General features: G+C 71.2%; 35 protein-coding genes. 23 read left to right on the plus strand and 12 right to left on the minus strand.

Annotated elements, in window-relative coordinates; translation table 11 throughout:
• Nucleotides 1-45: 45 nt before the first annotated feature.
• Entirely contained in the window at nt 46-1,605 is a 1,560-nt protein-coding gene (locus tag ACWGJM_RS43920; protein WP_453417378.1) for an MFS transporter, read from the minus strand.
• Nucleotides 1,606-1,702: 97 nt separating this feature from the next.
• Here ACWGJM_RS43920 and ACWGJM_RS43925 point away from each other — a divergent pair, with 97 nt between their 5' ends.
• On the plus strand, nt 1,703-2,281 hold the full coding sequence (locus tag ACWGJM_RS43925; RefSeq protein ID WP_453417379.1) for a TetR/AcrR family transcriptional regulator: 579 nt from the start codon (nt 1,703-1,705) through the stop codon (nt 2,279-2,281).
• Between the two features lie 125 nt (nt 2,282-2,406).
• Here ACWGJM_RS43925 and ACWGJM_RS43930 read toward each other — a convergent pair whose 3' ends face one another.
• The gene (locus ACWGJM_RS43930; protein ID WP_453417380.1) at nt 2,407-3,609 is read right to left on the minus strand and encodes an MFS transporter; all 1,203 of its coding nucleotides are present in this window, start codon (nt 3,607-3,609) and stop codon (nt 2,407-2,409) included.
• A gap of 47 nt (nt 3,610-3,656) precedes the next feature.
• Between ACWGJM_RS43930 and pdxR the strand changes: the two genes are divergently transcribed.
• Nucleotides 3,657-5,075 carry a MocR-like pyridoxine biosynthesis transcription factor PdxR gene (gene pdxR / locus ACWGJM_RS43935; RefSeq protein ID WP_453417381.1) on the plus strand — a complete coding sequence of 473 codons (1,419 nt, stop codon included), beginning with the start codon at nt 3,657-3,659 and terminating at the stop codon, nt 5,073-5,075.
• Here the strand turns inward: pdxR and ACWGJM_RS43940 are convergent.
• A complete protein-coding gene (locus ACWGJM_RS43940) occupies nt 5,072-6,283 on the minus strand; it encodes a PucR family transcriptional regulator (protein ID WP_453417382.1) in 1,212 nt (403 codons plus the stop codon). The genes pdxR and ACWGJM_RS43940 overlap by 4 nt on opposite strands.
• A gap of 162 nt (nt 6,284-6,445) precedes the next feature.
• Here ACWGJM_RS43940 and ACWGJM_RS43945 point away from each other — a divergent pair, with 162 nt between their 5' ends.
• The 3 genes from ACWGJM_RS43945 to ACWGJM_RS43955 all read left to right on the plus strand — a co-directional run bounded on the left by ACWGJM_RS43945 (nt 6,446) and on the right by ACWGJM_RS43955 (nt 10,218).
• On the plus strand, nt 6,446-7,372 hold the full coding sequence (locus ACWGJM_RS43945) for a proline dehydrogenase family protein (protein ID WP_453417383.1): 927 nt from the start codon (nt 6,446-6,448) through the stop codon (nt 7,370-7,372).
• Nucleotides 7,373-7,611: 239 nt separating this feature from the next.
• Nucleotides 7,612-9,252 carry an L-glutamate gamma-semialdehyde dehydrogenase gene (gene pruA, locus ACWGJM_RS43950; RefSeq protein WP_453417384.1) on the plus strand — a complete coding sequence of 547 codons (1,641 nt, stop codon included), beginning with the start codon at nt 7,612-7,614 and terminating at the stop codon, nt 9,250-9,252.
• 96 nt (nt 9,253-9,348) lie between these two features.
• Nucleotides 9,349-10,218: an alpha/beta fold hydrolase gene (locus ACWGJM_RS43955; RefSeq protein WP_453417385.1), complete on the plus strand. Its 870-nt coding sequence runs from the start codon at nt 9,349-9,351 to the stop codon at nt 10,216-10,218.
• Here ACWGJM_RS43955 and ACWGJM_RS43960 read toward each other — a convergent pair.
• Nucleotides 10,208-11,086, minus strand: a complete 879-nt coding sequence (locus ACWGJM_RS43960; RefSeq protein ID WP_453417386.1) for an alpha/beta fold hydrolase — start codon at nt 11,084-11,086, stop codon at nt 10,208-10,210. The two genes, ACWGJM_RS43955 and ACWGJM_RS43960, sit on opposite strands and share 11 nt — an antisense overlap.
• An 83-nt stretch (nt 11,087-11,169) precedes the next feature.
• On the opposite strand from ACWGJM_RS43960, the gene ACWGJM_RS43965 reads away from it, so the two are divergent.
• Nucleotides 11,170-11,709 (plus strand): GNAT family N-acetyltransferase, encoded by a 540-nt coding sequence (locus ACWGJM_RS43965; protein ID WP_453417387.1) that lies wholly within the window; start codon nt 11,170-11,172, stop codon nt 11,707-11,709.
• Between the two features lie 7 nt (nt 11,710-11,716).
• On the opposite strand, the gene ACWGJM_RS43970 is transcribed toward ACWGJM_RS43965, so the two are convergent.
• Entirely contained in the window at nt 11,717-12,718 is a 1,002-nt protein-coding gene (locus tag ACWGJM_RS43970) for an NADP-dependent oxidoreductase (protein ID WP_453417388.1), read from the minus strand.
• A gap of 104 nt (nt 12,719-12,822) precedes the next feature.
• Here ACWGJM_RS43970 and ACWGJM_RS43975 point away from each other — a divergent pair, with 104 nt between their 5' ends.
• Both ACWGJM_RS43975 and ACWGJM_RS43980 read left to right on the plus strand, forming a co-directional pair.
• Nucleotides 12,823-13,728 carry a LysR family transcriptional regulator gene (locus tag ACWGJM_RS43975; protein ID WP_453417389.1) on the plus strand — a complete coding sequence of 302 codons (906 nt, stop codon included), beginning with the start codon at nt 12,823-12,825 and terminating at the stop codon, nt 13,726-13,728.
• 221 nt (nt 13,729-13,949) lie between these two features.
• Nucleotides 13,950-14,081, plus strand: a complete 132-nt coding sequence (locus ACWGJM_RS43980; RefSeq protein WP_015493350.1) for a hypothetical protein — start codon at nt 13,950-13,952, stop codon at nt 14,079-14,081.
• A gap of 57 nt (nt 14,082-14,138) precedes the next feature.
• Here ACWGJM_RS43980 and ACWGJM_RS43985 read toward each other — a convergent pair whose 3' ends face one another.
• Nucleotides 14,139-15,701, minus strand: coding sequence for a purple acid phosphatase family protein (locus ACWGJM_RS43985; RefSeq protein ID WP_453417390.1), 1,563 nt, complete (start codon nt 15,699-15,701; stop codon nt 14,139-14,141).
• 156 nt (nt 15,702-15,857) lie between these two features.
• On the opposite strand from ACWGJM_RS43985, the gene ACWGJM_RS43990 reads away from it, so the two are divergent.
• The 8 genes from ACWGJM_RS43990 (at nt 15,858) to ACWGJM_RS44025 (ending at nt 24,827) form a co-directional block, all read left to right on the plus strand.
• Entirely contained in the window at nt 15,858-16,901 is a 1,044-nt protein-coding gene (locus ACWGJM_RS43990; RefSeq protein ID WP_453417391.1) for a 3-isopropylmalate dehydrogenase, read from the plus strand.
• A 244-nt stretch (nt 16,902-17,145) separates the two neighbouring features.
• Nucleotides 17,146-18,255, plus strand: coding sequence for a branched-chain amino acid aminotransferase (locus ACWGJM_RS43995; protein ID WP_453417392.1), 1,110 nt, complete (start codon nt 17,146-17,148; stop codon nt 18,253-18,255).
• Nucleotides 18,256-18,405: 150 nt separating this feature from the next.
• Nucleotides 18,406-19,086 carry an urease subunit gamma gene (ureA, locus tag ACWGJM_RS44000; RefSeq protein WP_453417393.1) on the plus strand — a complete coding sequence of 227 codons (681 nt, stop codon included), beginning with the start codon at nt 18,406-18,408 and terminating at the stop codon, nt 19,084-19,086.
• Nucleotides 19,083-20,753 (plus strand): urease subunit alpha, encoded by a 1,671-nt coding sequence (locus ACWGJM_RS44005; RefSeq protein ID WP_453417394.1) that lies wholly within the window; start codon nt 19,083-19,085, stop codon nt 20,751-20,753. Before ureA ends, ACWGJM_RS44005 begins: the two co-directional genes overlap by 4 nt.
• A 9-nt stretch (nt 20,754-20,762) precedes the next feature.
• Entirely contained in the window at nt 20,763-21,803 is a 1,041-nt protein-coding gene (locus ACWGJM_RS44010) for an agmatine deiminase family protein (RefSeq protein ID WP_453417395.1), read from the plus strand.
• 51 nt (nt 21,804-21,854) lie between these two features.
• Nucleotides 21,855-22,475: a TetR/AcrR family transcriptional regulator gene (locus ACWGJM_RS44015; protein ID WP_453417396.1), complete on the plus strand. Its 621-nt coding sequence runs from the start codon at nt 21,855-21,857 to the stop codon at nt 22,473-22,475.
• 308 nt (nt 22,476-22,783) lie between these two features.
• Nucleotides 22,784-24,388: a citramalate synthase gene (gene cimA / locus ACWGJM_RS44020; protein ID WP_453417397.1), complete on the plus strand. Its 1,605-nt coding sequence runs from the start codon at nt 22,784-22,786 to the stop codon at nt 24,386-24,388.
• A gap of 13 nt (nt 24,389-24,401) precedes the next feature.
• Nucleotides 24,402-24,827 (plus strand): VOC family protein, encoded by a 426-nt coding sequence (locus ACWGJM_RS44025; RefSeq protein ID WP_453417398.1) that lies wholly within the window; start codon nt 24,402-24,404, stop codon nt 24,825-24,827.
• A 21-nt stretch (nt 24,828-24,848) separates the two neighbouring features.
• Here ACWGJM_RS44025 and ACWGJM_RS44030 read toward each other — a convergent pair whose 3' ends face one another.
• The gene (locus ACWGJM_RS44030) at nt 24,849-25,448 is read right to left on the minus strand and encodes a GOLPH3/VPS74 family protein (protein ID WP_453417399.1); all 600 of its coding nucleotides are present in this window, start codon (nt 25,446-25,448) and stop codon (nt 24,849-24,851) included.
• Nucleotides 25,449-25,507: 59 nt separating this feature from the next.
• Nucleotides 25,508-27,382, minus strand: a complete 1,875-nt coding sequence (locus ACWGJM_RS44035; protein ID WP_453417400.1) for a ricin-type beta-trefoil lectin domain protein — start codon at nt 27,380-27,382, stop codon at nt 25,508-25,510.
• A gap of 236 nt (nt 27,383-27,618) precedes the next feature.
• Here ACWGJM_RS44035 and ACWGJM_RS44040 point away from each other — a divergent pair, with 236 nt between their 5' ends.
• Nucleotides 27,619-30,633 (plus strand): glycoside hydrolase family 3 protein, encoded by a 3,015-nt coding sequence (locus ACWGJM_RS44040; RefSeq protein ID WP_453417401.1) that lies wholly within the window; start codon nt 27,619-27,621, stop codon nt 30,631-30,633.
• A gap of 39 nt (nt 30,634-30,672) precedes the next feature.
• Nucleotides 30,673-32,070, plus strand: a complete 1,398-nt coding sequence (locus ACWGJM_RS44045) for a hypothetical protein (protein WP_453417402.1) — start codon at nt 30,673-30,675, stop codon at nt 32,068-32,070.
• On the opposite strand, the gene ACWGJM_RS44050 is transcribed toward ACWGJM_RS44045, so the two are convergent.
• Nucleotides 32,054-32,515, minus strand: coding sequence for a MarR family winged helix-turn-helix transcriptional regulator (locus ACWGJM_RS44050; protein ID WP_453417403.1), 462 nt, complete (start codon nt 32,513-32,515; stop codon nt 32,054-32,056). The genes ACWGJM_RS44045 and ACWGJM_RS44050 overlap by 17 nt on opposite strands.
• Nucleotides 32,516-32,587: 72 nt before the next feature.
• Here ACWGJM_RS44050 and ACWGJM_RS44055 point away from each other — a divergent pair, with 72 nt between their 5' ends.
• Nucleotides 32,588-33,754, plus strand: a complete 1,167-nt coding sequence (locus tag ACWGJM_RS44055; RefSeq protein WP_453417404.1) for an FUSC family protein — start codon at nt 32,588-32,590, stop codon at nt 33,752-33,754.
• A 176-nt stretch (nt 33,755-33,930) separates the two neighbouring features.
• Here ACWGJM_RS44055 and ACWGJM_RS44060 read toward each other — a convergent pair whose 3' ends face one another.
• Nucleotides 33,931-34,197 carry a DUF397 domain-containing protein gene (locus ACWGJM_RS44060; RefSeq protein ID WP_453417405.1) on the minus strand — a complete coding sequence of 89 codons (267 nt, stop codon included), beginning with the start codon at nt 34,195-34,197 and terminating at the stop codon, nt 33,931-33,933.
• Nucleotides 34,194-35,015 carry a helix-turn-helix domain-containing protein gene (locus tag ACWGJM_RS44065; RefSeq protein WP_453417406.1) on the minus strand — a complete coding sequence of 274 codons (822 nt, stop codon included), beginning with the start codon at nt 35,013-35,015 and terminating at the stop codon, nt 34,194-34,196. The genes ACWGJM_RS44060 and ACWGJM_RS44065 overlap by 4 nt, the downstream gene beginning before the upstream one ends.
• 112 nt (nt 35,016-35,127) lie before the next feature.
• Here ACWGJM_RS44065 and ACWGJM_RS44070 point away from each other — a divergent pair, with 112 nt between their 5' ends.
• Nucleotides 35,128-35,580, plus strand: coding sequence for an ATP-binding protein (locus tag ACWGJM_RS44070; protein ID WP_453417407.1), 453 nt, complete (start codon nt 35,128-35,130; stop codon nt 35,578-35,580).
• A gap of 1,299 nt (nt 35,581-36,879) precedes the next feature.
• Here ACWGJM_RS44070 and ACWGJM_RS44075 read toward each other — a convergent pair.
• Nucleotides 36,880-37,497, minus strand: a complete 618-nt coding sequence (locus ACWGJM_RS44075; protein ID WP_453417408.1) for a YceI family protein — start codon at nt 37,495-37,497, stop codon at nt 36,880-36,882.
• 171 nt (nt 37,498-37,668) lie between these two features.
• Here ACWGJM_RS44075 and ACWGJM_RS44080 point away from each other — a divergent pair, with 171 nt between their 5' ends.
• The 3 genes from ACWGJM_RS44080 to ACWGJM_RS44090 all read left to right on the plus strand — a co-directional run bounded on the left by ACWGJM_RS44080 (nt 37,669) and on the right by ACWGJM_RS44090 (nt 42,055).
• Nucleotides 37,669-40,044, plus strand: a complete 2,376-nt coding sequence (locus tag ACWGJM_RS44080; protein WP_453417409.1) for a polysaccharide lyase 8 family protein — start codon at nt 37,669-37,671, stop codon at nt 40,042-40,044.
• Nucleotides 40,045-40,198: 154 nt separating this feature from the next.
• Nucleotides 40,199-41,806 carry an acyl-CoA carboxylase subunit beta gene (locus ACWGJM_RS44085; RefSeq protein ID WP_453417410.1) on the plus strand — a complete coding sequence of 536 codons (1,608 nt, stop codon included), beginning with the start codon at nt 40,199-40,201 and terminating at the stop codon, nt 41,804-41,806.
• A gap of 57 nt (nt 41,807-41,863) precedes the next feature.
• A complete protein-coding gene (locus tag ACWGJM_RS44090; RefSeq protein WP_355941144.1) occupies nt 41,864-42,055 on the plus strand; it encodes an acyl-CoA carboxylase subunit epsilon in 192 nt (63 codons plus the stop codon).
• Nucleotides 42,056-42,189 lie beyond the last annotated feature (134 nt).

Here is a 42,189-nt window from a genome sequence, read left to right on the forward strand (position 1 = left end):
GCTGGAGATCCAGCCCGCCCGGCGCTTCGGTGTTCCGTCGCCTCCTCAGGCGGCCACCTTCTCCGGCTCCTCGGTCTTCGGAACCTCCCGCACGTGGATCCGCCGCAGCGTCGCGGCCGCTCCGACGGCCGCCAGGGCCAGCACGGCCGCCCCGGCGATCGCCGCGCCCTGCATTCCGCTGGTGAAGGCCTCCCGTGCCGCCGTCGCCAGGGCGTCACCCGCACGCCCCGGCAGTTGTCCGGCGACCGCCAGCGCGCCGCCCAGGGTCTCGTGGGCCTCGGCCGGGGCCGAGGAGGGGATGTCGTGGCGGTAGATCGCCGTACCGATGGAGCCGAGCACCGCCATGCCCAGCGCGCCGCCGAACTCCTGGCCGGTCTCCAGCAGTGAGGAGGCCGAGCCCGCCCGCTCCACCGGGGCCGCGCCGATGGCCAGGTCGGTCATCTGCGACATCACCATGACGATGCCGGAGGCGAGGACACCGCACGCGGCCAGGACCAGCCAGAGCGAGTCCGTGCCGGCCAGGGCCAGCATCCCGTAGCCCGCCGCGGCGATCGCGAAGCCCGCGGTGACGACGTAGGCGCGGTTGACGCCCTTCTGGACCAGGGAGGTGGCCAGTGGGGCGGCCATGCCGATCGGCACGGAGGGCAGCAGCGCCCACAGGGCCGCTTCCATGGCGCTCTTGTCGAGCACCGACTGGAGGTACTGCGTGGTGAAGAACGCCGAGCCCATCATTCCGAACGCGGAGACGAGGTTCAGGACGACGGCGGGGGCGAAGCCGTGGCCGCGGAACAGGGCCGGCGAGATCATCGGCGAGGCCGCGGTGCGCTGACGCAGGACGAACAGGACCGCGAAGAGCAGACCGACGGTGATCGAGACGACGTACTGCGGGTGCCAGCCCTCGGAGGGGATCTCCTTCAGGCCGTAGATCACGGGGAGCACCGCCGCCATCGACAGCGGCACGCTGAGCAGGTCGAAGCGGCCGGGCGCGGGGTCCTTCGACTCGGGGAGCAGGAACGGGCCGAGGACCAGCAGCAGTGCCATCGCGGGCAGGTTGACCAGGAAGACCGAGCCCCACCAGAAGTACTGGACCAGGACGCCGCTCAGCACCGAGCCGAGTGCGATGCCGCCCGTCATGACGCCGGACCAGATGCCGATCGCCTTCGCCCGCTGTCCGGGGTCGGTGAACATCGTGCGCAGCAGCGCCATCGTCGACGGCATGAGGGTGGCCCCGCCGATGCCGAGGACCGCGCGGGCCGCGATCAGGGTTTCGGCGCTGTTCGCGTACGCCGCCACGAGGGAGGCGGTCCCGAAGGCGGCCGCGCCGATCAGCAGCAGTTTGCGCCGGCCGATGCGGTCGCCCAGGGAGCCCATCGTCATCAGCAGGCCGGCCAGGACGAACGCGTAGATGTCGAAGATCCACAGCTGCTGGGTGCCGCTGGGCTTCAGGTCGGTGCTGATCGCCGGGATGGCGAAGTAGAGGACCGAGACGTCCATCGAGACCAGCAGCAGCGGCAGCATCAGCACGCCGAGGGCGGTCCATTCGCGGCGTCCGGCACGGGTGGTGGTCGGTGGTGTGGTCGCGGAGGTGCTCTTCGCGTTCGTCATGCCAACGAATGTACACGCGTCTTAAACGCTTGTCTAGAACGATTGTATAAGTCAGGCGTCTGGGACGTCCGTATGGATCGGCGGTAGGGTGGGCGGCATGGGACACCGTGAGGATCTGCTCGAAGGCGCCAAGCGCTGCCTGCTGGAAAAGGGCTTCGCGCGCACCACGGCGCGCGACATCGTCAAGGAGTCGGGGACCAACCTGGCCTCGATCGGCTACCACTACGGCTCGAAGGACGCGCTGCTCGCGCAGGCCTACATCTCGATGGTGGAAGGCATGTCCGACGGCTTCGGCGCGGCCGGGAGCGACGGGATCGACGGCGCTCCCGGCTCGCTGGAACGGTTCCGCGCCGTGTGGAAGAGCATCGTCGCCAGCATGCGGGAGCCCGGCTCGATGTGGCGGCTCAGCATGGAGGTCATGACCATTGAACTGCCCGAGGTGCGCGACACCTTGGCCCGCGCCCAGCGAGAGGGCGGCCGCGGCCTCGTCGCGCTGCTCATGGGCGTACCGGAGGAGAAGGTCACCGACGAGACCGCGGACACCCTCGGCCGCTTCTACCTCACGCTGATGACCGGCCTCATCGCGCAGTGGACCTTCGACCCGAAGACCGCCCCCGACGCGGACGCCCTCACCGAGGGCCTCCGCCAGGTCATCGAGGGCGTCACCCGTCACTAGGGCCTGTCCGGCGGATCATGCCGCAGACGCGGGGGCTCGGCACGCTCACCAGCGTCGATGGGGCACCGCCCCTTTCCTGCGAGACCGCCCCTTTCCTGCGACCTGATCCGCCGGACAGGTCCTGGTCATTCGCGGGTACGCGCGTCCCGCACCGCCGGGGCCATCGCGAGCAGCATCGCGGCGGCCGTCAGCGCGAACGCCCACGCATACCCGGTGTGCCCCGCGAGCAGGCCGAAGCCCGCCGCGCCCACGCCCATCCCGCCGTCGTACGCGAGGTTCCACAGGGCGGTGACCGTGCCGTAGGAGGGCCGGGAGGTCCTCGCGTACATCAGCGTGAGCGTGGCGTTCTGCGTGACGCCGAAGCCGATGCCGAACACCGCCGCCCCCGCCACGACGGCGACCGGGTGCGCGGTCGGCACGGTGAGCAGCACCCCCGCGGCCGACAGCAGCAGACCGGGCACCACGAACCGCGCGGTGCCGTGCCGGTCGCCGTACCGCCCCGTCACCCAGCGGGCCGCCGTCGAGGCTCCGGGCTGCACCACGAGCGCCACGGAGACCACCCAGACGGACGCCGACGGAACGGCCAGCGGCAGGAAGGTGACCATGATGCCGGCGGCGAGCGCGGTGGTGGCGAACACCAGGGCGGGCCGGCGCAGGTCGGAGCTGCGCAGGGCGGCGGTCATCCCCAGGGTCCGGGCCGCCGTGGGGGAGGCCCCGGCCGTCGGCCTCCCGTCCGGCAGCCCCGGCACGGACGCGATGGCGGCCAGCGCCGCCACCCCCGCCGCCACCGCGACCGGCCCGTAGCCCACGTGCCGGGCCAGCCAGAGCCCCAGCGGCAACGCGACCAGCGACGACGCGCCACCGACCAGCCCGACCAGCGCCAGCCCCTCGCCCCGCCGCTCGGCCGGGATCAGCGAGGCCGTCAGGGCGCCGCCCGCGACGAGCGTCAGAGCGAAGCCCAGGCCGCGCAGCAGGCAGACGGCCACGATCCAGACCATGCCGCCGGAGACGGTCAGCACCAGCGCCGGTACCCCGAGCAGGAGCAGCCCCGCCGTCAGCGGCAGCCGGTTGCCCCAGCGGGCGACCAGCCGGGGGGAGACCAGTTCACCGAGGACCGTGGCCAGCATCAGCGCACCCGTGGCGAGGCCGGCACCGCCCCCGCCGCCCGCCGCCTCGGCGTACGCCGGCACGGCCGACAGCAGCAGGAAGAAGCTGACCGAGGAGCCGACCATGCTCACGAAGCGCAGCAGCAGCGCCCGCGTCAGCAGCGGTGCTCCGGAACCAGCCGAAGTGGGGGCGTGTACAGGGGAGTTCGCGGACGTCGCCATGCCGTCGACGCTAAGGTCCGACCGGCCCCCCGGTAAGCTCCAATTCCATGCCACTACAGTGGGCCGGTCTGTCCCCCGAGCTGCTTCTGACCGTCGACCGGGACGGCGGCGAACAACTGCGTGCCCAGCTGGAACGGCAGCTCCGCGACGCCATCCGCACGGGCCGCCTCCAAGCCGGCGAACGCCTGCCGTCCTCCCGTGAACTGGCCCGCACCCTCAGCCTGTCCCGCGGACTGGTCCAGGACTGCTACGCCCAACTCCGGGCCGAGGGCTACCTGGTCACCCACGTCGGCTCGGCCACCCGCGTGGCACCGTGCGCGCAGGTGCCACCGGAGCCCGCGGCCCCGCCCGCTCCGCCGCCCCGCCTGATCGCCGACTTCCGGCACGGCGTCCCGGACCTGGCCTCCTTCCCGCTCACCGACTGGCTGTGGGCGACCAGGGAGGCGGCCCGCGCGATACCGACGGCGGACCTCGACTACGGCGATCCCCGCGGCAGCCGGCACCTCCGCGAGGTCGTCGCCGCCTACCTGCGCCGGGTCCGGTCGGCCGCCGCCGACCCCGGCCGCACCGTCGTCTGCTCCGGCTACGCCCAGGGACTGAGCCTGACGCTCCAGGCGCTGGCGCGCGCCGGCGCCCGTGCGGTCGCGTACGAGGACCCCGGGGCCCCCGGCACCGCGACCGCGGCCGCCACGGCGGCGGGCCTCCAGGCGGTGCCCGTCCCGGTCGACGCGCACGGCATCGACGTGACCGCGCTGGAGGCGACCGGGGCGAGGGCGGTGATCGTCACCCCGGCCCACCAGTGGCCGACGGGGGTGGCACTGGCTCCCGCTCGTCGCATCGCCCTGATCGAGTGGGCGGCGCGCCGGGACGCCTATGTCATCGAGGACGACTACGACGCCGAGTTCCGCTACGACAGCGAACCGGTCGGCTCGCTACAGGGCCTCGCCGCCGACCGCGTGGTCGGCGTCGGCACCGTCAGCAAGTCCCTCGCCCCCGCCCTGCGCATCGGCTGGCTGCTCTGCCCACCCGCGCTGATCGCAGCGCTCACCGAGCTGAAGCGGATCGCCGACCGCGGCACCCCGACCCTCGACCAGCTGGCCCTCGCCCGTCTGATCGAGTCCGGCCGCTACGACCGCCATCTGCGCCGGATGCGCACCCTCTACTCGGCCCGTTGCAAGGCCCTGCGCGCCGCGCTCGCCCGGCACGCCCCCGATGTGCGGCTGACCGGCCTCGCGGCGGGCTTCCACGCGGTGGCCCATCTGCCGCACGGAGCCGACGAGCAGACGGTGATCGCCGCGGCCCGGTCCCGGTCCGTCGGCCTGTACGGCATGAGCGCCTGCCGTGCGTCACAGGCCACCGCCCCGCCCCAACTCGTCCTCGGCTTCGGCGATGTGACGGAACGCGCGATCGCCGAGGGCGTCGCGGCCGTGGGGGACCTGCTGGCCGCCGGCGGCCAGGACCTCTAGAGCCGCGCCCCCTTCAGTGCCATGTGCAGCAGCAGCCGGTCCTCCCCGTCGTCGAGGTCCAGCCCCGTCAGCTGCTCGACCCGGGACAGCCGGTAGTACAGGGTCTGGCGGTGGATGCCCAGTTCGGCGGCGGTGCGGCCGGCCTGGCCCGCGCAGTCGAGGTAGACCTCGGCGGTGCGGGCCAGCTCCTGGTGGGCGGGGGTCAGGAGCGGGGCGAGGACGGGATCGTGGGCGGCCTCGGGCGGCAGGGAGGTCAGCAGACGGTACGGGCCGATCTGCGCCCACTCGGCGACCGGCCCGAACCGGGGTTCGGCCAGCGCCGCACGGGCCGCCGCGGACGCCTCCTGCCAGGCGGTGCCCAGTTCGGCGAGCCCCAGCCGGGCGGCGGCGACCCCCGCGGCGGCGGCCCCGCTCCCGCCGGCCGCCCGCTCCAGCAACCGCCCCGCGGCCGACACCGCCGGGGTCACGGCCTGCGTCGACCGCAGCCGCACCAGCAGCGCCAACGACTGCGCGGACAGCCCCCACGGCACCGTGCACAGCGCGGTCGCGCCCGGCAGCGTACGGACCGACGGCGCGTCGTCCGGGTCGGCGGACGGCCAGGGCGCCACGCACACCACCGTGTGCGGACCGTCCGCGCGGGCGCCGAGGGCCGTGCGCAGCTCGGCCACCGCCATGTCCCGCGGCCAGCCCCGTTCGGCGGTGAGCACCGCCCGCAGTTCCCGGGTGAGGTCGGCGCCGTGCTGCGCCTCGTCCGCCAGCAGCGCCCCGATCCGGGCCGCGACCCCCATCGCCGCGGTCAGCTGCCGCTCGCTCGGCCCCGGGTCGTCGTCCAGCAGCCAGACGTAACCGAGGACGACACCCCGATGGCGTACGGGCAGACAGATGCGCCCCCGGTACACCCCCGCCTCCGGGGTCGGCGGGATACGGACCGGACCGGTCGCCCGGGTGATCCCGAAGCCCTCGAACCACGTCCGGACCGCGGCCGTGGAGCGCCGGGTCAGGATCGAGCGGGTGCGCACCGGGTCCAGCGCCGAGGCGTCCAGCTCGCCCTCGCTGTCGTACGCACCGAAGGCGATCAGCTCGAAGTGGCGGTTCTCCAGGGTCGCCGGAACGCCCAGCAGCTCAGAGATCTCGTCGACCAGTTCCTGGTAGTCACCCGGGTTCTTGAAGGGCCCGGCATCGGACATCACCCGGGCATTCTGCCCCATATCCGCGCTGCTTCATACATCTGTCTGAGATCCCGTGCACGGATGCGTGACAGCTGTCGATGGCCGACGATCGGAGGGATCCTTAGATTTCACGGTGGTTCTCCGTGCCGTACCCGAATGGTCGGGTGACGGCCCTCTTTGGCCTTGTTGTGGAGGTGCCCCGTGCTGGGTCCCGTGATTCTCGCCGCGTCGCGCAGCGACCGGATGCGACGCCTGATCTCGGCGGCCCCGGTGACGAAGCAGGTCGTCGACCGTTTCATCCCCGGCGAGACGGTGTCCGACATCGTCCCGATCGTCGAGGAGCTCACCGCCAAGGGCCTGGAGCTGACCATGGACGTGGTCGGCGAGGACATCACCACCCCCGAGCAGGCCGGCGCCGCCCGTGACGCCTACCTGCGGCTCGTCGAGCGGCTCAAGGAGCTGGAGCTCGGCGAGAAGGTCGAGATGTCCGTCAAGCTGTCGATGTTCGGCCAGGCCCTCCCCGGGGGCCACGAGCTGGCCCTGGCCAACGTCCGCCCGGTCGTCGAGGCCGCCGCCGCCATCGGTACGACCGTCACCCTGGACGCCGAGGACCACACCACCCTCGACTCGATGTTCGCCATCCACGAGGAGCTGCGGAAGGACTTCCCGCAGACCGGCTGCGTCATCCAGGCCTACCTCTTCCGCACCGAGGCCGACGCCCGCCGCCTCGCCGCGAGCGGCAGCCGCGTCCGCCTGGTCAAGGGCGCCTACAGGGAGCCCGCCGAGGTCGCCTACCAGCAGAAGCACGAGATCGACAAGGCGTACGTCAGGATCCTGAGGATCCTGATGGACGGCGAGGGATACCCGATGGTCGGCTCCCACGACCCGCGCCTGATCAGCATCGCCCAGGAACTCGCCCACCGCGCCGGGCGCAAAATGGACGAGTACGAGTTCCAGATGCTCTACGGCATCCGCGGCGACGAGCACCTGCGGCTGGCCGCCGAGGGTCACCGCATGCGCGTCTACACCGCCTACGGCACCGACTGGTACGGCTACTTCATGCGCCGCCTCGCGGAGAAGCCCGCCAACCTGCGCTTTTTCCTGCGGTCGATGGTCAGCAAAGGATGAGCGGCAGCTGTCGGCACCCGGGTGCATGCTGGGTGACGGCAGCTACCGCCCATCGGTCGGCCTAGCCGACCCGGTTCCGGAAAGGAGTTACGGAACCCGTGACTCCGCCCCCGTGGGGGCTTCTCACTCGCTCGCCGCAGCGGACTCGTGACGGTCAAGCCCTGACCGCCGCCCAATCTACGCACGCGGCTTCGGTTCCAGCGGGCCGAGGCCAGGGATTAACTCGGAAGAGGTAGCTAATGGACGCTGTGACCCAGGTCCCCACCCCCGTCAACGAGCCGGTGCACGGCTACGCCCCCGGCTCGCCCGAGCGTGCCCGGCTGGAGGCCAAGCTGAAGGAGCTGGCCGAGAACCCGGTCGACCTGCCCTGCACCATCGGCGGTGAGAAGCGGATGGGCGGCGGCGAGGCCTTCCAGGTCGTCCAGCCGCACAACCACAAGGCCGTGCTCGGCACCTACCGCAACGCCACCCAGCAGGACGCCAAGGACGCCATCGACGCGGCCCTGGCCGCCGCGCCCGCCTGGCGCGCGATGTCCTTCGACGACCGCGCGGCGATCATCCTGCGCGCCGCCGAGCTGCTGGCCGGCCCCTGGCGCGAGACCATCGCGGCCTCCACCATGCTGGGCCAGTCGAAGACCGCCCAGCAGGCCGAGATCGACAGCCCCTGCGAGCTGGTCGACTTCTGGCGCTTCAACGTCCACTACGCCCGCCAGATCCTGGCCGAGCAGCCCCCGGCCAACTCCCCGGGCGTCTGGAACCGCCTCGACCACCGCCCGCTCGAGGGCTTCGTCTACGCGATCACCCCGTTCAACTTCAGCGCCATCGCGGGCAACCTGCCCACCGCGCCCGCGCTGATGGGCAACGTCGTGGTGTGGAAGCCGTCCCCGACCCAGACCCACGCCGCCGTGCTGCTCATGCGGCTGCTGGAGGAGGCGGGCCTGCCCAAGGGCGTCATCAACCTCGTCACCGGCGACGGCATCGCGGTCTCCGAGGTCGCCCTGGAGCACCGGGACCTCGCCGGCATCCACTTCACCGGCTCGACGAAGACCTTCCAGTACCTGTGGAAGACGGTCGGCGCCAACATCGAGAAGTACCGCTCCTACCCGCGCCTGGTCGGCGAGACCGGCGGCAAGGACTTCGTCGTCGCCCACCCGAGCGCCGACCGCGCCGTCCTCAAGACCGCCCTGACCCGCGGTGCCTTCGAGTACCAGGGCCAGAAGTGCTCGGCGACCTCCCGGGCGTACATCCCGGCGTCCATCTGGAACTCGGGCTTCAAGGAGGAGTTCGCCGCCGAGGTCGACGGCATCGCCATGGGCGACGTCACCGACTTCTCGAACTTCATCGGCGCGGTCATCGACGAGCGCTCCTTCGCCAAGAACAAGGCGGCGATCGACCGCGCGAAGGCCGACCCGAGCTGCACGATCGTCGCGGGCGGCAGCTACGACGACTCGGTCGGCTACTTCGTCCGCCCGACGGTCGTCGAGTGCACCGACCCGGAGAACGAGGTCTTCACCACCGAGTACTTCGGCCCGTTCCTCGCCGTGCACGTGTACGACGACAGCTCGGCCGAGAAGTACGACGAGATGCTCGCCCAGATGGAGTCGGTGTCCGACTACGCCCTGACCGGCTCGGTCATCGCGAACGACCGCGCGGCGGCCGCTCACACGATGGAGAAGCTGCGCTACGCGGCCGGCAACTTCTACATCAACGACAAGTCGACCGGTGCCGTCGTCGGCCAGCAGCCCTTCGGCGGCGGCCGGTCCTCCGGCACCAACGACAAGGCCGGCGCCCCGCAGAACCTGACGCGGTGGACCCTGACCCGCGCCATCAAGGAGACGCTGGTCGCGCCGACCGACTACACCTACCCGCACATGGGCTGACCGCTCTCGCGAGCACGGGCCGGGAAGCCTGCCACAAGCGTGGCTTCCCGGCCCGTTTCCATGCCCGTGCCGCACGCGCCCGGGCAGACTCCTCCCATGACATCGGCGGAGAGCGAGAGCGAGAGCGAGTCGGTCGAGACCGACGACGGCGTACGTCTGTGGGCGGCCCGCTCGGGCGGGGGCGGCGCGCCGCTGGTGCTGTGCCACGGCGGGCCGGGCCTGTGGGACATGTTCGAGGACGTCGCCGGACTCCTGGCGGACGTGACCCCGGTCGTCCGCTGGGACCAGCGCGGATGCGGGCGCTCCCAGCGTTGCGCGGGGCCCTGGACGACCGAGCGGTTCGTGGCCGATCTGGACGCCGTACGACGGCACTTCGGGCTGGACCGGATGGCGCTGCTCGGCCACTCCTGGGGCGCGCAGCTGGCGCTGAGCTATGCGCTGGCCCACCCGGAGCGGGTGAGTGCGCTGGTCTATGTGAGCGGTACGGGCATCGGCCCCGACGCCGACTGGCACCCCGCCTACGCGGCGAACTTCCGCGCCCGCCTCGGCGAGCGTCCCGAACGGCGCGCCCGCTGGCAGGAGTTGACCGACCGCCCCGCGCGCACGGAGGCCGAGGACCGGGAGCGCGCGGTGCTCCAGTGGTCCATCGAGTTCGAGGACCGGGAACGCGCCCTGCACCACGCCGGCCGCATGGCCGACCCGTGGTTCGCGATCAACACCGACTGCAACGACGCCCTCAACGAGGAACGGAAGCGGATCTGGGGCACCCGCGAGCTGTTCGCCGCCTGCGAGGCTCTGGACGTGCCCGTGACGATCATCGACGGCGCCCGGGACATCCGCCCCCGCACGGCCGTCGACTCCCTGGAGCGTGCGCTGCCCCGGGTACGCCGGGTGGTCCTGCCGGAGGCCGGGCACATGCCGTGGGTCGAGGACCCCAAGGGCTTCCGGGAGGCGCTCAGGCAGTGAGCAGGTGCCGGTCGAGGAAGTCGGCCATGAGCCGCGCGATCTGCGGCGCGTGTGTTTCCAGGGCGAAGTGGCCGGTGGGGAGCAGATGCACCTCCGCCTTCGGCAGGTCCCGCTGGAAGGCGAGCGCACCGGCCGGCACGAAGATCTCGTCGTGCGCGCCCCACACCGCCAGCAGCGGGACCTGGCTGGTGCGGAAGTACTCCTGGAAGGCCGGGTACAGGGCGAAGTTGGCGCCGTAGTCGGAGATCAGGTCGAGCTGGATCTCCGGCTGTCCGGGACGGGCCATGAGGGCGGTGTCGTGCTCGTACGCGTCCGGGCTGACCGCCGACGGGTCCGGCACGCCGTGCAGGTACTGCCATGTGATCCCGTCCGGGCCGCTGATCTCCCGCACGGGCGCCTCCGTCTCGGGCGTCCGCTCGTCGATCAGCGCCAGCACGGGCGCCCAGGCCTCCTTGCCGAGTCCCTCCTCGTACGCGTTGCCGTTCTGGGTGACGATCGCGGTCACCCGCTCGGGGTGGGCGAGGGCCAGGCGCAGGCCGATCGGCGAGCCGTAGTCCTGGATGTAGAGGGCGAACTCCGTCAGGCCCAGCTGCTCGGTGAACTCGTGGGTGACTGCGGCGAGTTCGTCGAAGGAGTAGGTGAACTCCGAGGCGGCGGGCGCCGACGACCGGCCGAAGCCGATGTGGTCCGGAGCGATCACCCGGTAGCGGCCGGAGAGCAGCGGGATCAGGTCGCGGAACATGTGCGAGCTGCTCGGGAAGCCGTGCAGGAGCAGCAGTACCGGGGCGTCGGCGGGGCCCGCTTCCCGGTAGTGCACGTCGAGGCCGCGCACGGTGGCGGTGCGGTGGTGGGTCCGGTGTGCGGTCATGGCGTCAGTGCACCACGGCCATGCCTAACCGGTCAAATGAAAATAGCTGGTTAGGTTCGGAGAGGGGGCGGATACTGGGCTCCATGACCACCCGCCTCCGCACCGCCCACACCGCCGACCTCGACCCCGCCGAACTCCGGGCCGCCCGCGCCCTCCTGGACGAAGCCTTCGACGGGGACTTCTCCGACGAGGACTGGGAGCACGGACTCGGCGGCATGCACGCCCTCGTGCACGACGGCGCCGGGCTCGCCGCGCACGGCTCGGTGGTCATGCGCCGCGCACGCCACCAGGGCCGCTGGCTGCGCGTCGGGTATGTCGAGGCCGTCGCGGTACGCCCGGACGCGCGCCGCACCGGACTGGGCGGGCAGGTGATGGGCGCCCTGGAGCGGATCGTCGACAGGGCGTACGACCTCGGCGCGCTCTCCGCGAGCGAGGACGGCGCCCCCCTCTACACGGCCCGCGGCTGGCAACTGTGGACCGGCCGGATCCACGCCCTCTCCCCGGACGGCGTCGTCCGCCTCCCCGACGAGGAGGACAGCACCTACCTGCGCCCCGCGCTCGCCGGTCCGCCCGACCCCGCGCACGAGCTGCTCTTCGACTGGCGGGACGGGGACGTCATGTGAGGGGCTGTCAGGCCCGGGTCGCCGCCCGGACCAGGATCTTCCCGGTGTTCCCGCCCCGCAGCATCCGCAGGAACGCCTCCACGATCCGCTCGAACCCGTCCACCACCGTCTCGTCCGCCACGAGCGCCCCGCTGCGCAGATGCGGTACGGCGAACTCGTACAACTCCTCCTGCACGTCGGTGTGGTCACGCACCAGGAAGCCCTCGATGCGCAGGCTCTTCTCCACGACGTCCGCGTGGTTGAACAGCACGGGCGGCGCGTCCGGGGTGTTGTACTGGCCGATGGTGCCGACCCGCACCACCCGCCCCCGCTCCCGCAGCGCGCCGATCGCCGCGCCGAGGTGATCGCCGCCGACGTTGTCGACGAAGACATCGATGCCGTCGGGGGCGGCCGTGGCGAGGAGTTCGGCGACCGGGCCGGAGTGGTAGTCGAAGGCCGCGTCGTGACCGACCTCCTCCGTCAGGTACTTCACCTTCGCGGCCGAGCCCGCGCTGCCCACCACCCGGCCCGCGCCCAGCAGTCGGGCGAAGCGCGCGGTGGCCGTGCCGACGCCGCCCGCCGCCCCCGAGACGAACAGGTCGTCGCCCTCGCGGAACCGGGCGATCCGGGTCAGGCCGACGTACGCGGTCAGGCCCGTGCCGCCGAGCACGCTCAGGTACGCCGACAGCGGCACGCCCTCGTGGTGGGGGAGGCGCCTGACATCCCCGGGGCTCACCAGCGCGTGGGTGCGCCAGCCGTGCCGGTGGAAGACGACCTCACCCTCGGGGAGGTCCGGGTGCCGTGAGGCGACGATCCTTCCGAGGGTGCGGCCCTCCAGCGGGGCGTTCAACTCGAGGTCACCGTCCATCATTTCGCGGTGGTAGGGATCCACCGACCAGTAGAGGTTCTCGACCAGGGCCGTGCCGGGGCCGGGTTCGGGAACGGGGGACTCCGCGAAGCGGAAGTGGTCGGCGGTGGGGAAGCCGGCCGGGCGGGCGGTCTGCTGCACGGTCAGCGCGGTGTCGGTCATGGTGGCTGACCGTAGGCAGGAATGCGCGGCCCGGGCAGAGGGTTGCGCTCATGGAACCGGCCGATCCATGCATCGGCCTCATAGCAGCAGGTGGGAGAGCCCGAGTGACCTCAGTCGACCTTGCCCCGCAGGAGCTCAGGACCCTGGTCGCCGTGGCGGAGGAAGGCGGCTTCTCGGCCGCGGCCGGGCGGCTCGGCGCCACCCGGTCCGCCGTCTCCCACGCCGTGCGCGGGACCGAACGCAAGCTGGGCGTCGTGCTGTTCGAGCGCGGCCGGTACGGCGCCCGGCCCACGGCGGCCGGCGAGCGCGCGGTGGCGCACGCCCGGCGGGTGCTGCGCCTGCTGGAGGTACTGGTCGCCGAGACCCGGGGTCCGGCGACGGGCGAGATCGAGGGCGCGGTGCGGATCGCCGCGTTCCGCAGCGCTGCCCTGCACCTGCTGCCGGCCGCCCTGGAACGCCTGGCCGCACGCCACCCCGGCCTCGACGTCACCGTGACCGTGGTCCGGGAACTGGGCGCCGGTACGGCCGGTGAGGTGGCCGCGGGCCGTGCCGACCTCGGCATCGCCACCCTCGGCACCGGCTCGCCGGTCCCGGCCGACCTGGTCGGCGATGTGCTGCTGGAGGAGCCGTACTCGCTGGTCCACCCGGCCGGGCACCCGGCCCCGCGTTGGCTGCCGCTGGTCGACTGGATGGAGAACTGCGGCTCCTACACGCGCGCGTGGTGGGCCGCCCAGGACTGGATCCCGGCCGCGACCGTGCGCGCCGAGGACGACGGGGCGGTGCTGTCCATGGTGGGCAGCGGCCTCGGCATGGCGATCATGCCCGCGCTGTCCCTCACCGCCGCCCCGCCCACGGTCGAGATCACCGACCTCGGGCCCGGCCGCCCGACCCGCTCCGTCGGCTATGTCACCACCCCGGAACTAGCCGCGACGGCAGCTGTGCGGGCACTCGTCAGGGAGCTGCGCTCACTCCACCCGCGTACGAGGAAACCGCAGGTCACAGCGGTGTGACCTGGTTCGCCGTCTCAGATAGTAGGAAGTCCGACTAATTGTAGAGACAGGAGCGCGGCACTCCCTTACTTTTGTAGAAGCCGAACGTCTCGCTCGACCAAGCGAATGGCGGTCGTGAGCCGGGCCCCGTGCAGGCAATCCCTGCGGCACCGCTCCCCGCCCCCGGCGTCTCGTAACCCCTTGTCTCTCTGCACCCGCGTGTGCCGAAGGAGTCGATTTCCATGGCCGAGACGACCGTCCGCCGCCGAGTCCGCCACGTGTCCCGCACGAGCGAGTCCGACCGCAAGAACGCCGCCGCCGCCCTCCAGCGCGCCCTCGACCGCCGCGACAACGGCGGCGAGACCGGCCACTGAGCCGGCCGCCGCACCCCACGAACCGGGAGCCGCACCCGTTCGAGGTGCGGCGCGGCCTCACCCGCCGCGTCGCACCTCGAAGTGGTCCACCCGCTTGCCGTCCTGCGCCAGCGCCGACACCTTCAGCCTCGGCGACGCGCCCGCCCGTGCCTCGACCGACAGCAGCGAGAAGCCGGTGTACCGCACCCGGGACCACTCCACGGCCTCAGCCTGCGGGGTCTTCCCCTTGGTCCAGTAGAAGGTCTTCACCGCGTCGTGCCGGGTCACATGGCCCTCGTAGGTGTCCTTCACACCCGACGGGAACGAGTACAGGTTCCGGCCGCCGCCGCCCGCGGTGACGTACACGATCCCGTCCCGCGCGGGGTCCGTGGACCCGCCGATCGGCACCGTCCTGGCGACCCGCCCGTTCTTGATGGCGTCCGTCCGCTCGTACACGTGGTTGTGCCCGTTGATCACCAGGTCGACCTTGTGCTTGGCGAACAGCGGCAGCCACTCCTTGCGGATGCCGCCGTCGGAGGCGTGCTGCGAGGTCGAGTAGGCGCAGTGGTGGAAGAACACCACCACGAAGTCGACGCCCTTCGCCGTCCGCAGCTCACCCAGCCTGCGGTCCAGCCACCGGGTCTGCCTGCCGCCGGTGTAGCCGAAGTTGGCGGGGATCTCGTACGACACGTCGTTGGCGTCCAGGGCCACGAAGCCGACGTTGCCGTACGTGAACGCGTACACGCCCGGCGCCGTGTGCGGGTCGAAGCCGCTGTCCGGGAGGGAGAAGCGGGCCAGCTGGCCGCCGTAGCCGTCCGGTGAGTACCAGGCCTCCATGTCGTGGTTGCCGGTGGTCACCATCCACGGCACCGACTTCGCCACCGGCTCGGTCTGCTTCAGGAACAGGTCCCAGAACGTGGGGTCGTAGCCGTCCGTCTTCGAGCCGGCCCCGTTGACGTCCGCGTAGCAGATGTCGCCCGCGTGCAGATGGAAGGCGGGCTTCAGGCGCAGCAGCAGATGGTCGTTGCCGTTCGCGCTGGTGCCGACGCCCTGGTCGCCGAAGGCGGTGAACACGAAGCTCTCCGGACTCGCGGGCGCGGTCCGGAAGGAGGTGATGGTCGAGCGGTGGGCGGGGGAGGCGGGGTCCCAGCCGTCGTGGCCGACGCCGTAGTAGTACGTCGTGCCGGGCTTCAGGCCGTCCAGGGCCGCGTGCACGTAGTACTGCTCGACCGTCGGCCTCACCCCCTGCACCCCGGCCGTGTGCAGATGGCGCACCTCGGCCTCGATCCGGCGGCCCAGGTCGTCCGGCCGCAGGCCGACGCGTACGTACGGCTTCTTCACCGGGAACGGCACCTGCCAGGAGATCCGCATCCGGGTCCTCGGATCGGCGCCGAAGGCCAGATGGCGGCCGAACGGGGTGATGACCGAACCGGACACGTGCGAGGTGGCCGGGGCGGGCGCGCCGGACGTGCGGGACGGTGTCCGCGTACCCCCGCAGCCGGTCAGCAGCCCGCCCGCCACCGCACCCGCCGTCACCAGTGTGCGGCGCCGGGTGAGCCGGGCGCGCAGGTACTCGTACTGCTCGGCCATGCTCATCCGCTCCGCGAGCCGCCGCGGAATACCGAAGTCAGGGGTCTCCATGCCGTGAGAAGTTCCCAGCGAATCCCAACACCGGGCCCACATACGGGTGAACGGCGGCCAACAGGATGACGCCGACCCCCCGCCCGGGTGCCTCCACCATGTCCGTATGGCGGACAGCTCATGTCATCCCATGGGACGAGGAGTAGGGTTCCCGGCATGTCTCGCAGCATCGATCTCGCAGTGATCCCCGGTGACGGCATCGGTCAGGAAGTCGTGGCCGAAGGCCTGAAGGTCCTCTCCGCCGTCCTTCCCGAGGACGTGAAGCTGGAGACCAAGGAGTACGACTTCGGCGCCAGGCGCTACCACGCCACCGGTGAGACCCTCACCGATGCCGACCTCGACGCCCTCAAGCAGCACGACGCCATCCTGCTCGGCGCCATCGGCGACCCGTCCGTGCCGTCCGGCGTCCTGGAGCGGGGCTTCCTGCTCAAGCTCCGCTTCGCTTTCGACCACCACGTCAACCTGCGCCCCTCGAAGCTCCTGCCGGGTGTCGCCACCCCGCTCGCCGGCGAGCCGCAGATCGACTTCGTCGTGGTCCGCGAGGGCACCGAGGGCCCGTACACCGGCAACGGCGGCACCATCCGCAAGGGCACCGAGCACGAGGTCGCCACCGAGGTCTCCGTGAACACGGCCTTCGGTGTCGAGCGGGTCGTCCGCGACGCCTTCGCCCGCGCCCAGGCCCGCCCGCGCAAGAAGCTCGCGCTGATCCACAAGAACAACGTGCTGACCTTCGCGGGTCACCTGTGGACCAACATCTTCAACAAGGTGGCCGCGGAGTTCCCCGAGGTCACCACCGAGTACATGCACGTCGACGCGGCGACCATCTACCTGGTTACCCAGCCCGAGCGTTTCGACGTCATCGTCACCGACAACCTCTTCGGCGACATCATCACCGACCTCGCCGCGGCCGTCTCCGGCGGCATCGGCGTGGCCGCCTCCGGCAACATCAACCCCGGCCGCGAGTTCCCCTCCATGTTCGAGCCGGTCCACGGCTCGGCCCCGGACATCGCCGGCCAGGGCAAGGCCGACCCCACCGCCACGGTCCTGTCCGTCGCCCTGCTGCTGCGCCACCTCGGCTACGAGGGCGAGGCGACCCGGATCGAGGAGGCGGTCTCCGCCGACCTCGGCGAGCGCGCCCAGCTGCCCGCCCGCTCCACCTCTGAGATCGGCGACGCGCTCGCCGTACGAGTAGCCGGCTGACCCGCCGCGCTCTCTCGAAGCCGCCGGGTCGCGTCAGCGCCCGGCGGCTTCCCCCATGTCCCCGCCGGGTGCCACCATCAACCCGGGGCCGCATTCACCCCGATTCCTTCCGCACCAGCTCCCCACGCGATAATCGAACGCGGAGCCGCGGTACGAAGGAATGCTCGGACGTCCTAGCACTGGCCGGAAGGCCGTACGGGCGTGAGCGCGGCCCGTCACTACAACCGGTGAAGGACAAGCACCCATGACGACGCCCACGATCGAGCTCAAGCCGTCCGCCCATCCGCTTCCCGCCGCCGAGCGCGAGGCGATCCTGGCGAACCCCGGATTCGGCCGCCACTTCACCGACCACATGGTGACGATCAAGTGGACCGAGGGCCGGGGCTGGCACGACGGCCAGCTCGTTCCGTACGCGCCGATTCCGCTCGACCCGGCCACCAACGTGCTGCACTACGCCCAGGAGATCTTCGAGGGACTCAAGGCCTACCGCCGCCCCGACGGCTCCGTCGCCACCTTCCGCCCGGACCAGAACGCCAAGCGCTTCCAGCGCTCCGCCAGGCGCCTGGCCATGCCCGAGCTGCCCGTCGAGACCTTCATCGAGGCCTGTGACGCGCTGGTCCGGCAGGACAAGGACTGGGTGCCCGCCCACGGTGGCGAGGAGTCCCTCTACCTGCGCCCGTTCATGATCGCGACCGAGGTCGGCTTGGGCGTGAAGCCCGCCAACGAGTACCTGTTCCTCGTGATCGCCTCCCCGGCCGGCGCCTACTTCCCGGGCGGCGTCAGGCCCGTCTCCATCTGGGTCTCGGAGGACCGCGTCCGCGCCGTCCCCGGTGGCATGGGCGACGCCAAGACCGGCGGCAACTACGCCGCCTCCCTGCTCGCCCAGGCCGAGGCCGCCGCCCACGGCTGCGACCAGGTCTGCTACCTCGACGCCGTGCAGCACCAGTGGGTGGAGGAGCTCGGCGGCATGAACCTCTACTTCGTCTACGGCGCCGCATCCAATGAAAAGCCGGTGATCATCACCCCGACGCTGACCGGCTCCATCCTCGAAGGCGTCACCCGCGACTCCCTCCTCACCGTCGCCCGCGACCTCGGTTACGAGGCCGAGGAAGGCCGCGTCTCCGTCGAGCAGTGGCAGCGCGACTCGGAGAACGGCACCCTCACCGAGGTCTTCGCCTGCGGCACCGCCGCCGTCATCACCCCCGTCGGCACGGTCAAGCGCAGCACCGGCGCCGAGTGGAAGCAGTCGGACGGCGAGCCCGGCGAGGTCACCCTGAGGCTCCGCCAGGCCCTGCTGGACGTCCAGCGCGGCATCACGGAGGACAAGCACGGCTGGATGCGCAAGCTCGGCTAGCCGTCACCCGCCTTCCTCAGGGCCGCCCCGGACTCCGTGTCCGGCGCGGCCCTGACGTGTTCGGGGGCACGGTGGTCCTGACAGGTTTAGAGTCGTGCTCTAAAGTTAGAGTGACGCTCTAAAGTCAGGAAGGCGAGGAGGTGCCCCGGCATGAGGCTGACCCCTACGGAACGTGACCGGCTGCTGCTGTTCTCGGCCGCCGAGCTGGCCCGCAGCCGCAAGGCCCGAGGGCTCAGGCTCAACGTGCCGGAGGCGACCGCGCTGATCGCGGACACCGTCTGCGAGGCCGCCCGGGACGGCAAGCGCCTCGCGGAGGCCATCGAGGCGGCCCGGGCGGCACTGGGCCCCGCCGACGTCCTGCCGGGCGTCGCCGACGTCGTCACCGAGGTGCATGTGGAGGCCGTCTTCGACGACGGCTCCCGGCTCGCGGTGGTCTCCGATCCGATCGGCGGCGGGCTGGGGGAGGAAGGCCCGGGCGCGCTGCTGCCGGGACCGGAGCACACCGAGCCCGAGCCCGTCGTCACGCTCACGGTCACCAACACGGCGACCGTGCCCGTCTCCGTCACCTCCCACTTCCACTTCTTCGAGGCCAACCCGCGCCTCGACTTCCCCCGCGCCGCCGCCTACGGGATGCGGCTCGCCGTGCCCGCCGGCTCGTCGGTCCGCTTCGGGCCGGGGGAGAGCGCCGAGGCCGGGCTGGTGCCGATCGGGGGCGAGCGGATCGCGATCGGCTTCGCGGGGCTCGTCGACGGGCCGCTGGACGCGCCGGGCGCGAAGGAAGAGGCCCTGCGCAGGGCCGCCGCCTGCGGATACCTGGGAGCCGAGGCATGAACCCGCACGAGTACGCCGCCACGCACGGCCCGCGCGCGGGCGACCGCGTCCGGCTGGGCGACTCCGGCCTGACCGTCCGCGTCGAGTCCGACTCCCAGCGGTACGGCGACGAGTTCCTCGCCGGCTTCGGCAAGACCGCCCGCGACGGACTGCACCTCAAGGCCGCCGCCGTGCGCGCGACCTGTGACGTCGTGATCAGCAACGTCGTGGTGATCGACGCGGCCCAGGGCATCCGGAAGGTGTCCATCGGCATCCGCGAGGGACGGATCTGCTCGATCGGGCGGGCCGGGAACCCCGACACCCTCGACGGGGTCGACGTGGTCGTCGGCACGGGGACGTCGATCGTGTCCGGGGAAGGGCTGATCGCCACCGCCGGGGCCGTCGACACGCACGTCCACCTGCTGTCGCCGCGCGTCATGGAGGCCTCGCTCGCCTCCGGCGTGACCACGATCATCGGGCAGGAGTTCGGGCCGGTGTGGGGCGTCGGCGTCAACTCGCCCTGGGCACTCAGGCACGCGTTCAACGCCTTCGACGCCTGGCCGGTCAACATCGGCTTCCTCGGCCGGGGTTCGTCGTCCCACTCCGCTCCTTTGACCGAGGCGCTGGCCGAGGGCGGGGCGAGTGGCTTCAAGGTGCACGAGGACATGGGCGCCCACACCCGGGCGCTGGACACCGCCCTGCGCGTCGCCGAGGAGCACGACGTCCAGGTCGCCCTGCACAGCGACGGGCTGAACGAGTGCCTGTCGGTCGAGGACACGCTGCGGGTGCTGGAGGGCCGCACCATCCACGCCTTCCACATCGAGGGCTGCGGCGGCGGGCACGTGCCGAACGTGCTGAAGATGGCCGGAGTCCCGAACGTCATCGGCTCCTCCACCAACCCGACCCTGCCCTTCGGCCGGGACGCGGTCGCCGAGCACTACGGCATGATCGTCTCCGTCCACGACCTCAAGACCGACCTGCCCGGCGACGCGGCGATGGCCCGCGACCGCATCCGCGCCGGCACCATGGGCGCCGAGGACGTGCTGCACGACCTGGGCGCGATCGGCATCACCTCGTCCGACGCGCAGGGCATGGGCCGGGCGGGGGAGACGGTCCGCCGTACGTTCGCGATGGCCGGGAAGATGAAGGCCGAGTTCGGCGCCCCCGAGGACCACGACAACGAGCGCGTCCTGCGCTACATGGCCAAGCTGACCATCAACCCCGCCATCGCGCACGGCCTCTCGCACGAGGTCGGCTCGATCGAGGTCGGCAAGCTCGCCGACATCGTGCTGTGGCGCCCGGAGTACTTCGGCGCCAAGCCGCAGCTCGTCCTCAAGGCGGGCTTCCCGGCCTACGGCGTGGTCGGCGACCCGGGCGCGGCCACCGACACCTGCGAACCCCTCGTGCTCGGCCCGCAGTTCGGGGCGCACGGGGCGACCCCGGCCGACATCTCCGTCGCCTTCGTCGCACAGGCCGCCCTCGACCAGGGAGGCGACCGGATGCCGACCCGCCGCAGAAGGGTCGCCGTCCGCGGCACCCGCGGCATCGGCCCCGCCGACCTGCGCCTCAACTCCCGTACCGGAGCGGTCGACGTGGAGCAGAGCACCGGTCTCGTCACCCTCGACGGCGAGCCGATCCGCTCCGAACCCGCCGACTCGGTCTCCCTCAACCGCCTCTACTTCCTCTGAGGACCCCTGATGCCTGCTGCCGCCGACGGCTTCCGCATGCCCCCCGAATGGGCCCCGCACGAGCGCACCTGGATGGCCTGGCCGGGCCCCAACCCCACCTTCGACGACCCCGGGGACCTGGCCGCCGCCCGCGGCGCCTGGGCCTCGGTCGCCCGCGCCGTCCGCCGCTTCGAGCCGGTGACGGTGGTGTGCGGCCCCGGACAGGCCGCCGAGGCCGCCGAGCTGCTCGGCCCCGGCATCGACACCGTCGAGCGCGACCTCGACGACGCCTGGATGCGGGACATCGGCCCCACCTTCCTCACCGACGGAAAGGGCGGACTGGCCGCCGTCGACTGGACGTTCAACGGCTGGGGCGCCCAGCACTGGGCCCGCTGGGAGCATGACGCGAAGATCGCCGCGTACGTCTCCGACCTCGCGGGGGCCAGGACGTACGCCTCGCGGCTGGTCAACGAAGGCGGCGCGATCCACGTCGACGGCGAGGGCACGGTCCTGCTGACGGAGACGGTCCAGCTCGGCCCGGAGCGCAACCCGCACTGGTCGAAGGAGGAGGCCGAGGCGGAGATCCATGCCCAGCTCGGCACCCGCAAGGCGATCTGGCTCCCGCGCGGCCTCACCGGCGACTACCCCCCGCACGGCTTCGGGACCCTCGGCCATGTCGACATCGTCGCCGCCTTCGCCCGTCCCGGTGTCGTCGTCGCCCACCACCAGCCGGACCCGGCGCACCCCGACCACGAGGTGACCAAGGAGGTCATAGGCCTGCTGCGGGCGCAGACCGACGCCCGCGGCCGCCGTCTGGAGGTCGTCGAGCTGGCCGCCCCCACCGTCCTGGAGGCCGACGGCCACTGGGCCGACTACTCCTACATCAACCACTACCTCTGCAACGGCGGCGTCGTGCTGTGCGCATTCGACGACCCTCGCGACGAACTGGCCGCCGAGACCTTCAGCCGCCTCTTTCCGGACCGGACGGTCACCCTGGTGGACGCCCGTACGATCTTCTCCGGCGGCGGTGGCATCCACTGCATCACGCAACAGCAGCCGAGGACGAGCTAGGACGAGCCAGGACGAGCCAGGACGAGCCACGACGACCAGGAGGAGTCACGGATGGCCGGTGCGGCACGGGTGCGCAAGAACGCGCCGCCGCGCGAGGAGGTCCTCGCCGCGGCCATGGACATGATCGCCGAGCGCGGTCTCGAGCAGCTCACCATGGCGGCGCTCGGCCGCGAGGTCGGCATGAGCAGCGGCCACCTGCTGTACTACTTCCGCTCGAAGGACGAGCTGCTGCTCCAGACCCTGGAGTGGAGCGAGGGCCGTCTCGGCGCCGAACGGGTCCGGCTCCTCGCCGGGCCGGAAACCGCCCGCGAACGCCTCGACGCCTACGTCGACCTGTACGTCCCCGACGGCCACCGCGACCCGCACTGGACGCTGTGGCTGGAGGTCTGGAACCGCTCGCAGAACGCCGCCGACGACGCCCGCGACCGCCAGGCCGCCATCGAGGGCGCCTGGCACCGCGACCTGGTCGCCCTGCTCGCGGAGGGCGTCTCCCGCGGCGAGTTCCGCCCCGTCGGCGCCGACCGCTTCGCCGCCCGGCTGCGCGCCCTCCTCGACGGCTTCTCCATCCACGTGGCGGTCGGCCTGCGCGGCACCGACCGGGGACAGATCCTCGGCCACGTGCGGGAGTTCCTGGACGACTCACTCGGCCCGCCGAAGCTCACGGACTGTTGATCACCGTACGCGTACCGCATCCTGAGACGGTCCGTGAGCCGGGGGCGGGGCTGTGCCAGACTGCCCCCGTGCTCTCGTTCGCCATGATTATTGGCAGCAGGCGCGCCGGTCCGCAGTGACCACCACGTACGACCAGGTACGGGTGGCCATCGTCGTCCTCGACCCGCGCGCAGACCTCTCGCACCCGCGAGGGGTTTTTTCGTTTTCCGGCCCACCTTCAGCCGGAGACGGAGCGTGAGGGAGTATGAGGGGACGGTGGAGCCGGTCATTCCGGTAAGACCGAGATTCAAAACAGGAGCCCTGAGACCATGACCGAAACCAGCCGGCTGGACGATACGTTCCACGTCTTCGACACCACCCTGCGCGACGGCGCCCAGCGCGAGGGCATCAACCTCACCGTCGCCGACAAGCTGGCCATCGCTCGGCACCTGGACGACTTCGGCGTGGGCTTCATCGAGGGCGGCTGGCCCGGCGCGAACCCGCGGGACACCGAGTTCTTCGCCCGCGCCCAGCAGGAGATCGACTTCAAGCACGCCCAGCTGGTCGCCTTCGGCGCCACCCGCCGCGCGGGCGCCAAGGCCGCGGACGACCCCCAGGTCAAGGCCCTGCTCGACTCCGGCGCCCCGGTGATCACCCTGGTCGCCAAGTCGCACGACCGGCACGTGGAACTGGCGCTGCGCACCACCCTGGACGAGAACCTGGAGATGGTCCGCGACACCGTCTCCTTCCTGCGCGAGCAGGGCCGCCGGGTCTTCGTCGACTGCGAGCACTTCTTCGACGGCTACCGCGCCGACCCCGAGTACGCCAAGTCGGTCGTCAGGGCGGCCTCCGAGGCCGGCGCGGACGTGGTCATCCTCTGCGACACCAACGGCGGCATGCTCCCCGCCCAGGTCCACGCGGTCGTCTCCACGGTCCTCGCCGACACCGGCGCCCGGCTCGGCATCCACGCCCAGGACGACACCGGCTGCGCGGTCGCCAACACCCTCGCCGCCGTCGACGCGGGCGCCACCCACGTCCAGTGCACGGCGAACGGCTACGGCGAGCGCGTCGGCAACGCCAACCTCTTCCCGGTCGTCGCCGCCCTGGAACTGAAGTACGGCAAGAAGGTCCTGCCCGACGGCCGGCTCCGCGAGATGACCCGCATCTCGCACGCCATCGCCGAGGTCGTCAACCTCACCCCCTCCACCCACCAGCCCTACGTCGGCGTCTCCGCCTTCGCCCACAAGGCGGGCCTGCACGCCTCCGCCATCAAGGTCGACCCCGACCTCTACCAGCACATCGACCCCGAGCTGGTCGGCAACACCATGCGCATGCTGGTCTCCGACATGGCGGGCCGCGCCTCGGTCGAGCTCAAGGGCAAGGAGCTCGGCATCGACCTCGGCGGCGACCGCGAGCTGGTCGGCCGGGTGGTCGAACGGGTCAAGGAGCGGGAGCTCAAGGGCTACACCTACGAGGCAGCCGACGCCAGCTTCGAGCTGCTGCTGCGCGCCGAGGTCGAGGGCAGGCCGCTGAAGTACTTCGACGTGGAGTCCTGGCGCGCCATCGTCGAGGACCGCCCCGACGGCACCCACGCCAACGAGGCCACCGTCAAGCTGTGGGCCAAGAGCGAGCGCATCGTCGCCACCGCCGAGGGCAACGGCCCCGTCAACGCCCTCGACCGGGCCCTGCGGGTCGCCCTGGAGAAGATCTACCCCCAGCTGGCCAAGTTCGAGCTGGTCGACTACAAGGTCCGCATCCTCGAGGGCAAGCACGGCACCTCGTCCACGACCCGCGTACTGATCTCCACCTCCGACGGCGCCGACGAGTGGTCCACGGTCGGGGTGGCGGAAAACGTCATCGCGGCGTCCTGGCAGGCCCTGGAGGACGCTTACACGTACGGCCTGCTCCGGGCGGGCGTGGAGCCCGCGGAGTGAGCACAGTGGAGGCATGACCGAAGACGACGGCAACCCTCTGGCCCGGGCCCGCGTGGCGACCAGGCTGCCGGCCCGGGACCTGGCCCGGGCCCGGCGCTTCTACGCGGAGCGGCTCGGCCTGGAGCCCGTGGACGAACGGCCCGGCGGGTTGCTGTACCGGTGCGCGGGCGTGGACTTCGTGGTGTTCCGCTCCACGGGCGCCTCGCCCGGCACGTTCACCCAGATGGCGTTCGAGGTCGACGACATCGAGGCGGCCGTGGCGGAGCTCAGGCGGCGCGGCGTGGTGTTCGAGGAGGTCGACGCGCCCGGATTCCGCACCCGGGACGGGATCGCCGAGATCGAGGGGAACTACCCGGGCAAGGGCGCGCGGGGCGAACGCGGCGCCTGGTTCCGGGACAGCGAGGGCAACCTGCTGGGCATCGGCGAGTCCGTCAGGTAGTCCGGGTGCGCTGTCAGGTGGTCAGGGCGCCCGCCAGATGTTGTCGAAGGCCGCGTTCTCGATGCGCCGCCGCTCGCGCACGGCCCCCAGCTCCGTGACCGCGTCGCCGACGGCGACCAGGACGGTGGCGACCGCCTCGTCGCCGGGCTCCTCCTCCGGCGGCCGCTCGCCCCCGATGCCCAGGGTGGCGGCGAGACCGCTGAGCACGGGCTCGCGGGACCACCAGCGGTCGGCGGCGTGCCGCCGGGCCGGGCTGTCGGCAGCCGCCGCCTTGTCGGCCCGGTGCGGCCACCAGTGCCGCTTCCCGGACAGCTGCCCCTCGGCGTCCAGGACGTCGCGATACGCCGTGACCAGCCCCTGCCCCCGGCGCCACAGCCAGTCCTCGACCGACTCGTGCGGCCCCTTGCGCACGAGCGCCGCCTGGGCCTCGTCCAGCATCCGGTCACCCGTGGCCAGCACGGGACCGGGCACGATGCGCTCACCGTCCAGGGTGAGCGCCCGTGCGCCGAGGAGGTCGATCAGCTCGGCTCCGGCGAGCGCGAGCGACACGTCCCCCGGCTCGACGGGGTGATCGCCGCGTACGTCGAGGCTGACGAGGAGCAGATCCCGCGGTGTGGTCATACCCCTACCATGTGCCGGGCCGGCCCGAGGCGCAGCCCGGCGGCACTCACGTCCGGCTCCTACTGGAGCTTCCACTTCTGGTTGGCGGCCCCGGTGCACGACCAGATCTGGGCCCGTGCCCCGTTGGCCGAGGAGTTGTCGGTGACGTCCAGGCACTTGTTCGCCGCCGTGTTCACCACATCACCGGTCGAAGCGCTGTACGACCACTGCTGGGCGCCGCTGCCATTGCAGTCGTAGAGCTGCACCTTCGCCCCGTCGGCCGTGGACGCCGACGTCACGTCCAGGCACTTGCCGAGCGCCTGCACCGACCCGTCGGACATGACGGTCCACTTCTGCGCCGTCGAGCCGTTGCAGTCGTAGAGCTGCACCGCCGTGCCGTTGGCGCTCGACCCGCCCGCCACGTCCAGGCATTTGCCGCCGAGGCCGACGAAGGCGCCGCTCGTGCTCCCGCCGCCGGACTGGGTGCCGGACCAGGTGAAGGTCGCCGAGGTCTTGCCCGGCAGCGAGTAGGTCGCGTGCTGGGAGCCCCAGTTGATGGTGACGGTCTTGGCGGAGGACGAGTCGTTGTAGGCGATCAGGGCCTTCGAGCCGTCCGGGTTGCGCCAGGCCACGTTCGGCACGGAGGTGGACGCCGTCGAGGCGATCCGCTGCGCGCCCGGCCGTACGAACTTGGTCAGGTGGCCCATCGTGTAGTACTCGACGGTGTAGTCGACGGTCCCGCTCGCGCCGTCCCCGTTGTGCACGGTGATCAGACCGGTGCAGGTGCCGCAACCGCCGTTGTGCGGGCCCATGTTCTGGTCCACGGCCAGCGACCACTTGGTCACCGACTTCGCCCAGTTGCGGGTGTAGTCGATGATGTTGTTCATGTCCTCGCGCTGCTGGTTGGCGACCCAGGTGCCCCCGGAGTGCTCGGTGCCGAACGCGTCCAGGTTCGGGTACTGGTTGTGGACGGTGGTCTGCTTGGAGACGCCGCTGATGTCGCTGTAGCCGTGCCAGGCGATCCCGCCGAAGTTGGGGTGGTTGCGGATCGTCGAGTCGTCGACGGACGCGGCCGCGTAGGAGTCGTAGACGTCCCAGTTCCAGTCGTGCGCCAGGACCTTGGTGGACAGGCCGGCCGACTGGAGCTGCGGCAGCAGGTCGTTCTTGAGGAAGTACTGGAGACCGGAGGCGTTCCAGCTCATCGACGGATAGCCCGAGCAACAGGTCGGCTCGTTCTGCGGGGTCACGTAGGAGACGTTGACGCCCTGGTTCTTGTACGCCTGGAGGTACTTCACGAAGTAGGCGGCGTACGCCCCGTAGTCCTCCGACTTCAGCCAGCCGCCGTTGAGCGAGCCGCTGTCCTTCATCCAGGCCGGAGCCGTCCATGGCGAGGCCATGACAGTCAGAGACGGGTTCAGCTGGAGGGCCTGCTTGGTGAGCGGGACGACGTCCGCGAGGTCGTGCGAGATGGAGAAGCTGTTCAGGTTCGGGTCCGTCTGGCCGGCCGGCACGTCGTCGTACGAGTACCCGTAGCGGGCCAGGTCCGAGGCGCCCATCGGATTGCGCAGGAACGACAGCCCGATCCCGTCCGTCGGCGAGAACAGCTTCCGCATGGTCGCGTCCCGCGTGGACTGGGACAGCGCACCGCTGCTGTTCATCAGCCAGGCGGCCGTGTCCGTGAAGGAGGCGCCGCCGCCGGTGAAGGTCTGGTAGCGGGTGTTCTCGTCGACGGTGATGTTCTCGCCGCCGCCACCGCTCCCGGACTGGAAGGCGAACGGCGTCTGCGCCTGGAGCCCGCGCGTGACATGGCGTCCGGCGGAGTCGTCGGTGGTGGTGAGGTACGCGGTGACCTGCTCGCCGGCCGCGTGTGCGGAGGGCATGCCGAGGACCGTGAGCCCGGCGGTGGTCAGCAGGCCGGCGAGCAGCAGCCGGGCCGTTCGCGGAGGTCTTCTCATGGTGCGCCACCCTTCGTGAGGTGGGGGATGGGAGGCGTGCGAGCCGTGAGTAAATGACGGCTTCCCATAGACGTCAAGGGGTCGCGCATTCAAAAACCAAACGCACAACGGCCTTGATCCGGCCGCGGGTTGGCCCTGCACCACTTCTGACGTGAAGTATTGACGGTGTCGCGCGCCGCGAGTTAACTCACGGCGTGATCTAAGTCATGAGTGAACCAAGAGCCGAGGGAAGGTCCATGCGAAGAACCGCCCTGCTCGTCTCCGCCGCACTCCTCACCGGTCTGCTCCCCTGGGCGACCGCGCGAGCCGCCGACGACCCGGCCCCCGTTCCCGTCGACCGCTTCGAGGGCGAGGTCCCCTTCGCCTCCCAGCCCGCCGAGGGCATCTTCACCTGGGGCGGCGACACCGACGATCCGCCCGCCCTTCAGTTCGCCGCCCGCCCGGACGCCCCCGAGGGCGAGAAGGTCCTCGCCGGCAGCTACGACATCAGCGGCTACGGCGGCTTCACCCACGACTACGCCGCGACCGAACCCGCCCACGACTGGTCCGCCCACAAAGGCATGCGCTTCTGGTGGGACGGCCAGGGCAACGGCAAGAAGATCACCTTCGAGATCAAGGACGGCGGCGCGAACGGCGAGGCCTCGGAACTCTGGACGACCTCCTTCACCGACGACTTCACCGGCTGGAAACAGATCGAGATCCCGTTCACCGACTTCACCTACCGAACGGACTACCAGCCGGTCGGCGGCATCGACCACGTCCTCGGCCTGACCCAGATGTGGGGGTACGCCGTCACGCTCCCCACCGGCGTCAAGGGCACCTTCGCCATGGACGACGTCGAGCTGTACGGCAAGGCCGACCAGTCCCTGCGCGCCTCCGTCACCACCGACTCCGCCGTCCACCCGGTCAAGGAGGGCGGCACCGCCGCGGTCCGGGTCACCGTGGCCACCACCGGCGCCGCCCCGGTCGACGAGCCCGTCACGGTCACCTACGAGACGACGGCCACCGGAACCGCCACCCCAGGCAAGGACTACACCCCGGTCACCGGCACCCTCACCTTCCCGGCCGGCACGGCCTCCGGCACCTCGCGGACCATCAAGATCCCCACCCTCAAGGACCGGAGCGCCGAGTCCGCCGAGACGATCCCCCTGAAGCTCACGGTGACCGGCGCCAAGGCCCCCACCGAGACCCCGCAGATCGTCATCGACGCCCACGGACTGCCGTACCTGAACAGCAAACTGCCGGTCAGGAAGCGCGTCGCGGACCTCGTGTCCCGCATGTCCCTGGCGGAGAAGACCGGCCAGATGACCCAGGCCGAGCGCGGGGCCGTGGGGAACGGGGGCGACATCGCGGCGTACGACCTCGGCTCGCTGCTCTCCGGCGGCGGTTCCACCCCCACGCCCAACACCCCCGACGGCTGGGCGAAGATGATCGACGCCTTCCAGCTCAGGACCCAGGCGACCCGCTTCCAGATCCCCCTGATCTACGGCGTGGACGCCGTCCACGGCCACAACAACCTGGTCGGCGCCACGATCATGCCGCACAACATCGGCATCGGCGCCACCCGTGACCCCCGGCTCGCCCAGCGGACGGGCGCGGTGACGGCAGCCGAGGTCCGGGCCACCGGCATCCCCTGGGACTTCGCCCCCTGCCTCTGCGTCACCCGCGACGAACGCTGGGGCCGCTCCTACGAGTCCTTCGGCGAGGACCCGGCCCTCGTCCAGTCCATGGAGACGATGATCCAGGGCCTCCAGGGCCGGGCGAACGGCAGCGACCTGAACCGGGACGACAAGGTACTCGCCACCGCCAAGCACTTCGTCGGCGACGGCGGCACCGAGTACGGCTCCTCGACGACCGGGACCTACAAGATCGACCAGGGCGTCACCAAGGTCACGAGGCAGCAACTCGAGGCCATCCACCTGTCCCCGTACCAGACCGCCGTCGACCGTGGCATCGGCACGGTCATGCCGTCGTACTCGTCCCTCGACATCCTCGGCGACGGGCAGGGCCCGGTGAAGATGCACGCCCGGGCCGACATGATCAACGGCGTGCTCAAGGGCCGCATGGGCTTCGACGGCTTCGTCATCAGCGACTGGAACGCCATCGACCAGCTTCCCGGCGACTACGCGTCCCACGTCCGCACCTCGGTCAACGCGGGCGTGGACATGATGATGGTGCCGTACAGCTACAAGGACTTCACCGCCGCGCTGACCGGCGAGGTGAAGGCGGGCCGGATCAGCGGGAAGCGGATCGACGACGCCGTCTCCCGCATCCTCACCCAGAAATTCAAGCTGGGCCTCTTCGAGCACCCGTACGCCGACACCACCGGCGCCGCGCGGATCGGTTCACCGGCCCACCGCGCCGTCGCCCGGCAGGCGGCCGCCGAGTCGCAGGTGCTGCTGAAGAACTCGGGCGGCCTGCTGCCGCTGCGCAAGAACCAGAAGGTGTACGTCGCCGGGTCCAACGCCGACGACATCGGCAACCAGACCGGCGGCTGGACGGTCACCTGGCAGGGCTCCTCCGGCAACATCGTCCCGGGCACGACGATCCTGGACGGAATGCGCAGGGCAGGCGGGGCCATCACCTACTCCAAGGACGCCTCCGCACCCCTGACCGGCTACGACGTCGGCGTGGTCGTCGTGGGCGAGACCCCGTACGCCGAAGGCGTCGGCGACGTGGGCAACGGCCACGACCTCAAGCTGTCCGCCACCGACCAGGCAGCCGTGGACAAGGTCTGCGCCGCCATGAAGTGCGCGGTACTGATCGTCTCCGGCCGTCCGCAGCTCATCGGCGACCGGATCGGGAAGATCGACGCCCTGGTCGCCTCCTGGCTGCCGGGCACCGAGGGCGACGGCGTGGCGGACGTCCTGTACGGCAGGCGGCCCTTCACCGGACAGCTCCCCGTCACCTGGCCCAGGTCCGAGGCCCAGCTGCCGATCAACGTGGGCGACACCTCGTACGACCCGCAGTTCCCGTACGGCTGGGGCCTGACCACCCTCACCAAGGTCCCGCGGGGCGACACGCCGACGCTGCGGGCACTGGCCGCCGCCGCGAGGGTGGCCGAGAGGACGGGCGCGGACGAGACCGGGCGCCGGCTGGTCACCAAGGCACGCCTGATCGTCCAGGGTCGGACGGGGCAGCAGATGACCCCGGCGGTCGCGAAGCCCTTCGCCGACGCGGACCACCTGCTGCTGACCGGACGGTACGGGCAGGCGGCGAGCAAACTGCTGGAGGCCTACCGGGCGGCATAAACCTGACCGGTTTTGGAAGGCTTCGGGTAGCTTCGAACCATGAAGGGTGTACGGACCCGAAGCCTTCCAGGGCTGCTGCTGGCCCTGGCACTCGCGGTCATGACCGTGCTCGCACCGCAGGCCACGGCCGCCGCCAGCGTCACGGCGGCCACGGCAGCCACCAGCGTCTCGAAAGCCACGACCGCCACCAGCGTCTCGACGATCGCCGAGGCCCTTCGCAAGAGCCCCGTCTACGTCGACCCCGCGGCCTCCGCCCAGCTGTCGGCGCCGGACTCCGGCGCACTCGCCAGGCGGATCGAGAGCGCCGGCAAACCCCTGTTCATCGCGGTGCTCCCGGCCGACTACCCCACCCGCAACCTCTTCACCGACCTGCGCACCGCCACCGGCGTCACCGGCCTGTACGCCATCCGCCTCGGCGACCGCTTCGACGCCCGCGCCGACTCCTCCGTCCTGCCCCGAACGGCCGTACGCAACCTGGTCACCAGCGTCCAGGGCGAGAACGCCAAGACCCAGCTGACCGACTTCACCGACCGCGCCCTGGCCAACATGGGCGGCAAGGCCCCCGCGTCATGGGGCACCTCCTCCGGCGGAGCCACCGGAGTCTCCATCACCGCCCTGATCGCCACGGCGGCCGTCCTGGTGGCCGGCGGCGCGGGCGCGTACGCGGTCGTCCGCCGCAACCGCCGCCGCCACGCCGCGGAACAGCGGGCCGCCCTGGACCGCCTGCGCGTCGTCGTGGACGAGGACATCACCGCCTTCGGCGAGGAGCTGGACCGCCTCGAGTTCCACCCGGCGGAGCCGGGCGCCGACGACGCCATGCGCGCGGACTACGAGCGAGCCCTGAACGCCTACGAGAACGCCAAGCAGTACATGGCCGAGGCCCGCAAACCCGAGGACGTGCGCGCCGTCACCCAGGCCCTGGAGGACGGCCGCTTCTCCCTCACCCAGCTCGCCGCCCGACGCGAGGGCCGCCCCCTGCCCGAACGCCGCCCACCCTGCTTCTTCGACCCACGCCACGGCCCCTCGGTCACCGACGCCACCTGGACCCCGCCCGGCGGCGCCCCCCGCGAGGTCCCGGTCTGCGCGGCCGACGCCACTCGCCTCGCCGACGGCCGCGACCCGGTCGTCCGCGAGGTCGACACCGACTACGGCCGCCGCCCCTACTGGGACGCGGGCCCCGCCTACGGCCCCTGGGCGGGCGGCTACTTCGGCGGCGGCATCCTGCCCGGCCTGCTGATCGGCACGGCACTCGGCGGCATCATGTCGGGCCCGGCATACGCGGCCGACTACGGCGCCGGGTACGGGGATTTCGGGGGCGGTTATGAGGGCGGGGATGTGTCCGGGGCGGACTTCGATCCGGGGGACTTCGGGGGCGGGTTCGGGGACGGCGGGGGATTCGGGGACGGCGGGGGAGGGGACTTCAGCGGCGGGTTCTGAGGGGAGGCGCTGAGGAGGCCGCTTCCGGCGCTCCCCCCAGCCGTTCCATCAGCGCACCCGCCAGCATCAGCACCCCTCGCTCCGTCTCGCTGAGCGACGCGAGCGCCCCGGCCAGCCAGGCGTCACGCTCGGCCATGTCCCGCTCCAGCACCCGCCGCCCCTCCGCGGTAAGCGTCAACACGGACTGACGCCGGTCGACGCGGTCCGCTTCCCGCACGATCAGTCCGCCCTCCTCCAGTTCCGCGAAGACCCGGGTCAGCGACTGCGGCCGCTGCCGCTCCGCCGCCGCGATCGCACCGGGCGTGGCCGGCCCGTACCGGTGCAGATACCCGAGCACGACGAGCTGGTTGGGGCTGAGGCTGCCGTCACCGCGTTCCTGCCGGAGGCGGCGGTTCAGACGGACGATGCCGCGGCGGAGACGGGCGGCTTCGGGTAGGTGGTCCATGCCCGTCGATCTTACGCGATTGCTTACTATTACTCGGGGCCAAGCGCCGCTAAGCACCGCTATTGTTCATCCGTGACCGCCAAACTAATACGCAACGCGTACGAAGCGGCCCTGACGATGACCGCCGTCCTGCTCTGCTGGAGCGCCGCGCTCTGGCTGGAGAGCACCGCCGGACTGCACACCGACGTGCTCGTCCTCGCGGTCGCCCTGACCCTGACTCTGGCCTCCACCCAGCGCACCGCGAACACGCGCCGCCGCCTCACCGCGCTGCTCCTGCTCCCCGCGACGGCGGCTGTGGCCCAGTTACTCGGCCGCCTCATCGCCACGCACTACGCCGCCGGCGCGGCCGCCTACACCGCCGGGATCTCCCTGGCCATCTGGATCCGCCGCTACGGCCCGACCGCCACCAAGGTCGGCACCCTCCTGACCCTCCCGCTCGTCGCACTCCTCGTCGTCCCGGGCCCGGCGCTGCCGCCCGAGTCCCAGGGCGTTCTGGTGAACTGGGCGTGGTCGGCGCTGATCGGGACGCTGGCCTGCGTGTGCGTGTGGCTGGTACAGGCACTGGCCGACCGATACGGACCCCGGCCCGCTGAAGCCGAGGAGACCGCGCCCAGCCGCGCCTCCCGCCTCCACCCCCGCCCCAGCACCCGCATGGCCCTACAGATGGCGGCCGGCGTCGCCGCCGCCTTCGCACTGGGGCGGCTCTTCTTCGACCATCACTGGCCATGGCTGGTGCTCACCGCATACGTCGCCGCGAGCGGCAATCGCGGCCGAACGGACGTACTGCGCAAGGGAATCGAGCGGCTCATCGGCGCGAGCGCGGGCACGCTGCTGGCGACGGGAGTGGCGGCGGCCGGTGCGACGGGCCCAGCCGCGGTGGCCCTGATGTTCGCCGTCCTGGCGGTGGCGTTGTGGCTGCGCCCGCTCAACTACGCCTACTGGGCAGCCGGCATGACCACCGCCCTCTCCCTGCTCCTCGGCTACTTCGGCCAGGACGCCACCAGCCTGCTGCCCACCCGCCTGGCCGGAATCGCCGTCGGCGCGGTCCTGTCAGTGGCGGCGTCCTGGTGGCTGCTACCGGTACCGAAACGGCGCGCGGTTACCGCCAATACCGGGCCGCATACCGCTCCCCGGACGCATGCCACCACGCCGGCGGAGACGCCCCCCGCGCGACAGCCCACGGCTGATCCGGATGCAACCCGAGCCGCCGCAGGGCCCGAGCATCGACAGAGAGACTGATCCGGCCGTACGGGTCCCCGTCGACCATCCGCCTGCACGCGAGGTCGCACCGAAGCTCTTCCGGGGCGAACGGCATCCAGTCGATGCCGCGTTCACGCAGTCAAGCGCAGAGCACTCGAAACGGCTTGCGCCCCGGCGAGTTCTCGCACGAGGTGATGAAAACCCATTCGGTGTTTTCAGGAGGGGATGCCGTCAAGGAACTCACTCCAGGTGGCGGGGGAGAGGGTGAGCGTGGGGGCGGTGGGGGTTTTGGAGTCTCGGATGTGGATGGTGGTGGGGGTTGTGGCTACTTCTAGGCAGTCGCCGCCTTCGCTGCTGCTGTAGCTGGACTTGTGCCAGCCGTATGCGATTTCGACACAGTCGCCGCCCTGGCTGCCGCTGTAGCTGGACTTGAACCACGCCAGGCTGTCCGAGCGGTTCTGCTGCCGTGCTGCAGTCATCATGACTCTCCTAGCAGTCCATTCAACAGGCGCACGCTCTCGTCCGGCGAGAGGGCCTGAGACCGCAGCATTCCATACTGGAGGTGATAGTCACTGACGTCATCGGGATCATCGACGAGGAAGCTTGCGCGCTGCACCTCCAAGTACACGAGACGCTCGTATTCAGGGGTTTCCAACAGCACCATCGGACCGTCGAGACAGGCGTGCGGCGTGCGGTCCATCGGCATGATCTGCATGCTCATGTGCACGGGCTCGGTGTACTCCAGGATCCGGCGGATCTGCTCGCGCATGATCTCCGTGTCGCCGACCCGGCGCCGCAGGACGCTCTCCTCCAGGATGAAGTGCCCCACGGGCGGCTGGTCCCGCCGCCAGAGCAACTGCCGGTCCATGCGCGTGTTCACCCACTGCTCGGCGGTCTCGCTGCCCAGTGCCGGATAGCGGTAGTCGAAGACGGCCCGACAGTAGTCCCGCGTCTGAAGCAGCCCCGGAACGACCAGGCTCTGGTAGGACATGATGCTGACCGCTTCTTGCTCGTGCTCCACGAGACCCTGCGCGAACTGAACGATCCGCTCCCGCACGGGCATCTTCTCCACCAGCACGGCCAACGCCCCGCCCGTTCCCAGAAGCTCGTCGAACTGCTCGGCCCGGTCCGGCTGCAAGGCCAACCGCCCCTGCTCGACGGAACGCACCGTGTCCACGTGGACGTTGGCGGCCTCGGCTAACCGCTCCTGGGTGAGTCGCGCCTGTTTCCGGTAGTGGGCGACCACCGCGCCGATCGCCTGCCACGATCCGACCTTCTTGGGCTTCTTCCCCGAGTACATGCCGGACCCTTTCCCCCGTCGTTCCCTGAAGTCCTCGTAGTGGAGTCGTAGTAATCAGCACTACGACTTCACCCATTGGTCCACTTTAGTGACCGACAGTGACACTGGCGCCATGAACGCGGAACTCCAACACCCCCACACCCGCGAGGCGTACTACCGCCGAGACCGCAGATCGGTGCGCCTGGCAAGGCACTTCGCGCGTACGACGCTGGCGGACTGGGAGATCACCGAGCGCACGGACGACGTGCTGCTCTGCGTGAGCGAACTGGCGACCAACGCGCTGCTCCACGGCGTCCCCCCGGGCCGTGGCTTCACGCTCCGCTTGACGCGGCATCCCGACGGCGTCCTACGGATCGAACTCCATGACAGCGGAGGAGGCGAGGTCCAAGTCCCGGACCACTGCCCGGAGTCGGAACACGGCCGAGGCCTGCTGCTGGTGGCGGCGCTCGCCGACAAGTGGGGGGTGGCTGAGCGGAGCCCCGGCAAGATCGTGTGGGCGGAGTTCGAGAGTGACCGTGGGGCCGCCCGCTTCTTTGCCAGTGTCGTGATTCCGCGACCCGAGTAAAGGGCGCTCCCGCTCCGCTGCGCTGCGCTCCCGCGTCGCCTACGGCGATCGGCCTACGGCCGACCCTTGACTCGGCCCCCGGAATCACGGGGAAGAAGCGAGCGGGCAGCCCGGGGAAAGCGGGGCCCGGGTGGGCGGCCCCTCCACCCAACTGGGCCGCGGGCCGGGGTTCGGGGGCGCGACCGCGCCTCGCCAGCACGCCGGCCCGGCTCAGCGGCTATCGGTGAGTGGGGGGAGGAGGAAGTTGGGGGGCAGGGGGAAGTTGGGGGCAGGGGGGTCGGGGGTGCGTTGGGCGGGTGGCGGCACGCCGGGAGGGCTTGGCGACTTGCGGCCGGTGGGTGGGGGGTGGGGGGTGGCGGGCCCTGGGCGGGTGGTGCCTGCTGGCGGCTGCTGGTGGCTGCTGGTGGCTGCCGGTGGATGGGATCTCGTCGCGCAATCCCGGCAGATCGGGTGTGGGGTGGGTGATTGGCAGATGCGTCCCACGCCACCCCTCGGTGACCTGGGGATGGACCTCCGCCCGGTGGGACGGATCTGCCAATCACCGTTCCTGGGCGGTGAGGGGCGAGCCGGAAGGGATGGCGGACCACGATTGGCAGATATGGGCCATCCCTAAGCCGCGTGACCTGGGGCTTCACCACTCACCCCCGGCCCATATCTGCCAAATACTCCAAATGCCCACCGATTGTGTCCCCGAGCCGGGACTGCTGGTGTCGCGCCCCCAACCACCCATCCACCGATCGCCGCCAAGCCCACCCCACCCGGCGTGCCGCCCCCCACCCACCGCGCCCCCCCACCTCCCATCCCCCACCCACCGATCGCCGCCAAACCTCCCCGGCGTGCAGGCGAGGCGCGTCCGCGCCCCCCCAACCCCGGCCCGCAGCCCAGCCCACGTAAGGGGTGGCCTACCCGGGCCCGCGTCTTTCCGGGCCGCTCGCTCGCTTCTTCCCCGTGCTGGAGCGGTCCGGGTCAAGGGTCGGCCGCAAGGCCGATCGGCGTAGCCGACGCGGAGTGCAGCGAAGCGGAACGCAGCGCCCTTGACGCGGGCCGTGGAAGCACGACACTGCAAAGAAGCGAGTGGCCCCTACGGCCACTTGAAGACACCGTCCACGAAAAGAGGCCGCCTTGCCCCCAGAGCTCACCGTCGCGCTGGACGGGAACTCTCGGGGCAAGGCGGCCTTCGAGGCGCTCGGCAGGACCGGCTGCACCTCGCGATGCTCGGTCTGCTGCGCGCCCGCACCCCCCAGGCCCGCGCCGCGCAGGTGAAGGCGGTGCCGGCGAAGCTGGAGGGCGGGCGTGGGCTCAGGCGTTCTTGATCGCCGAGATGTCGAAGTTGAGCTTGATCTTGTCGGAGACCAGGACGCCGCCGGTCTCCAGCGCCGCGTTCCAGGTCAGGCCCCACTCGGAGCGCAGGATCTCGGCCTTGCCCTCAAAGCCCACGCGCTCGTTGCCGAAGGGGTCCTTCGCGGCGCCGTTGAACTCGAGGTCGATGGTGAGCGGCTTGGTGACCCCCAGGACGGAGAGGTCGCCGGTGACGCGGTAGTCGTCGCCGCCGAGGGCCTCCGCCTTGGTGGAGCGGAACGTCATGGTCGGGAACTCGTCCGTCTTGAAGAAGTCCGACGACTTCAGGTGACCGTCGCGGTCGGCGTTGCCGGTGTCGATGCTGTCCATCTTGACGTCGAGGGAGGCGGTGGACTTCGACGGGTCGGAGCCGTCCAGGTGCAGCGTGCCGCTGAAGTCGAGGAAGCTGCCCTTGACGTTGGTGACCATGGCGTGGCGGGCCACGAAGCCGATCGTGGTGTGGGCCGGGTCGATCGTGTACTCGCCGGTCAGCGCGGCGAGGCCGGGGTTTACGGCGGCCGGCGCGGCGGCGGCCGGAGTTGTGGTCTCGGCGGTGTCCTTGCGGCCGAAGATGCCCATTACGTGCTCCTTTGGGGACGGGCGAACTGATGTTGAATGTTCAACGAGGTCAACACGAACGACCGTAGACCTATTCCGTTCAAGATTCAACATCATCCGTGGGTGTGTTGCCGGAATTACCGTGTGTCACCCGGTTCCCCGGGGAAAGGTGCGGTGGTAGACGGCATGGGCATGACTTCCACACGTCGCGCCTTCCTCTCCGCCACCCTCTCCACGACGGCCCTCGTCGCAACGGCCCTCGCCACGACGGCCCTCGTCTCGACTCCCGGGACGGCCAACGCTGAGGGCGATCCGGCCTCCCCCTACGAAACCCTCCGCCGCCGCTGGCTCGACATCGCCCTGGGCGCGGGATACGACCCCACCGCCCAGCCCTACGCCGCCCGCCTCGCCCGGACCGGTGAACTCGCCCGCGCCTTACGGGCCTCCATGACCCCGACCGCCACCTCCCTCTGGCCCGGATACCCCTTCGACCCGCCCGCAGGCATCACCCAGAGCTACAGCCGCCTGTGGACGATGACCCAGGCCTACGTCCAGGACGGCACCGGGTCCACCGGCGACGAAAGCCTCCTCGCGGACGTGCTGCGCGGCATCGACCATCTCTCCGCCACCGTCTACAACCCCGCCACCACCCGCTACGGCAACTGGTGGGAGTGGCAGATCGGCAGCCCCCGCCTCCTCATGGACATCGCGGTCGCCCTGTACGACCGACTCGGCGACGCCCGTACCGCAGCCGCCTGCGCCGCCGTCGACCACTTCATCCCGGACACGATGCTCACCGACTACTCCGGCACCTCCACCGGCGCCAACCGCGTGGACCTGTGCCGCAGTGTCGCCCTGCGCGGCATCCTCGGCCGGGCCGCCGACCGGATCGCGCTCGCCCGGGACGCGCTCTCGCCGGTCTTCCCGTATGTCACGACGGGCGACGGGCTGTATGCCGACGGCTCGTTCGTCCAGCACACCTGGGTCGCCTACTCGGGGACGTACGGGCAGGTCATGCTCGACGGGCTCGGGCGGCTGCTCACGCTGCTCGCCGGGTCGCAGTGGGCGGTCACCGATCCGCAGCGGCAGAACGTTCTCGACAGCGTCGAGCACGCCTACGCGCCCCTCATCCACGACGGGTTGGTGATGGACTGCGTCAACGGGCGCGCCATGACCCGGGGTTACCTGAAGAGCGACGACCTGCACGTCATGCGCAGCGACCACTTCCACGGGCAACTGCTCATCGCCTCCCTGGCGCTGCTGGCGGGCGCCGCGAGCGGGGAAGAGCGGGAACGGTGGTACAGCCGTATCAAGGGGTGGATCGGACGGGACACTGAATCCCCGATCCTGACGGCTCCCCAGTTCGACGTCGCCGACCTGGCCCGGCTGCACGCCGTCGCCGCGGCGCCCGTGGCCGCCGTGCCCGAGCCCACCGGTCACCGTCTCTTCGCCGCCATGGACCGAGCCGTGCACCGGCGTCCCGGCTTCGTCGCGGCCCTCTCCATGTCCAGTGACCGCATCGCCTCCTACGAGTGCGGCAACGGCGAGAACCCGCGCGGCTGGCACACGGGCGCCGGGATGCTCTGCTGGTGGGCCGCCGGCCGGAGCGGGCAGCACGGCGGCCAGTACACGGACTGGTTCTGGCCCACGGTGAACTGGTACCGGCTGCCCGGCACCACCGTCTCCACCAAGCCCCTCGCCGACGGGGCCGGCGGCGAATGGGGCGCGCCGAAGCCGGACGTGCGCTGGGTCGGCGGCACGACGGACGGTGAGTACGCGGTGATCGGCCAGCATGTGAAGGGCCTCGGCTCCACGCTCGAGGCCCGCAAGTCCTGGTACTTCGTCGCGGACGCGGTGATCTGTCTCGGCGCCGGGATCACCTGCGCCGACGGCGTTCCGGTCGAGACGGTCGTGGACAACCGGAATCTGGGGGAGGGCGGCACGCAGGCCTTCGCGCGCGGGCCGGGATGGGCGCACCTGGAGGGCCACGGCGGCTGGATCCTGCCGTACGGCGACCGCGGCCTGCCCACCCTGCGCAGCCTGCGCGAGGACCGCACCGGTGCCTGGTCCGACATCAACACCACCAGTACGACGGAGCGGCGCACCCGGCGCTGGCAGACCCTCTGGCTGGACCACGGTATCGATCCGACGGACGCCACGTACGTCTATCTCCTCCTTCCCGGTGCTTCCCGCCACCAGGTCACCGCCCGCGCCGCCGACCGCCACTGGCTGTCGGTGCTCGCCAACGACGCCCGACGGCAGGCGGTCGCCGTGCCCTCCCTCGGGCTGATCGCCGCCAACTTCTGGCAGGCCGCCACTGCCGGGCCGCTGGCCGCCTCAGCGGGGGCGAGCGTGCTGGTCCGGCGGCGGGGGCGGACGGCTAGGCTCTGTGTCGGCGAGCCGCCGCGCACCGGCGAGCCGCTGGAGATCGTCTGGGATCATCCGGTGCGGGCGGTGCTGCGGGCGGACGACTCGGTCGAGGTCCTGTCGGCGGGCCGCCGTTTGAGGGTCCGTGTCACTCCGGGGATGGCATGCGCCACGCACGAATGTGAGGTGGCTCTACGGTGACGGCTTTGTGGCGTACCTACAACGGTCACGGCCTCTGAGCAGTCGGAACGGCTGCATCCCGTGGCGGTTCTGTTCAGTGGTACCAGTAAAACGGGCCGGAGACTGTACGGAGTCGACGGCTCGCTTTCCTTGGTGTCCTTCGTAAGGTCGCTACATGACCGTTTTGGAAGAGACGACGGGTGAGCCGACGGACGTGCCGAGCACCGAGCCGACGGACGCGCGCGGGCGGGTCGCCGAGCTGCACGAGATTCGTGCGCAGGCCGTCGCGGGCCCCAGCGAGAAGGCGACCCAGGCGCAGCACGCCAAGGGCAAGCTGACGGCCCGGGAGCGCATCGAGCTGCTGGTGGACCCGGGTTCCTTCCAGGAGGTCGAGCAGCTGCGCCGGCACCGGGCGACCGGGTTCGGGCTGGAGGCGAAGAAGCCGTACACCGACGGTGTCATCACCGGGTGGGGGACGGTGGAGGGGCGTACGGTCTTCGTGTACGCCCATGACTTCCGGATCTTCGGCGGTGCGCTGGGCGAGGCCCATGCCACGAAGATCCACAAGATCATGGACATGGCCATCGCGGCCGGGGCGCCGCTGGTGTCGCTCAACGACGGTGCGGGCGCCCGTATCCAGGAGGGTGTCTCCGCGCTGGCCGGCTACGGCGGGATCTTTCAGCGCAACACCAAGGCGTCCGGGGTCATCCCGCAGATCAGTGTGATGCTCGGCCCGTGCGCGGGCGGCGCGGCCTACAGCCCCGCCCTGACGGACTTCGTGTTCATGGTCCGTGAGACCTCGCAGATGTTCATCACCGGGCCCGATGTGGTCAAGGCGGTGACGGGCGAGGAGATCAGCCAGAACGGGCTCGGCGGCGCCGACGTGCACGCCGAGACCTCCGGCGTGTGCCACTTCGCGTACGACGACGAGGAGACCTGCATCGCCGAGGTGCGCTACCTCCTCTCGCTGCTCCCGCAGAACAACCGCGAGAACCCGCCCCGGGTGGACGCCACGGACCCGGTGGAGCGCCGCTCGGACGTCCTGCTGGACCTGGTCCCGGCGGACGGCAACCGGCCGTACGACATGATCAAGGTCATCGAGGAGATCGTCGACGACGGCGACTACCTCGAGGTCCACGAACGCTGGGCGCGCAACATCATCTGCGCCCTGGCCCGCCTGGACGGCCAGGTGGTCGGCATCATCGCCAACCAGCCGCAGGTGCTCGCGGGCGTCCTGGACATCGAGGCGAGTGAAAAAGCTGCGCGCTTTGTCCAGATGTGTGACGCTTTCAATGTCCCGATCGTCACTTTCCTGGACGTCCCGGGGTTCCTGCCCGGTGTCGACCAGGAGCACGGCGGGATCATCCGGCACGGCGCGAAGCTGCTGTACGCCTACTGCAACGCGACCGTGCCGAGGATCTCGCTGATCCTGCGCAAGGCGTACGGAGGTGCCTACATCGTCATGGACAGCCAGTCGATCGGCGCCGACCTCACCTACGCCTGGCCGACGAACGAGATCGCCGTGATGGGCGCGGAGGGCGCGGCCAACGTGATCTTCCGCCGTCAGATCGCGGGCGCCGAGGACCCCGAGGCCATGCGGCAGAAGATGGTCAAGGAGTACAAGGCCGAGCTGATGCACCCGTACTACGCGGCCGAGCGCGGCCTCGTCGACGACGTCATCGACCCGGCCGAGACCCGCGAGGTACTGATCCGGTCCCTGGCGATGCTGCACACCAAGCACGCCGACCTCCCCTCCCGCAAGCACGGCAACCCCCCGCAGTAACCCGGCGGAACCTCCGCGGTACCCCCGCGGAAACCTCTCTCACGGAGACTGACACCCATGGACAACGCTGAGATCCGCGTCGAGAAGGGCCACGCCGAGCCCGAGGAGGTCGCCGCCATCACGGCCGTCCTCCTGGCCCGTGCGGCGGCCGCCCCGTCGGCCCCGGCGCACCGCGCCCGCCCGAAGGCCGGCTGGCGCCGCCTGGAGCGCGAGCCCGGCTTCCGCGCCCCGCACAGCTGGCACGGCTAGGCTGCGCCGCTCGAACGTAGGAAAAGGGCCCCTCTTGACAGAGGGGCCCTTTCCTTTGCTGGAACGGCTTGTGCCGATGCTGAAACGGCCTGCGCTGTGCCATATGGATGGGCGGGCCCTCCCAGCCGGGAGGG

The sequence above is a fragment of the Streptomyces sp. NPDC054834 genome (genome assembly GCF_053611185.1).

Coding starts and splice junctions, on each gene's coding strand:
- ACWGJM_RS44050 (WP_453417403.1), bottom strand. CDS start 32,515: ATGGACCACCTACCCGAAGCCGCCCGTCTCCGCCGCGGCATCGTCCGT.
- ACWGJM_RS43930 (WP_453417380.1), bottom strand. CDS start 3,609: ATGGCGACGTCCGCGAACTCCCCTGTACACGCCCCCACTTCGGCTGGT.
- ACWGJM_RS44080 (WP_453417409.1), top strand. CDS start 37,669: ATGACTTCCACACGTCGCGCCTTCCTCTCCGCCACCCTCTCCACGACG.
- pdxR (WP_453417381.1), top strand. CDS start 3,657: ATGCCACTACAGTGGGCCGGTCTGTCCCCCGAGCTGCTTCTGACCGTC.
- ACWGJM_RS43960 (WP_453417386.1), bottom strand. CDS start 11,086: ATGACCGCACACCGGACCCACCACCGCACCGCCACCGTGCGCGGCCTC.
- ureA (WP_453417393.1), top strand. CDS start 18,406: ATGAGGCTGACCCCTACGGAACGTGACCGGCTGCTGCTGTTCTCGGCC.
- ACWGJM_RS43940 (WP_453417382.1), bottom strand. CDS start 6,283: ATGGGGCAGAATGCCCGGGTGATGTCCGATGCCGGGCCCTTCAAGAAC.
- ACWGJM_RS44040 (WP_453417401.1), top strand. CDS start 27,619: ATGCGAAGAACCGCCCTGCTCGTCTCCGCCGCACTCCTCACCGGTCTG.
- ACWGJM_RS44025 (WP_453417398.1), top strand. CDS start 24,402: ATGACCGAAGACGACGGCAACCCTCTGGCCCGGGCCCGCGTGGCGACC.
- ACWGJM_RS43990 (WP_453417391.1), top strand. CDS start 15,858: ATGTCTCGCAGCATCGATCTCGCAGTGATCCCCGGTGACGGCATCGGT.
- ACWGJM_RS44010 (WP_453417395.1), top strand. CDS start 20,763: ATGCCTGCTGCCGCCGACGGCTTCCGCATGCCCCCCGAATGGGCCCCG.
- ACWGJM_RS44075 (WP_453417408.1), bottom strand. CDS start 37,497: ATGGGCATCTTCGGCCGCAAGGACACCGCCGAGACCACAACTCCGGCC.
- ACWGJM_RS44045 (WP_453417402.1), top strand. CDS start 30,673: ATGAAGGGTGTACGGACCCGAAGCCTTCCAGGGCTGCTGCTGGCCCTG.
- ACWGJM_RS44090 (WP_355941144.1), top strand. CDS start 41,864: ATGGACAACGCTGAGATCCGCGTCGAGAAGGGCCACGCCGAGCCCGAG.
- ACWGJM_RS44015 (WP_453417396.1), top strand. CDS start 21,855: ATGGCCGGTGCGGCACGGGTGCGCAAGAACGCGCCGCCGCGCGAGGAG.
- ACWGJM_RS43970 (WP_453417388.1), bottom strand. CDS start 12,718: ATGACCGACACCGCGCTGACCGTGCAGCAGACCGCCCGCCCGGCCGGC.
- ACWGJM_RS44005 (WP_453417394.1), top strand. CDS start 19,083: ATGAACCCGCACGAGTACGCCGCCACGCACGGCCCGCGCGCGGGCGAC.
- ACWGJM_RS44085 (WP_453417410.1), top strand. CDS start 40,199: ATGACCGTTTTGGAAGAGACGACGGGTGAGCCGACGGACGTGCCGAGC.
- ACWGJM_RS44070 (WP_453417407.1), top strand. CDS start 35,128: ATGAACGCGGAACTCCAACACCCCCACACCCGCGAGGCGTACTACCGC.
- ACWGJM_RS43955 (WP_453417385.1), top strand. CDS start 9,349: ATGACATCGGCGGAGAGCGAGAGCGAGAGCGAGTCGGTCGAGACCGAC.
- ACWGJM_RS44060 (WP_453417405.1), bottom strand. CDS start 34,197: ATGATGACTGCAGCACGGCAGCAGAACCGCTCGGACAGCCTGGCGTGG.
- ACWGJM_RS43985 (WP_453417390.1), bottom strand. CDS start 15,701: ATGGAGACCCCTGACTTCGGTATTCCGCGGCGGCTCGCGGAGCGGATG.
- ACWGJM_RS43925 (WP_453417379.1), top strand. CDS start 1,703: ATGGGACACCGTGAGGATCTGCTCGAAGGCGCCAAGCGCTGCCTGCTG.
- ACWGJM_RS43995 (WP_453417392.1), top strand. CDS start 17,146: ATGACGACGCCCACGATCGAGCTCAAGCCGTCCGCCCATCCGCTTCCC.
- cimA (WP_453417397.1), top strand. CDS start 22,784: ATGACCGAAACCAGCCGGCTGGACGATACGTTCCACGTCTTCGACACC.
- pruA (WP_453417384.1), top strand. CDS start 7,612: ATGGACGCTGTGACCCAGGTCCCCACCCCCGTCAACGAGCCGGTGCAC.
- ACWGJM_RS43965 (WP_453417387.1), top strand. CDS start 11,170: ATGACCACCCGCCTCCGCACCGCCCACACCGCCGACCTCGACCCCGCC.
- ACWGJM_RS44065 (WP_453417406.1), bottom strand. CDS start 35,015: ATGTACTCGGGGAAGAAGCCCAAGAAGGTCGGATCGTGGCAGGCGATC.
- ACWGJM_RS44030 (WP_453417399.1), bottom strand. CDS start 25,448: ATGACCACACCGCGGGATCTGCTCCTCGTCAGCCTCGACGTACGCGGC.
- ACWGJM_RS43920 (WP_453417378.1), bottom strand. CDS start 1,605: ATGACGAACGCGAAGAGCACCTCCGCGACCACACCACCGACCACCACC.
- ACWGJM_RS44035 (WP_453417400.1), bottom strand. CDS start 27,382: ATGAGAAGACCTCCGCGAACGGCCCGGCTGCTGCTCGCCGGCCTGCTG.
- ACWGJM_RS43980 (WP_015493350.1), top strand. CDS start 13,950: ATGGCCGAGACGACCGTCCGCCGCCGAGTCCGCCACGTGTCCCGCACG.